Consider the following 57447-nt stretch of genomic DNA (forward strand, 5'->3'; position numbering starts at 1 on the left):
GACGCGGGGGCGAAGCGTCCGGCGCAAGCGCCGGCGGCGTGACGCATGCCCGGATCGGCGGCGCGTGGATGACGCAAGCGCTGTGCCCGCGTGGCTGCGCGCCGGGCTTGGGGGATGGTTTCGACGGTCTGCCCATGGCCGACCTGCCGCGCACATCTGCGCCATGCGCCGCGGGCAGCCGGCATGGCGGCATGGCGGCGCCTCGTGGAAGCACCGGAAGGATCCGGCAGCGAGCCGCCCCCGGATCGGCTGTCAGAAAGCGCGATGCGGCGGGGCGGCCGGGCAAATCTACCCGCTGGCGGCATCTGGCCCTGAAACGGGGCGAAAATATTGCCCCATTTTCATCATCGTTTAACCATTCGAAACAATGTGTTCACTGAAAGGGGCATGATCTCCGGCGATCGAGCAGGCATACTGTCGCCTATGTTGCTCAATGCGCGTCGAATGGCGCGCGCCTGCCCCCATGTCCACTCCAGTTTCCTTTCGAACCCTGCGATGGTTGACCGTCGCGGCTGCTGCATGCTTGCTCGCCGCGTGTTCGACCGCTTCCGACGTGACCGCGACGTCGAACCCGAACGTGTTTACCGTGACGACGCGCACGGTCGGCATGTCGACGACGTGGGCCGACGCCCATACGAAGGCCTTCGACGAAGCCACCAACTACTGCACGCAGCGCGGCATGCGCGCGAGCATGAAGCAGGAATCGCTGACCAGCGGCAGCCGTGTCGGCGCGCGCTCCGAACTCGCGTTCGAGTGTCATCCGACCTTCGAGACGGCGTCGAACCCGCGCGGTTGAACGACCGGCGGCGTTGACGCGCCGTCGCCTTCCGCGTTTTCCTTCCCCCGCATGCGAAACGACCCGCGATGCCGTTCAGGCACATCGCGGGTCGGCGCGCGTCCGGCGTCGGCTGCGGCGGTTACGCCGGCTGTGCCTCGTACAGCTTCACGCACGCGGAGAAGTCGAGCGTGCCGAGCCCCTGCTGGCTCATCGACTGATAGAGCTGCTGCGCGAGCGCGCCCATCCACACCGGCTGGTGCGCGCTGCGTGCCGCTTCGGTCGCGAGCCCGAGATCCTTCAGCATCAGGTTCGCCGCGAAGCCGCCCGCGTAGCCGCGCGCGGCCGGCGCGGTGTCGCTTACGCCCGGATACGGGTTGTACGTGTCCGAGCTCCAGCAGCGGCCGGTCGACGTATTGATGATGCCGGCCAGCACGGCCGGATCGATCCCCAGCGCGGCGCCGAGCGCCATCGCTTCCGACACGCCCATCATCGAGATCCCGAGCAGCAGGTTGTTGCAGATCTTCGCGATCTGCCCGGTGCCCGTGCCGCCGCAATGCACGACGTTCTTGCCCATGGCGAGCAGTACGGGGCGGATGCGCTCGAACAGCGCGGCGTCCGCGCCGACCATGAAGGTCAGCGTGCCGGCCTGCGCGCCGCCGGTGCCGCCCGACACGGGCGCGTCGGCGAGCGGGAAGCCGCGCTGCGCGGCGGCGTCGGCCACCGCGCGCACGGTGCCGGGATCGATCGTGCTGCAGTCGATCAGCGTCGCGCCGGCGCGCGCGCCGGCCAGCACGCCGTCGTCGCCGAGGTAGACCGCGCGCACATGCTGCGCGGCCGGCAGCATCGTGATCACGATCGCGCCGCGCGCGGCCGCTTCGCGCGGCGAGCCGGCCGCCGTCGCGCCGGCGCGTACCGCGACCTCGACCGCGTGCGCGTCGAGGTCGAACACCGTCAGCGCGTGGCCGGCTTTCAGCAGGTTGGCGGCCATCGGGCCGCCCATGTTGCCGAGTCCGATGAATGCGATTTCCATGTGCCCGCTCCTTGGGTCAGCGCAGCGCGATCGTCGTGTTCACGCCGCCGGCCGTCGCATCGTCGTCGAACCAGCGCGCGGTGACCGTCTTGGTCTGCGTGTAGAACTGCACGACCTGCTTGCCGTACGGGCCGAGATCGCCGAGCTTCGAGCCGCGCGAGCCCGTGAAGCTGAAGTAGGGCACCGGCACCGGGATCGGGATGTTGATGCCGACCTGGCCGATGTCGATCTCGCTCTGGAACTTGCGGGCGGCCGCGCCGCTCTGCGTGAACAGCCCCACGCCGTTGCCCATCGGGTTGCGGTTGACGAGCGCGATCGCTTCGTCGAGCGTGTCGGCTTCGAGCACGACCACCACCGGCCCGAAGATTTCTTCCTTGTAGATCGACATGTCGGTCGTCACGCCCGAGAAGATCGTCGGGCCGACGAAGTTGCCCTGCTCGTAGCCGGGCACCTTCACGTCGCGGCCGTCGAGCAACAGCGTCGCGCCTTCCTTCACGCCCGCGTCGATCAGCGACAGGATGCGTTCCTTCGCGGCCTTCGACACGACCGGCCCGACGTCGGTGCCGGCTTCCGCGCCCGCATTGACCTTCAGCGCCTTCGCCTTCTCGACGAGTTCGGGCAGCCAGTCGCGCGCCTTGCCGACCAGCACGACCACCGACGTCGCCATGCAGCGCTGGCCGGCCGCGCCGAAGCCCGCGCCGACGAGCGCGTTGATCGACTGCTCGCGGTGCGCATCGGGCAGCACGACCGCGTGGTTCTTCGCGCCCATCATCGACTGCACGCGCTTGCCGTGCTGGCTGCCGAGGTTGTACACGTGCGTGCCGACGCGCGTCGAGCCGACGAACGAGATCGCCTTGATGTCCGGATGCGTGCAGAGACGGTCGACCACCGTCTTGCCGCCGTGCACGACGTTCAGCACGCCCTGCGGCACGCCGGCCTCGATCGCGAGTTCGACGAGCTGCATCGTCGACAGCGGATCCTGCTCCGACGGCTTCAGCACGAACGTGTTGCCGCACACGATCGCCATCGGGAACATCCACAGCGGAATCATGCCGGGGAAGTTGAACGGCGTGATGCCCGCGCACACACCGATCGGCTGGCGCAGCGTGTAGGTATCGACGCCGCCCGCGACGTTTTCGGCGAATTCACCTTGCTGCAGCGTGCCGATCGAGCACGCGTGCTCGACGACTTCGAGGCCTCGGAAGATGTCGCCCTGCGCGTCGGGCAGCGTCTTGCCTTGTTCGGCGGTCAGCGTGTGCGCGATCCGTTCGAGATTGCGGCGCACGAGATCCTGGAACTTCAGCATGATGCGCAGCCGCGCGCCGATCGGCGTCGTCTTCCACTGCTGGAATGCGCGTTGCGCGGACGCGATCGCGGCATCGACCTCGTCGAGCGTCGCGTACGGCACGCGGCCGATCACTTCCTGCGTCGCGGGGTTGACGATGTCGCCCCATTCGGCGCTTTGCGATTCGACGAATGCGCCGTCGATCAGCAGCTTGGCGGTGGGCAGGGCGAGGGTGGTCTGGGGAACTGCGGCGTTCATGGAATTCTCCGGGAAACGGTGTGGCGACAAAAAGGGGCCCCGTCACCGCCGCGCATGCGCGCGTGGCGGACGGCAGGACGAACTGAAATCGATCGGATGCGGGCCGGCCCGTCAGGCACGTGCCGGGCGCATCAGCGCGGTACACAAGAGCGCGAACACGCCGAAGCCGACGAGGTACGCGATCACGTAGTGCGGCTGGCCGCCGCCGGCCTTGAGCAGCGACGTCGCGATCATCGGCGCGAAGCCGCCGCCGATCACGCCGGCGAGCTGCACCGACAGCGAGATGCCGCTGTAGCGGATTTCCGCCGGGAACTGCTGCGCGAACAGCAGCGATTCCGGCGCATAGAGGATCGGGAACACGACGCCGAGGCCGAGTACGATCGCCCACCATGCGTATGAGGTCTGCTGCGTGCCGAGCATCATGAAGAACGGCGCGGCGAACGCGCACATCAGCACGAGGCCGATCGCGAACATCCGGCGCTGGCCGATGCGGTCGCTCAGGTGGCCGCACAGCGGCATCGTGACGAGCGACAGCGCCGCGCCGGCCGTGATCGCGTGCAGCATCTCGGCCTTCGGCAGATGCAGCTGCTGCGTCGCGTAGGCGAGCGCGAACGTGACGACCATGTAGAACCAGGTGTTCTCGGCGGCGCGCGCGCCGACGATCGTCAGCACCTCGCGCGGATGGCGGCGCAGCGCGGCCATCACCGGCGACTTCTCGGCCTTGCCCTGGCGCTGCATCTTCTCGAAGTCGGGCGACTCGGGCACCTTCGCGCGGATGAACCAGCCGAGCCCGACGAGCGCGATGCTTGCGAGGAACGGCACGCGCCAGCCCCACGACAGCATGTCGGCTTCCGGCAGCGCGGCCACCGCGGCCATCGCGACCGACGACAGGATCAGGCCGAGCCCGACACCCGTCTGCGGCAGGCTGCCGAACAGCCCCTTGCGGCCCTTCGGCGCGTGTTCGACGGCCATCAGCACCGCGCCGCCCCATTCGCCGCCGACGGCCATCCCCTGCAGGAAGCGCATCGCGATCAGCAGCGCGGCGGCCCAGTAGCCGATGCTGTCGTACGACGGGATCAGCCCGATGATCATGCTCGGCACGCCCATCAGCAGCAGCGTGATCATCAGCATCGACTTGCGGCCGATGCGGTCGCCGAAGTGGCCGAACACGATGCCGCCCATCGGCCGCCCGATGAAGCCGACCGCGAACGTGCCGAACGCGGCGAGCGTGCCGACGACGGGGTCCAGCGACGGGAAGAAGATGCGGTTGAAGACGAGCGCGGCGGCCGTGCCGTAGAGGAAGAAGTCGTACCACTCGATCGTGGTGCCGGCCATGCTGGCCCAGCCGGCCAGCAGGTAGTGCTTCGCGGTGCGCTCGGGTGCCGGCGCCGCGACTGTCGCATGCTCATCGAGGGTGGATCGCGTCTGCATGGTGTCTCCGTGGTGGTGCCGCGGCTCGTGGTCCGCAGGTCACGGTCGAGTATAGTTATGCGCAGATTCATCATGTACCGATAAAGAAACCGGTTGGATATGCATTTATGCATAACGATGGCCGGCCCGGAGACTTCAGCCCCTTTTTCCCTCGCCGATGCGACATGCCACCGAGCCGGTTTCCGGCAACCTGAACTGGGACGACCTGCGCTTTTTCCTCGAAGTCGCGCGCACGCAGCGCGCGAGCGGCGCCGCGAAGCGGCTGGGGGTCGATTACACGACCGTCGCGCGGCGCATCCGCGCGCTCGAGGCCGCGATGGGCACGCTGCTGTTCGACAAGTCGCGCTCCGGCGGCTTCACGCTGACGGTCGAGGGGCAGCGGCTCGTCGCGTATGCGGACGCGATGGAGACGACCGTGCAGTCCGCGTGCGACCAGGTCGCGAACACGGGCGAGGCGCTGTCGGGCCATGTGCGGATCGGGTCGACGGAGGGGTTCGGCTGCTTTTTTCTCGCGCCGCAGCTCGCGCAGTTTCGTGCCGAGCATCCGCACGTGACGGTCGACCTGCTGCCGGTGCCGCATTTCGTCAACCTGCCGAAGCGCGAGGCCGACCTGGCGATCACGCTCGAGCGGCCCGAGCGCGGGCCTTACGTGGTCACGAAGCTGTGCGACTACCAGCTGCGGCTCTATGCGACGCGCGACTATCTCGCGAACCATGATCCGATCACCTGCACCGACGATCTCGCGCAGCACGCGTTCATCAGCTACGTCGACGATCTCGCGTTCAGCAACGAACTGCTGTACCTGGACCGCGCGGTGCCGGGCGCGACGGCCGGACTGCGCACGACGAGCGTGATCGCGCAGTATTTCGCGGCGCTGCAGGGCGGCGGGCTGGCGATCCTGCCGTGCTTCATGGCGGCCACGCAGCCGGCGCTCGTGCCCGTGCTGCCGGACGACGTGGTCGTCACGCGCTGCTTCTGGCTGACGTGCCGCGAGGATCTGCGCAAGCTGCGCCGCGTGACCGCGCTGTGGGATTACCTGCGCGCGGCGGCGGACGCGAATCGCGCGCTGCTGTCGGGCGAATCGGGGAGGCTGAGATTCGTCGGCGAGCCGGAGTAGCGGAGCGAGCGTGGCGGTTGCGGTGGCGACGGCGACGACGTGATCGATCGGTATGAAAAAACGGCTGGCGAAGATCCGGCCGGTTATCAGGGGAAACGCAGATGGCTTTGACGCATGCGGGCAAGGTGTTCGTGGTCTGTGTGGCCGTATTCGGCGTGGCCGCGTATTGGCTCGCGTCGCGCATGGTGCGCCGCCAGAATGGCGGCATGCGCGGATCGGGCGGCGCGGTCGCATTCTGGTGGCTCGTGTGCTTTTGCCTGGTGTCGCTGTGTTTCCCGTTCGCGTACTGGATCGGCGACGAACTCTACGACCTGGCGGTATCGCCGAAATACGAGGCGACCGTCGTGTCCTACCAGTCCGAGTGGGACACCTGCGAGCGTCGGGACAGCAGCGGTCGCACGGACAAATATCGGTGCATCAAGTACACGTCGATCCTGGAAGCCGTGATGCCGAACGGCGAGCGGGTCGTGCTGCCGGGCAACATCCGCTCGGGCAGCGTGCCGGAGATCGGCGAGCGCGTCGATGTCGTGTTGCCGCAGGGCGCGAATCAGCTGCACGAACGCAGCGTGCGCAGTGTCGGCCTGCTGGCCGGCGGCGGGCTGATGGTCGCGATGACCGGGTACTTCCTCTACCTGATCGCCGCGTACGGCGCCGGCCGGAACCTCGACGGCGCGGGCCGCCTCGGCGTGGCGGTGGTCCTGAACGGGCTTGTGCCGCTTGGCGCGTTGCTGATGGAAATCGGCTTCCTGAGCGTGCCTTACCGCTACTGGGCGCGCGGGAATCCGGAGCAGTGGCCGGTGTGGGTGCTGGCGCTCTGCCTGCTGTTCGCGCTCGGGCTGCTGCCGTTGCTGCTGATCTACGCGCGAACCGCCTGGCGTGCGGTCGTGAAGTAACGGAGGCGGCGGCGCGGTTGTGCCATCATGTCAGCACCGACAGCCGCCAGGAGACGGTCGTGGAAATTCATTCGCAGTGGACCTTCGATTGCCGGCCCGAGCATGTCTGGCCGCATTTCCTCCATGCCCGGATGGACGACACGCGGCCGTTGCTGTTCCGCCTCGGCGTGCCGAAGCCGGTCAGTTGCCGCGTGCTCGAAGGCGTGCCGGCGATCGGCAACACGCGGCAGTGCACGACCGATCGCGGCACCATCGACCAGCGGATCCTCGTGCTCGATGAGAATCGCCGGCTGCGTTACCGAATGGTGGCGTCGACGGTGTGGTGCCGCGACTGGGTCGGGCTGCTCGAGGACGAATTCACGCTGACACCGATCGAAGGCGGCAGGACACGCGTCGAACGGCGCACCGTGTTCAGCGCGCGCGGCCTCCTCAGGCCGGTTCGGCAGATCGGGCTGTGGCTTGCATTGCAGCAGGCGCACCGGTATGCGGCCCGCAACTGGCGGCGCCTCGCGATGGCGGCGCAGGGGCAGGCGGTCGCGATGGGGCTGGCGCGCTAGGCCTTGGGCGCCGGCGCGTAAAAGATTTGCCCGATGTCCGTGTCGCGCGCCTGGCCGTTGCGGTCGGCCTCGGTGCGCGTATCGAAGAAATCGAACGAGCACAGATCCGGTCGGCCCAGCGCCTTCAGGATGCTCGACGTGCGCCACGCCGGCAGCCAGTCGGACCATGACAGCCGCACGCCCACGAGCAGCGCGAGCAGGACGCCCATCGCGAGCGGCCCGCCCAGCAGCGCGGCCGGCAGCGCGCCGCGATCACGCCCCGAACCCGGCCTCAACCCGGGCAGCCCAGCCGGTCCGCGAGTTCGTTCAGATCCTTGACGTCGAAGTCCCACGCATCGTCGGCTTTCAGATCGGTCGTCTGGCCGGGCCCGTGTTCGGTCGGCCGCAGCACGAACGCGGTCGACAGCCCCTGCCGGCGCGCGGCCGCGAGATCGCCGTTGTGCGCGGCGACCAGGCACAGCTCGGCTGGCTCGACGCCGAGAATCTCGACGGTGTCGCTGTACACCTGCGGCGACGGCTTGTACGCGCGGACGACTTCGGCGCCGAGAATCGCATCCCACGGCAGCCCCGCGCGTTTCGCGACGTCGACCATCAGCCGGATGTTGCCGTTCGACAGCGGCGCGATGATGTAGCGCCGCTTCAGCCGTTGCAGCGCCGAGACGGCATCGGGCCACGGGTCGAGGCTGTGCCACGCGAGGTTGAGCGCGTCGATTTCGGCGTCGGGCACGTCGACGATCCCGTAGCGGTCGAGCGTGCGGACGAGGTTCTCGCGGTGCAGCACGTCGAGCCGCACGTAGCGGCGGCGCCCGCTGCGGACTTCTTCCATCGACGGCGAATACTCGGCCCGCCACGTATCGGCGAATTCGAGCGGGTCGAGCGCGGGGGCGTAGCGGTCGAGGAACGCGGCGGCGCCGCGTGCCACGCCGCCTCTCCAGTCGACGATCGTTCCGAAGACATCGAAAACGAGCGCCTTGATTTCGGCAGGGTTCGTCATGGTGATCCAGTGAGGGTCGATCGATGAGGTTACGAGTCGCCGTGCCGCCGGATTGCGCGGCGCCGGTTCGATCGACATTGAATCACGGATACGGAAAGACGGCCTGGCCGGCCGTGCGGGCAGCCAGGCGGCGCGGAACGGATGAGGCCGGCAGCGCGCGCGGGTGCGCGCCGCCGGCCGGAAACGTCCGCGGCCGCGCGGGCCGGTCAGTTCTTGTCGTACGAGAATTGGATGCCGGCCGTGCCGCCGGTTTCGATGAACAGATCGATGAAGGCCGGCACGGTGGCGCTGCGCGCCCAGTCGCGCTGCAGCTCGCAGAACAGCTGTGCGACGCTGATCATCTGGCCGCCGGCCTGCTCGATGCGGCGCAGCGCCGCGTCGTGCGCGGCAACCGACGTGCCGCCCACCGCGTCGACCACCACGTACACCTCGTAGCCGGCCTTCAGCGCGTCGAGCGCCGGGAACGTCAGGCACGCTTCGGTCCACAGGGCGGTCATGATCAGCTTCTTGCGGCCGGTCGCCTCGACGGCACGGCGGAACTCGACGTCTTCCCACGAATTGATGCTCGTGCGGTCGTAGGTCGGATGGCCTTCCAGCGCCGCGCGCAGTTGCGGGATCGGCGGCTTGTTCAGGCCAGTCTTCACGTTGACGGTCGAGTGGACGATCGGCAGGCCGTACGCGACGGCCGCCTTCGACGCGCCGACGATGTTGTTGATCAGCAGTTGGCGATCCATCGACGCGATGGAGTTCACCTGGACCGGCTGGTAATCGATGACGATGAACGCCGCATTCTGCGGGGTGAGCAGGTGGTCGTTCGCGGGGTCGCGAATCGGTTCGCTTGCCATGGTTGCCTCCAGAGACAGGGCAGGAAGTGAAGGGGGCCGACGGGCCGGGGCGGTGTGGCAGAGGGCCCTGACCAGAACAGTCCGGGCCACTGCGACGACCTCGATACGCGTCGAATCAAGATGCTATTCGTGCAACAAACGGGGTTCCAGTCCCTTAAAATGCCATCAGTGTTCTATCGGTGGAACAATCATGGATGACCTGAACGACCTCTACTACTTCGTGAAGGTGGTCGAACACGGCGGGTTCACGCAGGCGGGGCGCGCGCTGGACGTCCCGAAATCGACGCTGAGCCGGCGCATCGCGGCGCTGGAGGCGCAGTACGACGTACGGCTGCTGCAGCGCACGACGCGCCGGTTCACGGTGACGGAGACCGGGCGCGAATTCTACGAGCGGTGCCTCGCCGTGCTGGTCGAAGCCGATGCGGCGCGCGAGGTGATCGAGCGCCGGCACGCGGAGCCGCGAGGCATCGTCCGCGTGAGTTGCCCGACCGCGCTGCTCGAATACCGGGTGAGCGAACTGATCGCGCGCTTCATGGCGATTCATCCGCAGGTGCAGGTGCATCTCGAGGCGACGAATCGGCGCGTCGACCTGTTGAGCGAAGGCATCGATCTCGCGTTGCGGGTGCGCTTTCCGCCGCTGGAGGACAGCGATCTCGTGATGCGCATCCTCGGCGACAGCCCGCAGCGGCTGGTGGCCGCGCCGCACTGGCTCGGCGGGCGCGCCGCGCCGTCGGATCCTGCCGAACTGGCCGGCGTGCCGAGCCTCGACTGGGGCCCGGCGCGGCATCACGTGTGGCAACTGGTCGGGCCGAACGGCGAGCAGGTGCCATTGCGCCATCACCCGCGCTTCATTACCGACGACCTGCATGCGCTGCGCGATGCGGCGATTCAGGGCGTCGGCATCGTGCAACTGCCGTGCATGGTCGTCGAGGACGATTTGCGCAACGGCACGCTGGTCGACGTGCTGCCCGGATGGGCGCCGAAGGGCGGCGTGATCCATGCGGTGTTTCCGTCGCGGCGCGGGCTGCTGCCGCGCGTGCGTCTGTTGATCGACTTCCTGGCCGAACACATCCGCAGGGATTGACGCGCGGCTGCCGCGTTCGGCGTGTTGCCGCCGGGTGTGCCGAGGCGGTCGGGGCCGTGGCCCGGCCTGCGCGTCCCGTTGTGTTCCTTCATCGCATCGAGGCCGTTGCCCTCGGTTAGGGCGTGAGATCGAACCGCCCGGCATCGTCGCGCGCGAATCGCCCGTCGCCCGTCGTGCGTCACCCATCGCCCATCGCCCATTGCGGATCGCGGATCGCGGATCGTCGGCGCGTGAGATTCGCGTGTGACGATTCCCAAATTCGGCGCCAACCTTGCCCGGCCAGCCCTGGCTCGGGTTACTCCGGACGCAATTTTCCGACAACCCGCAATAAGCAGATATCACTGCATCGGGGTGCTCACTACCATTCGTCGAACGGCTGATGGCCGCGCGGATGGCCGGCCAGCCGGCACGAGATACGGCGCGGCGTCAGTGCCGATGAAACGGAGCGCCGCCATGGAGGAAGGGAATCGGCGGCAGCGGTGTCGACTCGTCGCGTTGATCGCGACCGTGTCGGCGCTGGTGCTGGCCTACGGTGTCGCGCGACACCTGTCGCACGCGTCGACGCGCCCGCCGGATCAACAGGTCTTTTCCGTCGACGTCGATCGGGACAAGGCGCCCTGGGAACGATCCGTGATCGCGATTCGCGAAGGGATGCCGGCGCATATCAACGTGCATTCGCGAGAGGCGGGTGTGCTGATGGCGCATGAAATACCGGGTGCGCTCGCGGCTTGCAACGTCGGAACCGAGCAGTCGATGGACATTCTCCCGGTCGGGATCACCGGGCGCTTTTCGCTGCACTTTCACAGCCGGACCGGCGAGCAGATCGAGGTGGCTGTCATCGAGATATATCCGGATAACTAACGATAAACCGGATCGAAACGAAATTCGAAACGATATTCGAAATAGGAGGAGGCAAAGATGCGCGTACTGAATCGCCTGGCGATTGCGATATCGCTCGGCACACTCATGCTCGCCGGCTGCGGCGGAGACGACAACGACGTGACGAGCACGACACCCGCCGTATCGGTGGCGGACTACGTCGTGCCACGGGTGCCCGGCTGCAGCCCGGGCGACACGCCCGAGACCGCGCTGCAAGGGCAAGTGCCGGCCGCGCTGCGCCAGTCCGGATTCGGCGGCTTCAACTGCAACCTGAAGCGCGTCAGCCAGGTTCAGGGCGAGGGCGCGTCGTGGTCGGCCGCGACCTACACCGACCGGCAGGGCCACACCTGCTTCTACCATGCGACGATGGGCGCCACGCCGGCCTTCAACAATCCCGATGCGCCGCCGCGCGTGAACCCGGGCGTGCCGGTGATCGACATCACCGATCCGGCCAAGCCGGTGCGGGTGAGTTCGCTGACGTCCACGGCGATGATCGATCCGTGGGAATCGCTGCGTGTGAACGTGGCGCGCGGCATCCTGGCTGCCGACAACGGGCTCGGTGGCGGTGGCGGCCCGGAGGTCGACCTGTACGACGTGGCGACCGACTGCACGCGCCCGCAGTTGCTTGCCAGTGTTCCCGTCGGCACGGGCGCAGACGGCGGCATCGTGCCAGCCATCAAGCAGCTCGGCCACGAAGGCGGGTTTTCTCCGGATGGGTTTACCTACTACGTCGGCGGGGCGCTTACAAAATCCTATTACGCGATCGACCTGACCGTGCCGACCCGGCCGAAGATGATCTCGGCCATCAGTGTGCCGGACCTGGGCATGGGGACCATTTCCCACGGACTGTCGGTGAGCCAGGACGGGAACCGCGCGTACTTCGTCTCGTCGGGGAACGGCGGCACGGCGATCGGCATGAGCGCACCGCCGCTGGACAACCCGAATGCGACCGGCGACAACGGGTTCTTCGTCATCGACACCAGCGAAGTACAGAGCCGGCGTCCCAATGCACAAATGCGCCGGATTGCGACGATGCCGGTGCGGGACGGCAGCATTGCACAACATACGATCTCGTTCTCCGTGGCGGGCAAGCCCTATCTGATCGAGGTCGATGAAGGCGGCTCGGGCGGGCTTCAGGATCCGGGCGCCACTGCCGTGAAGGCCGCGTGCAATGCCGGCGTGGCACCGTTTCCGATGGGGCACATCTACGACATGTCGAACGAAGCCGCGCCGCAGCTCGTCTCCGAACTGCGACTCGAAACGCACGCCGTGCAGAACTGCAGCAAGGTGATTCCCGACATTCTCGGCCTTTCCACGTTCACGTACGGGTCGCACTACTGCAGCGTCGACAACCGGGAGAACGCCACCGCGCTCGCGTGCAGCTACTTCAATTCCGGCGTACGCGTGTTCGACATTCGCGATCCGGCAAAGCCGAAAGAGATCGCGTACTACAACCCGCCTTCGGCCAAGTCGCCCGGCGCCGGTTCCGCGCACCTGATGTTCGGCCAGTACCGCCCGGGCGGCCCGGACTGGTGTGCGTCGCGTCTCGATTTCGACTTCGACCGCCATCTGCTGACGACCGCCTGCCAGGACAACGGGCTGCTCGTGCTGTCGTTCGAAAACGGCGCATGGCCGTTTCCCGAAAGCACCAAAGCGACGGAGATCGGCAATTGACGCATAGCAGACAGGTTGCTCGCGGGTCATCGCGTGAAGCGGTCGCAACCGGCAGGGCAGGCGCGCGAGGCCGCGCCCGGCGCAATCCGGGCGTTGCCGCGCTGGCCTTGCTGGCGGCGCTCGCGATGCCGCTGACGTGCTCGGGGTTCGAAGCGGACGTGCACTTCGGTCTCACGTTCTGGCTCGCGACGCAGGCGGGGTTTGCGTCCGGCGAGGCCGACGCGATTGCGCTCGCCGACCAGCGGATGGATGCGGGCTCGATCGAATACATGACGTCGCCGCTGCAGTTTGCCTGCCTGTCGCGCTTCGCGCCCGATGCGCAGGATACCCAGGCGGCGCACTACCCGAGCGAGACCCGCGTGCCGGCCGCGTCGGCCGCCCGGATCGTGGTGCCGGACGGCCCGGCGTCACGGTCTTCGGTCGATGCCACGCTGCGGCGCGCCGAGGGTCGCAACGCGGCTTTCATGCTGGGCGAGTTCGGCCGGTCGCTGCATGCGCTGCAAGACGCGTGGGCGCATCAAGGCACGCCGTCGGTACCGGACTGGCGCCGCTACGGCATCGAATGCGCCGCCGGCCTGGCGATGGCCGCGCCGCTTGAGCGCGGTGGTCCGTCCGGACATGCTGCCGAGATGACCTGGCGCTGGCCCGTCGATACGGAGGCGATGGCGAAGTCGACGTATCTCCAGATGACTCGTTATCCGAAGATAAACGGCGTGTCGAGAAACGCGCGCTCGTGGGAGCAGGTCCGGCCGATGCTCGCCGGTTTCATCGACGCGCGAACCAAGCACGCGAAATCCGGCTGGTTCGTCTCGAACGGCCTGAAGGACACGTCGTTCCTCGACGGCACGAGCCTGCCGGACGGCCCCGCGTGGCAGGCGGTTCGCTGGCACGGCCGGCGCGACGTGCCGAAGCCGGTCGCGCCGACCGAGCAGCCCGGCGTCGACAAGGGGCTCGTCGATTTCTACGCACGCTTCTTCAGCGACTGGGTCACGACATCGCCGGTGGACAAGCGCTGGCTGCCCGCGCTGGCCACCGGCCACGCCGGCAAGCCAGACGGCCCGCTGGTCGAGCAGTTGACCGGCTGGCGCTTGCGGGATCACGGCACCTATCTCGCGATCGGGACACCCTCGCAGCCGACGGGAAGCGTCGGCGCGAGCGTGCGCAACCGCGCGTCGTTCACGGTCTTCAAGTCGTTGAACGATGCGGTGCTGCCGCTCATCGTGGAGGGCGACAAGCCGTCACCGATCCTGCCGTTCCTGGTTTTTCCGCTGCCCGATTCGGCCGACGGAAACAAGCGTGCCGTCGCGCTGATCAAGCTGCTCGATGCGCCTTACGACACGATCGGCGTGGTGTCGGAGCAGCGCAGCGGGGCCGGCTGGAAAGTCACGGGACTGATTTCGTCTTCTGATTACTGATATGCGCGACGACTTCGAAGATGGTGCGCGTGGCGCGACATCCCCCGTCGACAACGGGGTACCGCGCCGCAACGCGCGGCGGGCCCCGGGGGGGGCGGCGCTTCTCGCTTGCGCGCCGACCTGCGCGGATGCGCATGCGTGGAATATTCCGTACTACCTGCCGGTGCCGTTGTGGCTCTATGCGTACGCGGCCACCGGCACGCTGGTGGTGTCCTTCATGATCCTGGCGTTCGCATCGGGCGCGCGCATTCCGGACACGCGCGCGCCGGCGATCCGATGGCGGCGGGAAGGGCGGATACCGGCCGTGGCGCTCGCAGCGGGGCAGGCCGCGAGCATGGGCTTCGTCGTCCTGCTGATCGTGTCGGGCCTCGCCGGCACCCAGAACCCGTTCGTCAACCTCAGCATGTCGGGATTCTGGCTCTGGTTCTATCTTGGGTCGATCTACGTCAGCGCGGTGTTCGGCGACCTCTATGCGTTCACGAACCCGTTTGCGTTGCTGCTGCGGATCGTGGCGCGCGGCGTCCCGGCATTCGACAGGGGCCGGTATCGCTACCCGCGGGGCTTCGCATCGTATCCCGCGCTGCTCGTGTATGTCGCCCTCATCGCGCTGGAGCTGTTCGGCACGGCACGGCCGCGAGACGCCAGCCTGTTCCTTGCCGGCTACGCGATCTATGCGCTGGCCGGTTCGTTCTGCTTCGGCCGCGACGTGTGGCTCAGGCATTTCGATGCGTTCGGCATCCTATGCGGATTGTGCGCACGACTGTCGCCGCTCGAATGGCGTCGCGTGTCGGCGCGCGAAATCGGCATCAGGCTGAGGAATCCGGTCGCTGGTATGGCATCGGAACCGCCGTTCGACACCAGCGTCGTGATCTTCCTGTCGTTCATGCTGTCGTCGACGGCCTACGACGGCTTGCGCGATACGGCCGTCTGGAACACCTTCTTCTGGCGCGGCATCTATCCGCTGATCGTCGCGGTGTTTCCGGCGCTGAAAAACGACTACGCGATCGCAGGGGAACTCGTGCTCGCCGGGCAGTGGGCCACCTTTGCCGCGGTCGGGATGGCCTACCATGGCCTGTTCCGGGGTTTCTGCGCGCTCGGCGCGGCGGGATCGCGTTCGACGCTGGATGGCCACTCGTTTGCGCGGCAGTTCTGCCTGTTGCTGTTGCCGATCGCGCTGTTCTACAACGTGTGTCACTACTTCACGCTGTTCATCGACCAGGGGCGGCAGATCGTTTCACTGCTGTCCGATCCACTCGGGATCGGCTGGAACCTGCTGTCGATCGACCCGGCGCAGGTCGCGCCGACCGCGCTCCTGATCAACGTCGGCTATATCTGGCATGCGCAGGTCCTGCTGATTCTCGCCGGCCATGTGCTGAGCGTGGTCGTGACGCACGCGATCGCCGTCCGTCATCGCGTGCTGGCCGGCACCGTGGTGCGCAACCAGTTGCCGTTGCTGGTGCTGACGATCGTGCTGACGGTCAGCGGCCTGTGGATCCTGTCGCTGCCGCTCGCGTGACGTTCGCGGCACGCGGCTTGAGCCCGGACGGCGAGCATCCCCACCGTTTGCGGAACGTGGCCGAGAAGTGGCTCGTGGTCGAAAAGCCGCACGCGAGCGCGGCCTCGGTCACATCGCATCGGCCGCGTTCGATCAGGTTGCGGGCGGCTTGCAGCCGGGTCTCGACGATGTACTGATGCGGCGTCACCCCGTTGGCTTTCTTGAAGTTCCGGATGAACGAATACAGGTCGCCGGGATAGTCGACCGCTTCGGCCAGCGTCACGAGCGTCAGCGGATCGCGGAAATTGTCGCGGATGTACTCGACGGCCCGCCGCATCCCGTGCGCATGCGTGTACTCGCGGGCCTTGCGCGTCGACTCGAGATACGACATGCGGCCGAGCGCGGCTGCACCCAGGGTTTCGACATAGGTCGGCCCCGAAGGCATCCCCGCGACCGCATCTTCATGGATGCTCCTGATGATCTGCACGAGCAGATCGTCGTTCACGTCGAAGCGGGGCACGGCCGGCGTGCCGGGCAGCAGGCCGGACCGGGCCAGCCAGGACACATCGAAGTGGACGGCAAGCCACTCGATGTCGTTCGACCACCGGCTGGAACACCCGAAGCCGGGCGGCACGTAAGTCAACGGCGTGCGCATCACGTGCGGGGCCCAGCCGTTGCCGTCCGTACGCATTTCGAATCCGGTCGGCATCTGCAGGTGCAACGCGAAGACCGGCTCGGTCGTCTCGAGATCGATCAGCTCCGACGCTTCCGCGATGTAATGATCGATCGCCACGACCCCGCGCGACGGCGTCGCCAGTTGCCTTTTCCAGCCCGCCGGCGGGTGCCAGTTCGACCGGCGTCCGTCGGGGTGTTTCGCACACAAATAACGCATCGTTGGCCGGTTCTGCATGCCTGTTCCCTTCATGTTGCCCGGATACGGGCGAAGCACCCGCTCGCCGCGATGATCCGCCTTGGAGAATCAGCACACTGTAGGGCGTCACGCTTACTCGATGCTTACCTGTCCCGGACGACGATGAAAAGCGGCGCCCCGCGTGCGGTCGAACGGCGCGACCGCACGGCAGGGGATCGCTGGACGCGGAATCGTCCGATGTTTGCCGGTTCCGGAAGACGCGCGGCCGCCTTCCATGTCCCTTGCGGATCTGCACCCGTACCTTGCCGTCGCGGATCGGCTTGACGTCGGGACGGTCGTCGCCGACATCGCGATGGCGGCCGTGGCGCCACCGTCCGTGCCGATGGAATCGGTGTCATGGCAGACCAACCGCGCGGTGGCCGAGCAGTCGCCGTGTCTGTTCGTGCAGTCGGCCCGCGCGCGACAGTCTTTCGGCAAGCTGACCGCCGGCGGCAAGCGCCGCACCGACCGCGCGTAACCCCTGATGCGCACGGATCCCCGGCGTGTCACGGATTGGTGTTAAATAGTTTTCGGCGCGCGTTGGCACCGCGCGTTTCACGGGGCGCACCGGGCATCGGCGTAAACCCGGGGCGAAAAACGGCACGAAGGATCGAAAACGAATCGGGCGCATCAGACCCGATCGGACCGACGGCAGGATTCATCTTGAATACCGAACCGCAAAGTTCTCGTTACAGTCTCGGGCTCGCGGCGGAAGTGCTTGCGTCCGAGCAAAGCGTGCTGAGACTGATTACGCGCAACACACCGCTGCCGGAGCTGTTGGTCGAAGTCTGCCGGCGTGCCGAGGCTTTGCTCGGCGACGGCGCGTCATGCACGATCCTGCTGCTCGATCCCGACGGCGTGCACGTGCACGTCGGCGCCGCGCCGTCGTTGCCCGCGCAGTACAGCGCGGCGATCGAAGGCGCGTCGATCGGCCCTGCGGCCGGCTCGTGCGGCACGGCGATGTACCTGCGCCGGATGGTCGCCGTCGAAGACATCGAAACCGATCCGCTCTGGGCCGACTACCGTTCGATCGCGTTGCCGCTGGGCTTGCGCGCCTGCTGGTCGGTGCCGTTCCTCGACGATACCGGCGCGGTGCTCGGCGCGTTCGCCGTCTATCACCGCACGCCGCGTCGGCCGGGCGACGAGGAAACCGCGTTGTTGCGCGATATCGGCAACAGCGTGGGCCTCGCGGTACACCAGGACCGGATCGCGCGACAGCTCGCGCGCAGCGAGGAACATCACCGGCTGGTGGTCAACAGCCTGCACGAAGGGATCCTCGTCGTGTCGCGCGATGGCGTCGTGGTCGCGAGCAACCCGAGCGCGAACCGGATGATGCGCGTGCACGGCGACCTCGTCGGCCGCCGGCTGTCGACGGTGATCCTGCGCAAGCTGCACGAGGACGGCTCGCCGATCGCGCCCGACGAATGGCCGAGCCGGCGCGCGCTCGAGACGGCTACGCCGATGCTCGACTACACGGTCGGCTTCGGCCTCGCGGACGGCGACGTCATCTGGGTACGCGGCAACGCGGTGCCGATCGTGAAGCCGGGCGGCAAGCAGGCCGACTCGGTGCTCGTGTCGTTCAACGACATCGGCCCCGTGCGCGAAGCGCAGCAGCAGTTGCGCTACCTGGCGACGCGCGATGCGCTGACGGGCCTCTACAACCGCCGCTGGCTCGGCGACCGCATGCGCGAGCTGTTCGGCGGACACGATGCGGCGGGCGGGCCTGCACGCGTCGCGATCCTGTTCATCGATCTCGTCGGCTTCAAGAAGGTCAACGACACGGCCGGCCACGAAGCGGGCGACGCGCTGCTGCGCAGCGTCGCCGCACGGCTCTCGGCCTGCGGGGGCGGCCAGTATGCGCTCACGCGGGTGGGCGGCGACGAGTTCGTGATCCTCGTCGAGGACTGCGCCGATCCCGACCGGCTCGCGGTGCTCGCGCGCGAGGTGATCGATGCGATCGCGAAGCCGTTCGCGATCGCGAACAACGAATACTGGCTCGGCGTGTCGATCGGGATCAGCGTCGCGCCGCGCGACGGCGACGACGCCGTCACGCTGATGCGCAACGCCGATTCGGCGATGTACGACGCGAAGCAGCGCGGCCGCAACCACTTCACGTTCTTCACCGCGCAGCTCAACCTGCGGCTGCAGCGCCGCTTCGCGATCGAGCAGTCGCTGCGGCGCGCGCTCTCGTCGGACATGCTGCGGCTCGCGTATCAGCCCGTCGTCGACGCGCGCAGCGGCCGCACGGTCGGCGCCGAAGCGCTACTGCGCTGGACGAGCCCCGAGCTTGGGCCGATGTCGCCGACGGAGTTCATTCCGGTCGCAGAAGATACGGGGCTGATCGTCGCGATCGGCCAGTGGGTGCTCGAAACCGCGTGCCGGCAGGCGGCCGAATGGCGCCGCACGATCGCGCCCGACCTGATGCTGGCCGTCAACCTGTCGCCGCGGCAGTTCCACGAGGGGCTCGTCGAATCGGTCGATCGCTGCCTCGCGCAGACGCGGCTCGATCCGTCCGCGCTCGAACTCGAGATTACCGAAGGACTGCTGATGAACGACACGGACACCGTGCTGCCGATGCTCGAGGCGCTCACGGACATGAACGTGCGGATCTCGGTCGACGATTTCGGCACCGGCTATTCGTCGCTCGCGTACCTGAAGCGCTTTCCGCTGCACAACCTGAAGGTCGACCGCTCGTTCGTGTCCGGCGTGCCCGATCATCACGATTCGGTGGCGATCACGCAGGCCGTGGTCGCGATGGCGCATTCGCTCGGGATGAAGGTCACGGCCGAAGGCGTCGAGACGCAGGCGCAGTCGTGGTTCCTGCAGCAGATCGGCTGCGACATGCAGCAGGGCTATCTGTTCAGCCGCCCGCTGGATCCGAACGACTACGCGCGCCGGCTCGGCGCCGTGTGAGCGCGGCGCGCGTTCGTCGTTCAGCGTTCGGCGTTCAGTCGATGCGCGGCGCGCCGAAGCCGCCGAACCCGCCGAAGCCACCGGGACCACCGGGACCACCGGGACCACCGGGACCACCGGGACCACCGGGGCCCGGCGTCGCATCGATCTCGACGCGGTTCTTGCCTTCGTGCTTCGCGCGATAGAGCGCGCGGTCGGCCGCTTCGATCAGCAGGGTCGTCGGCAGGCCGGGCATCGGCACGATGCTCGCGCCGCCGATGCTGATCGTCACGGTGTTGCCGGTCGATGACTGCGCGTGCCGCAGCCGCAGCGCCTCGACCGCGAGGCGGATCTTCTCGCCGAGCAGCCGTGCGGCGCCGGGCGACGTGGCCGGCATCACGACCGCGAATTCCTCGCCGCCGAAACGCGCGGCGAGATCGCCCGACTGGCCGAGGCAGCGCTCGATGGTCGACGCGATCTGCTTGAGTACGCTGTCGCCCGACACGTGGCCGTACGTGTCGTTGTACAGCTTGAAATTGTCGACGTCGATCATCAGCAGCGACAGCTCGCTGCGCTCGCGCGTGCCGCGCCGCCATTCGGCGGCGAGGTATTCGTCGAGATAGCGCCGGTTCGACAGTCCGGTCAGGCCGTCCGAATGCGTGAGACGCCGCAGCTCGAGATTGGCTTCGAGCAACTGCTGCTGCGATTGCCGCAGCGCGCGGTATGCCTCGTCGCGCTGCAGCAGGTTCATGTACGAGCGCGAGTGATAGCGCACCCGCGCGACGAGCTCGATGCGGTCGGGCAGCTTCACGAGGTAGTCGTTCGCGCCGGCCGCGAACGCGGCGCTCTTGATCGTGGGCTCTTCCTGCGTCGACAGCACGATGATCGGCACGTCGCGCGTCGCCGGATTCGTCCGGTACGCTTTCACGAGGCTCAGCCCGTCGGTGCCGGGCATCACGAGGTCCTGCAGGATCACGGTCGGCCGCGTCTCGATCGCTGTGGCCATCGCGTCGTCCGACCGCGGGCAGTAATGAAAATCGATCCCTTCCTCGTCGACGAGCGCGCGCCGCACGGCTTCCGCGACGATCGTCTGGTCGTCGACCAGCAGCACCATCGCCGGCACGTCGGCGGGCGGCGTGTAGGGGCCGCCTGGCGGGCGAGTCAGGTCAATGGTCATGGTCGATGCGGGTTGTTGCGAGGGCAGGCATGGGTGTTGCGCGGGCTCATCGGGCTCAGATCCGCGCGAGCGCCGCCAGCTCGCCCGCGATGCGCCCGAGCGGCAGGATCGCGCGCGCCGCGCCGAGCGTCGCGGCCGCCTTCGGCATGCCGTACACGGCGCTCGTCGCCTCGTCCTGCGCGATCGTATGGTAGCCCTTCATCCGCAGCGCCTTCAGGCCGATCGCGCCGTCGCGGCCCATCCCCGTGAGCAGCACGCCGATCACGCGGCCGGGCCAGTGCTCGGTCAGGCTGTTGAAGAAGACGTCGACCGACGGGCGATACGGCGTGGCGGCCGGCTCGCGCGTGTATTCGAGCGTGCCGGCGCGCGTGATGCGCAGGTGGTCGTCGGTCGCGGCCAGCAGCGCGACGCCCGGTTGCGGGCGGTCGCCTTCGCGCGCGACGCGCACGGCGAGCGGGGTCTGGCCATCGAGCCATTGCGCCATGCCTTCGGCGAACGCACGGTCGACGTGCTGGACGATCACGATCGGGGCATTGAAATCGGCCGGCAGGCCGCCGAGGACCGACGCGAGCGCGCCGGGGCCGCCGGCCGACGCGCCGATCGCGACCAGCGGGCCGCCGCCGGTGCGAGGGGGCGTGCCGGCGAGGCGCGAGCCGCCGGGTGCGTCGAGCAGGCGGCCGATCTGGTCGATCTTCGCGAGCAGCAGTCTGGTCGTGTCGCCGGCCGCGCCGTCGCCGAACCGCGGCGTATCGACCGCGTCGAGCGCGCCGGCGCCCATCGCCTCGAACACGCGCCACGCATTCGCGCCGATGCAGCTCGTCACGATCAGGATCGCGCACGGTCGTTCGGATCGCATGATCCGCCGCGTCGCTTCGATCCCGTCGAATTTCGGCATGATCAGGTCCATCAGTACGACGTCGGGCGGCTGTGCGGCGCACAGCTCGACGGCTTGCGCGCCGTCGGTCGCGACCCACAGCACGCGGTGCTCGGGCCGTCGCGCGATCGCGCGGCGCATCGCCTCGACGGCAAGCGGGAGGTCGTTGACGATGCCGATGTTCACAAGCGGAATTCTCCGGTCGGTTCGTAATGTTGGAGGTGGGCCGGGTTCATGGAAGGGGCTGCCTGTTCGGCGCCGCCGGGCGGCATCGGCGGCCGGACGGCATGGCATTCTTTTCGGTTGGCGACGTCCCGCATGCTGTCATGCGGCGCGGGCGGCGGCAATCGAAAAATTTGCGCATTGCGCCGTTTCAGTGCGTTTCCTCCATGGCTGCGCGGTGTTTCGGGCGGGCAAAGGGCACGGGCCGACGAAGCGGACATGTTACCGTGGCGCCTTCGACAACAAGCATGGCCGCCACGCAGCATGGGGTACGGAAAGAGAGACCGTGACATCAGCGCCACGTATTGCCGCAGCTATCTGGTGACGCTCGGTGCTGCCTTCGCGGGCGGCAGCGCGTTTGTCCTGTCTGCCGCGCCGGCGGGCAACTGGCCGGGGTGGGGCATCGGGCTGCTCGCCGCGTTTCTGATCGGCGGCGTGCTGCTGGTTGCAATCGGACTGTTCGGCTCCGAGCGGTTCGTGCGCCGTTGCGCGGAAACGGCGTCGGGGCACGAGGCCGCGCTGATCGTCATGGCGGTCGCTTATCCCGTGTATCTTCTGCTGCGCCTGGTCTACGACAGGCGCTAGCATCGGCTGGCGTGCGACCGGCAGCGTCACGCAGCACTTTTTCCGGCAGACAGGGAATCACTACAGATGGCTTTCACGGACGGACGATGGCAGGCAATCCGGATGGGGGCGGGCAACCGCATCGCGTGGCGTTCGCGATGACTGCGCCCGACACCATACTCGTCAGCCGCGACCCGCACGCGCCGATCGTGATCGAGCGCGACGGCGGGTTGCTGTACCGGATCTACATCGAGAGCGGACACGCGTCGTTCTACCGCGATTTTCCGGTCGATCCCGATGCGGTGCGCGTGCTGAGTGACGATGCCGAGCGCTTTTACTTCCTGTTCGCGGCGCTTCACCATCCGTACCAGCTGAGCGCAACGAACCTGTCCGACACGGAACGCGAACGCTATTTCGGCACGATCCTGTTTGCCGGGCGCGACGACGTCGAAGCCTTCATGACGGAACTCGACCGCGCCAGCAACGGTGCCGTCGCGAACCTGCTGAGGATCTTCACGCAGGCCGACTACCGGCAACTGCGCGCGGGCCGGTGGTTCGACATGGGCGCCGGCACGCCGGCCGCGTAGCGCCAGCGCAAGCCCGTCGTCAACTTCAACGGGCGCGGGCGAAAACCGGCCGCGCACCCGGTGCGCGCCCGCGCCGTCAATGGCTGCGCGCGTACCCCTGGATCAGCGCGCGCATCATCCCTTCGACCGTCGCGTCGAGCAGGTCGGTTTCCTGCTCGGACTCCTCGACGAGCGCGGCATACGCGGTCGCGAGCGTCACGCGATCGACCTCATGGCGTTGCTCCATCAGCGTCACCATCCCGTCCTTCGCCAGATGAGCGGAGAACGCGCGGCTGCCGATGGTCTGGAATACGTCAATCATGGCGGCTCTCCCGTCCGTTGCCGATGCTTTCCAGTTTAGTCGGCGCACCGGGGCTCCGCCACGCGCGGCGGGCCGCCGCACGCTGCCCCAGAACGCGTACGGGCGAGCCGCGACCTGCGCGCCCGTGCCGGCCGGCCGACCACTGTTTCCTCGGATGAAACACCGGCGACACATGGCCCGGGCACGGTATCCGCACGCTTCAACGTTTACCCGAAGCAGCAAATTGTCGACTTTTTGTCGATAAAGTCTCGTGTTAGATTGCGCCGTCCGAGCCCGGTCGAAACCGGGCAGGCGGCGCGTTACCACGGCGCCGCGCGTCCGCTACAAGGAGGAGCAATGCTGGTGCTGATTGGGGTGCCGATCGTCGTGATCGGTTTTGCGCTGCGCTTCAATGCGCTGCTGGTGGTCACGATCGCGGGGCTCGCGACGGGGCTGGCGGGCGGGTTGAATCTGGTCGACATCGTCAGCGCGTTCGGCAAGGCGTTCACCGAAAACCGCTACATGGGGCTCATCTGGCTGACGCTGCCGGTGATCGCGCTGCTCGAGCGCAACGGGCTCAAGGAGCAGGCGAAGCGGATGATCTCGCGCGTGCAGGCGGCCACCACGGGCCGCGTGCTGATGCTGTATTTCGTGCTGCGCCAGGCGACCGCCGCGCTCGGCCTCACGTCGCTCGGCGGGCATGCGCAGATGGTGCGGCCGCTGATCGCGCCGATGGCCGAGGCCGCCGCCGTCAACCGGCACGGCGAGCTGCCCGAGTCGGTGCGCCAGCAGATCCGCGCGCATGCGTCGGCTGCCGACAACGTCGCCGTGTTCTTCGGCGAGGACATCTTCATCGCGATCCAGTCGATCCTGCTGATCAAGGGCTTTCTCGAACAGAACGGGATCTCCATCGAGCCGCTGCATCTGTCGGTGTGGGCGATCCCGACCGCGATCGCCGCGCTGCTGATCCACTGCGCGCGCCTCGCGCTGCTCGACCGCCGGCTGGCGCGCGGCTTCGGCCTGCTCGCGCAGGAGGGCGCGCGATGATCGGCCTCGAATCGCTGTACACGCTCGCGGGGCTGATGTTCGCCGCGTTCGCATGCTTCAACCTGACCGACCGCACGAACCCCCGTCGCATCGTCAATTTCGCGTTCTGGATGATCTACGCGGTCACGTTCCTGTTCGGCGCGCTGCTGCCGCATTTCGTGACGGGCTGCCTCGCGATCGCGCTCGCGGTCATTGCCGGTTCGGGCAAGCTCGGGCGCGGCAAGTCCGATGAAGCCGGGGAGGCCGCGGCCGTGCGGCGCGAAACGCTCGCGCAGCGTTTCGGCAACACGCTGTTCCTGCCCGCGCTGCTGATTCCGGTCGTCACGCTGATCGGCACGTTCGCGTTGAGGCTTGTCCCGTTCGTCGACCAGAAAAGCGTGACGCTGATCTCGCTCGTGCTCGGCACGCTCGTCGCGTTCGCCGTCGCGCTCGCGATGCTGCGCGATTCGCCGGTGCATGCGGTGAAGGAGGCACGCCACACGATGGACGCGGTCGGCTGGGCCGCGATCCTGCCGCAGATGCTCGCGGCGCTCGGCGCGCTGTTCGCGGTCGCGGGCGTCGGCGGCGTGGTGTCGGGGCTCGTGAAGGAGTGGGTGCCGATCGATTCGCCGTTCGCGGTGGTCGCGGCCTACACGGTCGGCATGGCACTGTTCACGATGATCATGGGCAACGGCTTCGCCGCGTTCCCCGTGATGACGGCCGGCATCGGCCTGCCGCTGATCGTCCACCAGTTCCACGGCAACCCGGCGATCGTCGGCGCGATCGGGATGCTGAGCGGTTTCTGCGGTACGCTGATGACGCCGATGGCCGCGAACTTCAACATCGTGCCGGCGGCGCTGCTCGAACTGAAGGACAAGAACGGCGTGATCAAGGCGCAGTGGCCGACGGCCGTACTGTTGCTCGCCGTGAACACGCTGCTGATGTACGCGTTCGTATTCCGCTTCTGACTCGAAGGACGAGATGCCCATGACCGACCGACTCACGCCCGAACTCGCCTCGACATTCGCGTCGCTCGCGCTCGCGCACCTGACCCGCGAATATCCGAACAAGCTCACGCATTCGCTCGAAGGGCCGCACGACGTGCAGGGGCCGCGCGCGCTGCACCCGATTTTCTACGGCAGCTACGACTGGCACTCGTGCGTGCACGGCTACTGGCTCGTGCTGCGCGTGCTCGAACGCTACCCGGCCTTGCCCGAGGCCGAACGCATCATCGCGATCGTCGATGCGCACTTCACCGATGCGAACGTCGCCGGCGAGCGCGCGTATCTCGCGCTGCCGCACAACAGCGGCTTCGAGCGGCCGTACGGCTGGGCGTGGCTGCTCGCGCTCTCCGCGCAACTCGAGCGGCTCGCGCTGAAGGGCGCGCTGCCGCAGGCCGCGCGCTGGGCGAAGACGATGGCGCCGCTCACCGATCTGTTCGTGGCGCGCTTCGAAACCTTCCTGCCGAAAGCGACCTATCCGCTGCGCGTCGGCACGCACTTCAACACCGCGTTCGCGCTGGCGCTCGCGCTCGATTTCGCGCGCGACACGCAGCGCGACGGGCTCGCGGCGCTGATCGTCGATACCGCGAAGCGCTGGCACCTGAACGATGTCGCATGCCAGGCGTGGGAGCCGTCGGGCGACGAATTCCTGTCGCCCGCGTTGATGGAAGCGGAACTGATGCGGCGCGTGCTGCCGGCCGCCGAATTCGACGGCTGGTTCGCACGCTTCCTGCCCGATCTCGCGCGCGGCGAGCCGGCGACGCTGTTCGAGCCGGCGACGGTCAGCGATCGCAGTGACGGCAAGATCGCGCACCTCGACGGGCTGAACCTGAGCCGCGCGTGGTGCCAGCGTGCATTGGCCGGCGCGCTGCCGGAAGGCGATGCGCGACGCGCGAAGCTGCTCGATGCGGCCGACCGGCATCTCGCGAGCGCGCTCGCGCACGTGGCCGGCGACTACATGGGCGAGCACTGGCTCGCAACGTTCGCGGTGCTCGCGCTGGAGGCGTAGCGCGGCGGGTGCCGCGACATGACGGGTTTTCCGCCTGTCGCGGCAGCCGAGCGATGGAGGGTGCATGCAGGAGCGGACGATGGATCAACGTGACGAAAAACGGGCATGGGTGACGGCAATCATGACGTTCATCGAAACGCAACCCTATGACCCGGACAGGTGCGCGCGATATGTGTACACCGAAGCGCTCGATGCCCGGGCGTATCGGTACCGTGACCGACGGCTCGACACCTTGCTCGATACGATTGGAGGAATGAGTGCAGGGGACGAGTTTCACTATTCACAGGATGAACTCGTTGAAATGTTGCGATCGTATTTGCGCGATGCCGAGTGAATAGCGGGGCTGAGCGACTCGTTGCCGAACCGGGAAGCGGATGTGCCGAGACATGCTGCTCACGGATCAGGCATGAGCGGGGTGTTGTCCGCATAACCCATTTCCTGGCGCGAACCGCGTCGCCGCTTCCCGCATCGTCGGTACGTTCTCCCGCCAATCGCTGAGCGTCGCGCGCGGGCCGAGCGCGATGCCACGGGCGTGGTTGCGCGAGCAAGCACTGGCTCGCGACGTTCGCGTCGCTGGTGCGGGAGGCGTCGCGCGAAACCCCGCCGGCGGCAAGGTCTTCGGCGCGCGGCTATACTCGGCGCTCGGGTTGCCTCGTTCCATGCGTATTGTGCGAGGCGGCCATCCATTCGTTCGCCGCCTCGCCATGGACAAGCTCATTTCCTACGTTGCCGCGATCCACGGGCTCGCGGGCCCGGTGTCGATCGTGTCTCACGCGACGTCGCACGACCGCTGGACCGACGACGACGTCGAGGTCACGCGCGACGAAACCGAATACCGCTTCGACAACGGCGCGATCGTGCGCCGCTCGGTCGAGCAGGACCGCGTGCCGTCCGATCTGCTGTGTGCCGAATGCTGGATCGACTACGACGTGCTTCGCCATCCCGATGCGCAGCCAATCGGTCCGACGAGGATGACGTTCGACAACGCATGCCGCGAAACCTTCTGGCTGCGTTATCACCTTGCGTGACTGCGTGACTGCGTGACTGCGTGACTGCGTGACCGCATGACCGCATGACCGCATGACCGCATGACCGCATGACCGCATGACCGCATGACCGCGCGCGGCCTCGTCAACCCGGCGGCGCGCCCTCAGCCGCATTCAGCAGCGGCGCGAGCCGCGTCGCCGCTTCCCGCATCTTCGGCACGTTCTCCAGCAAATCGCTGAGCGTCGCCCGCGCGGTCGGCGCATGCACGGCAAGCGCCGCGAGCACGCGACCACTCGCGGCATCCTTCACCGGCACCGCAACAGCCACCATCCCGCGCACGAATTCCTCGTTGTCGATCCCGACGCCGCGCGCCGCGAGCCGGTCGAGCTCGGCCGCGAGCAACTGCGCATCGGTCAGCGTCCGGTAGGTCATCTTCTTCAGCGTGAGCCGCGCGAGCATCGCGTTGCGCTCCAGCGCATTCATCTGCGACAGGAACAGCTTGCCGCTCGCCGTGCAATGCAGCGGCACGCGCATGCCGGGCCGCATCTCGAGCCGCAGCGGCTCGGTCGTCTCGACGCGTTCGACGTACAGCACCGTGTCGCCGTCGAGCGCGGTGAGGTTGCAGGTCTCGCCGAGCACGTCGACGAGCGAACGCAGCACCGAGCGGCAGCCGCGTGTGAACGTGTTGTTCGACAGCGCCGCGAGCGCGAACTGCGCGGCGCGCGGGCCGAGCGCGATGCCGCGGTCGTGCCCGCGCGAGTCGGGCATGTGGATCACGTAGCCGCGTGTTTCGAGCGATTCGATCAGCCGCAGCAGCGTCGCCTTTGGAATGTGCAGCCGCGCGGCGAGTTGCGACAGCGTGTACGGCTGGCCGGCCGACGCGAGCGCTTCGAGTACCGCGAGGGCGCGCAGCACGCGCGCGTCGTCGGCGGGCGCGCCGTCGGGCGGCGCGGGGGCGGTTTCGCGCATGTGTCTCCTCCGTCGGGATCGGCGTGCGTCCCGGGATGGTTGTGCGATGGAAATGAAACGAATTGAACGGTTTTTGTACCACATTCGCGGTGTGGACAATAAATCGGCTTGTATGCGTTCCGTGTGCTCCATAAATTTGGACGAAACATACCGGATTTTTCAAATACCCCGGAACGGAGACACGAATGACACGCAGCTTCGACTATGTCGTGGTCGGCGCAGGATCGGCCGGTTGCGTCCTCGCCAACCGGCTGTCCGACGGCGGACGTCACACGGTGTGCCTGCTGGAAGCCGGCCCCGCCGACAACTACATGTGGATCCATGTGCCGATCGGGTACGGCAAGACGATGTTCCACCCCGTGTACAACTGGGGCTTCCACACCGATCCCGATCCGAACATGCACAACCGCCGCCTGTACTGGCCGCGCGGCCGCACGCTCGGTGGCTGTAGTTCGATCAACGGGCTGATCTACGTGCGCGGGCAGCAGCAGGACTACGACCACTGGGCCGCGCTCGGCAATCGCGGCTGGAGCTGGCGCGACTGTCTGCCGTATTTCCGCAGGCTCGAACACAACACGCTCGGAGAAGGGCCGACGCGCGGCACCGGCGGCCCGTTGTGGGCGTCTGCTATCCGGCAGCGGCACGAACTCGTCGATGCGTTCGTCGCAGCGTCGAACAAGCTCGGCGTGCGTACGGTCGACGATTTCAACACGGGCGACCAGGAAGGCGTCGGCTATTACCAGCTCACCACGCGCAACGGGCTGCGCTGCTCGACGGCGGTGGCCTACCTGAAGCCTGCGCGCGGGCGGCCGAACCTGCATGTCGAAACCGATGCGCAGGCGCTGAAGGTGCTGTTCGACGGCGCGCAGGCGTCCGGCGTGCGCTACGTGCAGCATGGCAGGGTGTGCGAGGTGCGCGCGTTGCGCGAGGTGATCCTCGCGGCCGGCGCGCTGCAGTCGCCGCAACTGCTGCAGGTGTCGGGCGTCGGGCCGGCCGCGCTGCTGAACCGGCACGGGATTCCGGTCGTCGCCGATCGCGCGGGCGTCGGCGAGAACCTGCAGGATCATTTGCAGATTCGTCTGATCTACGAAGTGACGAAGCCGATCACGACCAACGACGAACTGCATTCATGGGTCGGCCGCGCGAAGATGGGGCTGCAATGGGCGCTGTTCCGCGGCGGCCCGCTCGCGATCGGCATCAACCAGGGCGGCATGTTCTGTCGTGCGCTGCCGGACGAATCGGCGACGCCCGACATCCAGTTCCATTTCTCGACGCTGTCGGCCGATTCGGCGGGCGGCAGCGTGCACCCGTTTCCCGGCTGCACGTATTCGATCTGCCAGCTGCGCCCGGAATCGCGCGGCACCGTGCGCATCCGCACCGACGATGCGCGCGATGCACCGTCGATCCAGCCGAACTATCTCGACACCGAGCGCGACCGCCGCACGACGGTGGCCGGCGTGCGCTTCGCGCGACGCGTCGCGGCCACCGAGCCGATGGCGCCGCTGATGAAGCGCGAGGTGCGGCCGGGCGCGGACGCGCAGACGGACGACGAACTGCTCGAGTTCTGCCGCGAGTACGGGCAGACGATCTTCCATCCGTCCGGCACCGCGAAAATGGGCGTCGCGAGCGATCCGCTCGCGGTCGTCGACGAGCGGCTGCGCGTGTACGGCACGCGCGGGCTGCGCGTGGTCGACTGTTCGATCATGCCGACCCTCGTATCGGGCAATACCAACGTGCCGATCGTGATGGTCGCCGAGAAGGCGTCCGACATGATCCTCGAAGACGCGCGCGCGGCCGATCGCGGTCATAGCATCGCATCGGCCGCCGAGGCGCTCGCGTAGGGCCTCGCCACGCATCCCCCCGCGTGGCCCGTGCTCCTGCGCCCGGACGGCCGCCGCGCGTTTATCGATGCCCCCGCCGGCACGGCGCCGGGGCAGGTTGCGGCGCATCCTTACCTGGAGAAGCTCGCATGGCAATCGATTCCCGGGTCGTCCGACGCGTGGCCGCGGCCAGCGTGATCGGCGCGACCGTCGAGTGGTACGACTTTTTCCTGTACGGCGTGGTCGCCGGCATCGTGTTCGACAAGCAGTACTTTCCGTCCGGCGACGCGTTCGTGTCGACGATGCTCGCGTATGCGACGTTCGCGGTCGGCTTCGTCACGCGGCCGCTCGGCGGCTTGCTGTTCGGCCATCTCGGCGACCGCGTCGGGCGCAAGTCCGCGCTGATCCTGACGATGCTGATCATGGGCGTGTCGACGGCCGGCGTTGCGTTCCTGCCGACCTATGCGCAGATCGGCATGTGGGCGCCGGTGCTGCTGCTGACGCTGCGCGTGCTGCAGGGCATCGGCCTCGGCGGCGAGTGGGGCGGCGCGGTGCTGATGGCCTACGAGTACGCACCGCCGCACCGGCGCGGGCTGTATGCGAGCCTGCCGCAGATCGGGCTCGCGATCGGACTGTGCCTCGCGGCCGGTGTAGTCGCGGCACTGTCGCGTGCGTTGCCGGACGCCGCATTTCTCGCGTGGGGCTGGCGCGTCGCGTTCGCGGCGTCGCTGTTGCTGGTCGCGGTCGGCTTCTACATCCGCACGCGCGTGGCCGATACGCCCGAGTTCGTCGCGCTCAAGCGCCAGCGGCGCGATACGAAGCTCCCGGTCGTCGAACTGCTTGCGAATTATCGGCAGGCGATCTTGCTCGGGATGGGCGCACGCTATATCGACGGCGTGTTCTTCAACGTGTTCGCGGTGTTCTCGATCGGCTACATGACACGCAACCTGTCGATCTCGCGTGGCGACGCGCTGCTCGGCGTGATGAGCGCGGCAGTCGTGATGTGCGTGTTCATCCCCGTGTTCGGCAGCCTGTCGGACCGGCTCGGCCGCGCACGCGTGTACCGGTGGGGCGCGACACTGTGCGGGCTGTCGGTGTTGCCCGCGTTCTGGCTGCTGCAGACGCAGTCGACCAACCTGCTCGCCGTGTGGCTCGCGCTGGTGATCCCGTTCGGGATCTTCTATGCGATGGCGTACGGGCCGGAGGCCGCGCTGTTCGCGGAACTGTTCGACGCGAACGTGCGTTACACGGGTATCTCGTTCGTCTACCAGGTGTCGGGCATCTTCGCGAGCGGCCTCACGCCGATCGTCGCGACCGCATTGCTGCGCGTGAACGGCGGAGCGCCGTGGCTCGTCGGGGTTTACGTGATGTTGTCTGCACTCCTGTCGATCGTGTCCGCGCGGGCGATCGAGAAGCGCGGCGGGATGGACGGCGTGGTGGTGCGCGCGATGTGACGGCGGGCGGGGCGGATCGGGTGGGGCGGCGTGGCGTGGGGCCGTATCGGCGCCCTGATCTTCTTGCGGGGTCATGCCTGCGCCGCTGATTGCCACTCACCGACGCCGTCTGCCGGTCGCTTGCCGTGGCCCGCCGTTCGGCTTCCCGGCCGTCCGGCGGCGTTGCCCCCGCACCGTTGATCCTTGTTGACCGACGCCGTCTGCTGACTGCCCGCCATTCGGCATTCCGATCGTCCGGCGGCGTCGGGTCCGTGTCGCTGATCCCTTTCGACCGTTGCCGTCCACCGGTTGCCTGCCGCCCGCCGTCCCGCGCGCTGGTCCAAGCGAATCCGGTCCACTGGCCCTACCTCCGAAAAAACGGCCTGCCTACACTTTCCTCGACAGATCGCTGCATTGAAGCATCTGCACACGATCGACCCGAAGAGAACGATCAGGAGACAGGCATGACCAACAGGCAGTCGGCAGCATTGGCCCGCGCGGCGCGCGCGCGCCCCGCATCAGTCCATCGAATCGCCTCGTGCGCCCGTTGCGGCGCGGCAGGCAAGCCCGCGTCGGAGGGCTGACCATGTCGACCCCTTCCATCGAACGGTCCGCGAGCGGCTTCGCCGGCGGCCGGTCGAACGATACGCGTTACGACCCGACCTACGATCCGCTCGTGTCGCCGGGGCCCGGGTGCGGCAAGCAGTACGCGCCGACCTACTGGGTCGCGACGGCCGGCACCCCGCCGCCCGACGACGGCCCCGTCACGCGCGATCTCGATGTCGATGTCGCGATCATCGGCGCCGGCTACACGGGCCTCGCAACGGCGCTGTGCCTTGCTCGGGACCACGGCATCAAGGCCGTCGTGCTCGAAGCCAACCGCACGAGCTGGGGCTGCAGCAGCCGCAATGGCGGGCAGGGGCAGAACGCGTCGGGCCGGCTGTCGCGCTCGCAGTGGATCGAGCGCTGGGGCAAGGACGTCGCGCTGAAGATGCACGACGAGATCCTCGAAGGCTTCGACAACTTCAAGTCGCTGGTGTCGGAAATCGACTGCGATCCGCAGCCGGGCGGCCATTTCCTGATCGCGCATCGTCCGCGCATCATGGCGAAGCTCGCGGCCGAGGCGAAGGTGTGGAAGGACGTGTTCGGCTATCCGTCGGAACTGCTGAGCGCGGAAACCTTCCGCCGCGAATTCATCAACGACCACGAGGCAGCCGGCGCGCTGCACGAGCCGGAAGGCATCGGCATCCATGCGCTGAAGCTCGCGTTCGGCTACCTGCGCCTCGCGCGCGAAGCCGGCGCGAAGGTGCATACGAGCAGCCCGGTGCTCGGCTTCGAGACGATCGACGGCGTGCATCACCTGCGCACGCCGGGCGGCGTCGTGCGGGCCCGCGCGGTCGGCATCGCGACCGGCGCGTACACCGCGCAGACGCTGCATCCGTCGCTGCGTAGCAAGGTGATGCCGATCCTGTCGAACTCGATGGTCACGCGCCCGCTCACCGACGCGGAGATCGACGCGTGCAATTTCCGCACGACGCAGGTGCTGACCGATACGCGTACGCTGCGCTTCTACTACCGGTTCCTGCCCGATCGTCGCTTGCAGATCGGCAGCCGCAGCGCGATCACCGGTGACGACGCGCCGAATCCGCGTCACTTCGAATTGCTGAAGGAAGGGATGGCGCGCAAGTTTCCCGCGCTGCGCGGCGTACAGATCGATTATTCATGGTGGGGCTGGGTCGACGTCAGCCACGACATGATGCCGCGCGTGTGCCAGCCCGACCCGCGGCAGTCGGTGTACTACGCGCTCGGCTACGGCGGCAACGGCGTGTCGTACTCGCAGCAGGCCGGCCGCCGGCTGGCCGAGCAGATCGCGGGGAAGGGCGCACGCCAGACGCTGCCGATCTTCACGTCGCCGCTGCCTGGCCACCCGTTCGCGCCATTCCGGCGCATCGGGCAGCGGATGCTCTACCTGTCGTACTTCAGGAACGACGAAAAGCCCTGAACGATGTGCACCTCGCCCGGCGTGATGCAACGCGCCGGGCCGTCCAACACAAGAAAAGCAACAGAAATCCGTGCGGCCGGGGCTGCAGGCGCCCCTGCACGCGCCGTCGCCGGCGGCGCCCGTGCTCACCCGACGGTGGCGTGCGGGCGGCGTCCGGACAACTGGATATGGAGAAGACATGCAACCCTCGAACCAGAGTGACCTGAAGTGTGGGCTCAAGCAGCGCCACATGACGATGATTGCGCTTGGCGGCGTGATCGGTGCCGGGCTGTTCGTCGGCAGCGGTGTGGTGATTCAGCAGACCGGGCCGGCCGCGATCCTGTCGTTCCTGATCACGGGCGGGCTCGTCGTGCTCGTGATGCGGATGCTCGGCGAGATGGCCTGCGCGATGCCGGCCGTCGGTTCGTTCTACGAATACGCGCGGCTCGCGTTCGGCAACTGGCGCGGGCCCGGCAAGATGGCGGGCTTCCTGACCGGCTGGATGTACTGGTATTTCTGGGTGATCGTCGTCGCGCTCGAAGCGGTGGCCGGCGCCAAGCTGATCCAGTTCTGGCTGCCCGATACCCCCGCGTGGATCATCAGCCTCGCGCTGCTGGTCGTGCTGACGCTCACGAACCTGATCTCGGTCGGCAGCTACGGCGAGTTCGAGTTCTGGTTCTCGTCGATCAAGGTCGGCGCGATCGTCGTGTTCCTGTTCCTCGGCGGCCTGTACGTGCTCGGCCTGTGGCCTGCGTCGATGCACACCACGTCCGTGCTGCCGACGCTGCTCGGCCACGGCGGCTTCATGCCGCTCGGCATCGGGCCGGTGATGAGCGGGGCGGTCGCGGCCACCGGCTTCTACTTCGGCGCGGAAATCGTCACGATCGCGGCGGCCGAGGCCAAGGAGCCGGCGAAAGCGGTCGCGAAGGCCACCAATTCGGTGATCACGCGTGTGCTGGTGTTCTACGTCGGCTCGGTGGCGCTCGTCGTCGCGCTGGTACCGTGGAATTCGCATCAGATGGCCACGCCGTATGTGAGCGCACTCGAAGTGATGGGCCTGCCGGCCGCTGCCAACGTAATGAACGCGATCGTGCTGACGGCGGTGCTGTCCGCGCTCAACTCGGGGCTCTATGCGGCGTCGCGGATGCTGTTCGCGCTGACCCGCCACGGTGACGCGCCGGCCGCGCTCGCGAAGGTCAACAAGCGCGGGGTGCCGGTGCGCGCGATCCTGCTCGGCACGGTGTTCGGCTACGTGTCGGTGGTGATGTCGTACGTGTCGCCCGATACCGTGTTCGCATTCCTCGTCAATTCGTACGGCACCGTCGCGCTGTTCGTGTACGTGCTGATCGCGTTCTCGCAACTGCGCCTGCGCAAGCGTCTCGACCCGGTGGCCGCCAGCAAGCTGCGCGTCAAGATGTGGGCATACCCGTACCTCACCTGGGTTGCGATCGTCGGCATGGTCGGCATCCTCGTCGCGATGGCGTTCATCCCGGATCAGCGCAAGCCGCTGTGGCTCGGCGTCGCCAGCCTGGGCGTGCTGGTCGTCGCCTACGGGCTGACGCGCCGCAGCCGCCGCGAGCATCTCGACGACAGCGAACTGCTCGCCTATCCGCCGCGGTAATGCGCGGGCACGCATGACGCCGAAGGCCCGGCCCGCAAGCCGGGCCTTCGCGCATGCGGCTTCTCGCCCGAGCCGATGGATGGCCGGGGCAACTATCGGGCCGACCGATAGCACCGATCAGAGGATGCGACTTTATGTCGGCCGCGCGCCGGCATAGCATGGATGAACCGATTCACGGGTGCGCCCCGGCGGGACGCACCCTCATCCGCGAACGAGGACAGACGATGGAACATCGGGCACGCGAGCGCGACGAGCAGGCCGAGATCAAGACGACGACGTGCTACATGTGCGCGTGCCGCTGCGGCATCCGCGTGCATCTGCGCGACGGCGAGGTGCGCTACATCGACGGCAATCCCGCGCATCCGCTGAACCAGGGCGTCATCTGCGCGAAAGGTTCGTCGGGAATCATGAAGCAGTATTCGCCCGCGCGGCTCACGCAGCCGCTGATGCGCAAGCCGGGCGCCGAGCGCGGCGACGCGCAGTTCGAGCCGGTGTCGTGGGAGGTCGCGTTCGACGTGCTCGAAAAGCGCCTCGCGCACCTGCGCGCCACCGACCCGAAGCGCTTCGCGCTGTTCACGGGCCGCGACCAGATGCAGGCGCTTACCGGCCTGTTCGCGAAACAGTTCGGTACGCCGAACTATGCGGCGCACGGCGGGTTCTGCTCGGCGAACATGGCGGCCGGGATGATCTACACGATCGGCGGCTCGTTCTGGGAATTCGGCGGCCCCGATCTCGACAATGCGAAGCTGTTCTTCATGATCGGCACTGCGGAGGATCACCACTCGAATCCGCTGAAGATCGCGCTCGGCAAGTTCAAGCGCGCGGGCGGCCGCTTCATCGCGATCAATCCGGTGCGTACCGGCTACGCGGCGATTGCCGACGAATGGATTCCGATTCGCCCCGGCACCGACGGCGCGCTGTTCATGGCGCTGATGCACGAGCTGATCGCGCGCGATGCGTTCGACCTCGAATTCGTGTCGCGCTTCACGAATGCGGCCGAGCTGGTCGATCAGCGCGACGGTGCCGACACGTTCGGGCTGTTCGTGCGTGACGCCGGCGCGCCGGAGGTCAACGCGCTGTATCCGCAGAACCGGATGTGGTGGGACACGAAGACGAACCGCGCGGTGCTGCATCACACGGACGGCGCGGAGCCTGCGCTCGACGGCCGCTATACGCTCGACGACGGCACGCCCGTCGCGCCGTCGTTCACGCTGCTGCGCGAACAGGTGGCCGAGTGCACACCCGAATGGGCGGCCGACATCACCGGCATCGCGGCCGACACGATCCGCCGCCTGGCGCGCGAGATGGAGACGGTCGCGCGCGAGCACGCGATCGAGCTGCCGGTGCGCTGGACCGATTCGTGGGGCAAGGAGCACGAATCGGTGAAGGGCGTGCCGATCGCGTTCCATGCGATGCGCGGGCTCGCCGCGCATTCGAACGGCTTCCAGACGATCCGCGCGCTCGCCGTGCTGATGTCGCTGCTCGGCACGATCGACCGGCCAGGCGGCTTCCGGCACAAGGCGCCGTATCCGCGCGCGGTGCCGCCGTCGGCGAAACCGCCGAACGACCCGGCGCAGATCAAGCCGAACACGCCGCTCGCCACCGGCCCGCTCGGCTGGCCGGCGGGCCCCGAGGATTTGTTCGTCCATCCGGACGGCACGCCCGCGCGGCTCGACAAGGCATTCTCGTGGGAATACCCGCTGGCAGTGCACGGGCTGATGCATTCGGTGATCACCAATGCGTGGCGCGGCGATCCCTATCCGATCGACACGCTGCTGATCTTCATGGCCAACATGGCGTGGAATTCGTCGATGAACACGACGGAAGTGCGCAAGATGCTGGTCGACAAGCGCGACGACGGCGAATACCGGATTCCGTTCCTCGTCGTATGCGATGCGTTTGCGTCGGAAATGACGGCGTTCGCCGATCTGATCCTGCCCGACACGACCTACCTCGAACGGCACGACGTGATGTCGGTGCTCGACCGGCCGATCTCCGAATTCGACGGGCCGGTCGACTCGGTGCGCGTGCCGGTCGTGCCGCCGACCGGCGAATGCAAGCCGTTCCAGGAGGTGCTGATCGAGCTTGCGAGCCGGCTGAAGTTTCCCGCCTTCACGACCGCGGACGGGCAGCGCAAGTACCGCGACTATCCGGATTTCGTCGTCAACTTCCAGACCGCGCCCGATTCGGGCACCGGTTTCCTGATCGGCTGGCGTGGCAAGGACGGCGACAAGGCCGTCGTCGGCGAGCCGAACCCCGACCAGTGGAAGCGCTACGCGGAGAACAACTGCGTGTATCACCACCGGCTGCCGGAGCCGCTGCAGTACATGCGCAACTGCAATGGCCCGTACATGCAATGGGCGGTCGACAACGGGATGCGCAAGTTCGGCGTGCCGATCGTGATCCAGCTCTACTCGGACGTGATGCAGAAATTCCGGCTCGCCGCGCAGGGCCGCACGACCGGCCGCCAGCCGCCCGACCATCTGCGCGAGCGCATCGCGCGCTATTTCGATCCGCTGCCGTTCTGGCATCGCTCGCTCGAAAGCGGGCTGACCGATGCGAACCGCTATCCGCTCGCGGCGATCACGCAGCGGCCGATGGCGATGTACCACTCGTGGGATTCGCAGAACGCGTGGCTGCGGCAGATCCACGGCGAGAACCACCTGTTCGTGAACCCGCTGACGGCCGCCGCGCAGCAGATCGAAGACGGCGCGTGGATCTACGTCGAATCGCCGTGGGGCAAGGTGCGCTGCCGCGCGCGCTACAGCGAGGCGGTCGAACCCGGCACCGTGTGGACCTGGAACGCGATCGGCAAGGCGGCCGGCGCGTGGAACCTCGGGCCGCAGGCGGGCGAGTCGCAGCGCGGCTTCCTGTTGAACCACGTGATCACCGACGAGCTGCCGGATGCGGCGCGCGACGGTGCACGCATGTCGAATTCCGATCCGGTGACGGGGCAGGCCGGCTGGTACGACGTGCAAGTGCGGATCTATCCGGCCGAAGCCGATGCGGCGACGACCTTGCCGCAGTTCGCGCCGATGCCGGCGCTGCCGGGCACGCCGCGCGTGCTGCAGCGCGTGCAGGCGTATTTCGCGGGAACCGGCGCATTCGCCGCGCGGCTGCGGCGCGCGACGTCGGCCGGCCCGCAGTCTGACGACCGCTGATCGAAGGAGCGCAACCATGACCCAGATGGCCCTCGTCATCGACCTGAACGTATGCGTCGGCTGCCATGCCTGCGTGACGAGCTGCAAGGAATGGAACACGTCGGGCGAAGCCGGCAGTCTCGCCGACATGCGCCCGTACGACGACGATCCGTCCGGCACGTTCTTCAATCGCGTGCAGACCTACGAAGCGGGCGTGTTCCCGATGACCGACACGATCCACTTCCCGAAATCGTGCCTGCACTGCGAGGATCCGCCGTGCGTGCCTGTCTGTCCGACCGGCGCGAGCTACAAGCGCAAGTCGGACGGCATCGTGCTGGTCGACTACGACAAGTGCATCGGCTGCAAGTATTGCGCGTGGGCGTGCCCGTACGGCGCACGCGAGCTCGACGAGGGCCGCAAGGAGATGACGAAGTGCACGCTGTGCGCGGACCGCATCGACAACGAGGCGTTGCCCGAACGCGACCGGAAACCGGCTTGCGTGCTCGCGTGCCCGACGTCGGCGCGGCTGTTCGGCGACGTGCACGATCCCGAGTCGGATGTGTCGCGCGCGATCCGGGAACGCGGCGGTTATCAGCTGATGCCCGAATGGGGCACGCGGCCGTCGAACCATTACCTGCCGCGCGTGAAGACCGAAGCGTCGTGCGGTTGCGGGAGTAGCGGCGGGTGTGGCAGCGGGTCGGTCGGCGTCGATGAAGACGAGTCGTTTGAAGGCCGTGCGGCGCGTGGCGACATCAATCTCGTGTCGCTCGCGACGCAGCGCTGAGCGCGACGCCCTTCACTCATACGAAAAAACGGAGTCCCCATGCGTCCAGCCTTTTCGGTCGTTTTTCTCACCACGCTGTGCGGCGCCGCACAGGGCCTGTTGCTGACGCTCGTGATCGTCGAGGCGCTCGCGCGGCTGGCCGGCATCGACGTGGCCGCCGCTTTCTACGTGACGGGCGCGGCGCTGTCGGTCGCGCTCGGCGTGCTCGGCCTGTTCGCGTCGTTCTTCCATCTCGGCCACCCCGAACGCGCATGGCGCGCGATCGCGATGTGGCGCACGTCGTGGCTGTCGCGTGAATGCATCGCACTGCCGGTGTTTCTCGCGTGCGCATTCGCGTATGGCGCGGCACACCTGTTCGGCTGGCCCGGCACGTTGCTGATCGGCGCGGCGGGCGCGCTCGCGAGCGTCGCGCTGTTCGTGTGTACCGCGATGATCTACGCGTGCCTGCGCTTCCTGCAGGAATGGGCGAGCCCACTGACGCTCGTGAACTTCGTGCTGCTCGGTTGCGCGTCGGGTTGCACGCTGGCGACGGCCTGCGCCGCGTGGCTCGCGCCGGCGCTGGTCGGCCGGCTCGCCGTGGCCGCGTGCGTGCTGACGCTCGCGGGCTGTGTCACACGGCTCGCGTCGCTCGCACGCAATGCGCGGTTGCGGCCGAAGTCGACCGTGCAGAGCGCGACCGGGATCCGCAATGCGAAGGTCGAACAGAAGTCGCGCGGCTTCACCGCCAGTGCGTTCAATACGCGGGAGTTCTTTCACGGGCAGGGCAACGGCACGCTGCGCGCGGTGAAGGCGGGCTTCCTGATCGGCGCATTCGCGGTGCCGTTCGTGCTGACCGGCGCGGGCGCGCTCGCGCCGACGTCGGTCGCGGCGGCCGTCGCGCTCGGCGCGGCGTTCGTGATCCAGTATGCGGGGCTGGTTGCGGAACGCTGGTTCTTCTTCGCGGACGCGCGGCATCCGCAGAACATCTACTACCAGCGCGCGTCGTGACGTTGCGTGCGGGCGTCCACGCCGTGCGGGAACTAGAACGTTGCCGCGAGCGCGCGAGCCGCTTCCTGCAGGCGCGGCACGTGGTCGAGCAGTCGCGACAGCGGGGCGCGCGACACGGGCGCATGCACGGCGACCGCGGCGATACACGCGCCGTCGTCGCCGACGATCGGGGCCGCGATGCACACGATGCCCGCGACGAATTCCTCGTTGTCGATCGCGACGCCCTTGTGTGCGGTGCGGTCGAGTTCGGCTTCGAGCAGTTCGGGATCCGAGATCGTGTTCGGGGTGTAGCGCGGCAGTGCCAGCGCGCGCACCAGCGCGGCGCGTTCGTCGCGCGGCAGCAGCGCGAGCAGCAGCTTGCCGCTGGCGCTGCAGTGCGCGGGCACGCGCGAGCCGGATTTCAGGTCGAGCCGCAACGGCCAGTCGGCCTCGACGCGGTCGAGATAGACGACTTCCGTGTCGTGCAGCGCGGTCAGGTTGCAGGTTTCGCCGAGATCGGCGACGAGCCGTTCGAGGATCGCGTGGCGCAGCCGGCGCGCGCCCGCATGCAGCATCACGCCGGTGCCGAGCCGCGCGAGGCGCGGGCCGATCGCATACGCGTTCTTGCGGCCTGGCTCGCGAATCACGAGGCCGCCGGCTTCGAGCGACGCGAGCATCCGGTGCAGCGACGCCTTCGGGATATCGACATCACGCGCGAGATCGGCGAGCGACACGGCATCGCCGGCCTGGACGAGATGTTCGAGCAGCGCGAAGGCGCGCAGCGTGGGCGTATCCACGGGCAGCATGGCAGGCGTTCCGGAAACTGGACTGCGGCCATTGTACCGAACGGCCCGGCAGGCTAGCCGCACGGGGCCGGGATCGATGGAATCCGGCACGCATTTTCGGCAACGGAACGAATCGTTCCGTAAACACGACTGACGCGGGCACGACGATCGACGTCCGCGCAATACGCAACGACAGGAGCGCAACGCAATGGATGGGGTGGCGAACAAGCCGGACTGCATGGTGTCGGTCCGCGAACGGTTCGGGTTCGAATCGGACCTGATGGTGCCCGCGTTCAGCGCGCGCGACGATCACGTGCCCGATATCGACGACGCGTACCGTTTCAACCCGGACGTCACGCTCGCGATCCTCGCGGGGTTCGCGCGCAATCGCCGCGTGCTCGTGCAGGGGATGCACGGCACCGGCAAGTCGACGCATATCGAGCAGGTCGCGGCACGGCTGAACTGGCCGTGCGTGCGCGTGAACCTCGACGGCCACATCAGCCGCCTCGACCTCGTCGGCAAGGATGCGATCGTCGTGCGCGACGACGTGCAGGTGACCGAATTCCAGGAAGGGATCGTGCCGTGGGCGCTGCAGCGTCCGGTCGCGCTGATCTTCGACGAATACGACGCGGGGCGGCCGGACGTGATGTTCGTGATCCAGCGGATTCTCGAACGCGACGGCAAGTTCACGCTGCTCGACCAGAACCGTGTGATCCACCCGCATCCGTCGTTCCGGCTGTTCGCGACCGCGAACACGGTCGGGCTCGGCAACCTGAACGGGCTCTATCACGGCACGCAGATGCTCAACCATGCGCAGATGGATCGCTGGAACGTCGTCGCGACGCTCGACTACCTGCCGCGCGACGAGGAGATCGGCATCGTGCGCGCGCGCGTGCCGGAACTCGCGGACGAAGCCGGCCGCCCGCTGCTCGAATCGATGGTGAGCCTCGCGGAACTGACGCGCAACGGCTTCGCGACCGGCGACCTGTCGACGCTGATGTCGCCGCGCACGGTGATCAACTGGGCCGAGAACTGCCAGATCTTCCGCGATCCGGCGCTCGCGTTCCGGCTCACGTTCCTGAACAAATGCGACGACGCGGAGCGGCCGGTCGTCGCCGAGTATTACCAGCGCTGCTTTGGCGAGGAGCTGGCGGTCGCGTCGCGTGCCGGCGGCGGCGAGCCGGGAGCGGGGCGGTGAGCACCGATCGGGACGCCGCGCGCCGCGCATCGGCGCGCGAAGCGCTGGGCGCGTCGACCGTGCGCGCGCTGACGCGTGACGCGGCGCTGCATTACCGTGCGGGCCGCGTGTGCCGCGACCTGCGGCCGCTGCCGATCCATGCGCCGCACCTGCGCGCGCAGGCGGCCGACGACGATCTCGCGTCGTGGCGCGGTGCGGCCGACGGTGCTGCGCTACGCATCCTGCATTCGGATGCCGACCTGCATCGCGTGTTGTCCGGCGACGACCCGGTCGAACGCGTGCTGTTCGAAATGCTCGAGCAACTGCGCTGCGAATCGCTGGCGCCATCCGCCATGCGCGGTGTCGTGCAGAACCTGCGCCATCGTTTCGAAACTTGGTCGCGCGCGTTCCACCGGTCGGGGCAGGCCGATACGCATGTCGGGATCCTCGTGTACACGGTCGCGCAGATCGCCTGGTCGCGGCTGACGGGCTGGCCGGTGCTCGAAGAAACGGAAGACCTGATCGAAGCGTCGCGCGCGGCGATCGTGCCCGAGATCGGCGTACAGCTCGCGGGGCTCAAGCGGTGCCGGCACGATCAGCGCGCATTCGCGGAACACGCGCTGGCGCTCGCGAAGCGCATTGCTGCGATGATCCGCGACGCGCGGGCGGCCGTCGTGGAAACGGAAACGGAGACGGAAGACGCGCGAGAGCAGGACGACGCACTGACGAATTTCTCGCTCTGGGTCGACTTCGACGATACAGGCATTGACCTTCCTGCACTCGTAGAGACGGGCGACAGCGTCGTGCTGCAGGGCAGTGATGCCGTCTACCGTGCATATACGACGCGTTACGACCGCGAGCTCCGGCCGGCCGTGCAGATTCGCGCGGCCCTGCTGCGCGAGTACCGCGACCGGCTCGATGGCCAGGTCGCCGCGCAGCGGATCAACGTCACGCGGCTCGCGCGCGTGCTGCGCGCGGCGCTCGTTGTGCCGCAGGCCGACGGCTGGTCGTTCGGCGAGGAGCACGGCCGCCTCGATGGCCGCCGGCTCGCGCAGCTCGTCAGCTCGCCGGCTGAACGGCGGCTGTTCCGGCTCGAACGCGTGCGGCCGCACGCCGACTGCGCGCTCGCGTTCCTGATCGACTGCTCGGGGTCGATGAAGACGTGGATCGACGGCGTCGCGCTGATGGTCGACACGCTGGCCCGCGCGGGCGACGCCGCCGGCCTTGCGACCGAAGTGCTGGGCTTCACGACGCTCGCGTGGAATGGTGGCCGCGCGCGGCAGGACTGGCTCGCGCGCGGCAAGCCGCGCCATCCGGGACGGCTCAACGAAACCGGCCATCTGGTGTTCAAGGACGCGGACACGCGCTGGCGGCATGCGCGCACGGGCATTGCCGCGCTGTTCAAGGCCGATCTGTTCCGTGAGGGTGTGGACGGCGAAGCGGTCGAGTGGGCGTGCGCGCGGCTCGCGGTGCGGCCGGAGGCGCGCAAGATCCTCGTCGTGATCTCGGACGGCAGCCCGATGGACGGCGCGACGGCGCTCGCGAACGATCCGTTCTATCTCGACAACCATCTGAAACAGGTGGTCGCGCGCCAGGAAGCGGCGGGCCGCGTCGAAGTGCTCGGGCTCGGCGTCGGGCTCGATCTCGGCCCGTATTACCGGCACCGGCTCGCGATCGACCTTGCGTCGGCGCCGGACATGAAGCGGCTCGTCGAGATCGCCGGATGGATCGGCGCGCGGCGGTGAAGCGGGCGACTGCATTCGACGCGGACGCGGTGAACGTGTACGCGTCGACTCCGTATCGATTGCCGGGAACGGGATGGTTCGACACGGCGCACGCCGCGCGACATCAAGCGCGATGCAGCAGCGGCGGCAGCGACGTCGCAATCAACCCGATGCCGATCGCCATCAACACACTGAACGCGAGCCGACGCAACGCGACCGGCGACAGCGGCGGCGGGTAGTGACGCGCGGCGACCGTCGTCAGCATCACAACGGGCGTCGCGATCGCGGCCAGCACCCAGATGTCGCGATCGAGCTGGCCTTCGCATGCGCTGTACAGCACGCGCGTGGCCGAGGTCGTCGTGAACAGCACGATCAGCGCGCAGCGGATCTGCACGAGCGTCAGCGGCTGCCGGTAGAACTGGAAGATCAGCGGCGGCCCCGACACGCCGAACATCCCGCTCAGCAAGCCGCCGAACAGGCCGCTGACGAAGAAGCTGCGGTTGTCCGAGCGCTCGGTGAGCGGTGCCGGGCGCAGCGCCGCGCTCAGGCCGCCGTACAGCACGACCGCGCCGAGAATGAGCTGCAGCAGGTCGGCCGCCGAGCGGCTCAGGCATTCGAGCAGCAGCACGCCCGCGACGACCGACGGCAGGATGCCGAGCGTCGCCGCACCCACCGCGCGCCAGTCGATGTGATGCAGCCGGCCAGGCAGCGCGGTCGCGCCGTTCGCGAGCGACACGACGCTCATCAGCGTCGCGACGGTGGCGAGCGGCGCGAGCCCGAAGCCGCTCGTCGCGCCCATCACGATCATCCCGAGTCCGAAGCCGGTGACGGTCTGGAAATAGCTGCCGGCGCCGATCACCGCGATCAGGATCGCGAGTTTGTCGGCTGTCATGCGTGTGCGGCCTCGCCGGTCGCGGCGCGCTGCGCGGCCGCCTGCGCCTGCACGGTGGTCGCCGCGATCACGTGATACACGTCGTCGGCGCTGCAGCCGCGCGACAGGTCGTTCGCGGGCCGGCGCAGCCCCTGCAGCAGCGGGCCGACGGCCTTCGCGCGGCCGATCCGCTCGGCGAGCTTGTAGCCGATGTTGCCGGCTTCGAGGCTCGGGAACACGAGTACGTTCGCGTGGCCGCCCACCTGCGAGTGCGCGATCTTGCGCTCGGCGATTTCCGCGACGATCGCCGCGTCGAGCTGCACGTCGCCGTCGATCGCGAGCGCGGGGCGCCGTTCGCGCACCTGCGCGGTCGCGGCGGTCACCTTGTCGACCGCCGCGTGATGCGCGCTGCCGCTAGTCGAGAACGACAGCATCGCGACACGCGGTTCCTCGCCGAGCAGCGCGCGCGCGCTGTCGGCGGCGGCCATCGCGATCTCGGCGAGCTGATCGGCATCCGGATCGACGACCAGCGCGCAGTCGGAGAAGATCAGTCCACCCTTGATCGTGTGAAACGGTTCGCACAGCATCATCAGGAAGAAGCTCGACACGATCCGGAACGCGGGATCGACACCGATCAGCTGGATCGCTGCGCGCACGACGTCGGACGTCGCATGCACGGCGCCCGCGACCGAGCCGTCCGCATCGCCGAGCCGCACCATCAGGTTCGCGTGGCAGAGCGGGGCGAGTACCGCGTCGCGCGCGGCATCGGCCGTCATGCCCTTGCTCTTGCGCAGTGCATACAGCGTGTCGGCATAGGCATCGCGTTGCGGAGCGGTGGCCGGATCGACGAGCGTCATGCCGTCGAGATCGATCGCGTCGCGCGCGGCCGCCGCGTGGATCGCCGCACGGTTGCCGACGAGCACGATGCGGGCGATGCCGTCGCGTGTTGCGCGTGCAGCGGCCTGCAGCACGCGCGGATCGTCGGCTTCGCACAGCGCGATGCGCATCGGCTGGCGGCGCGCGGAGTCGAGAATGCGGTCGAGGGCTTTCATCGTTCGCTCGGGTAGGAAAGGAAAAACGGCCGGATGCGGCGGCCCGCACGGGGCACGGCGTCCGGCCGGAAGGCCGGTCGCGCGAGAGGGGCGCGCGACCGGCAACGGGTGCGTCAGCGACGCGGCGTTACACGTAGTCCTTGTACTTGTCGAGCATGCGAACCGGCTTCGACAGCGCATCGCGACGGAACGGATCGCCGAGTTCACGCGTGCACATGATCTCGATGATCGTCGTCTTGCCTTCGTTCATCTGCATGTCGATGGCGCGCTTGAGCGCCGGGCCGACGTCTTCGAGGCGGTCGACCGTGATCCCTTCGGCACCCATCGCTCGCGCGATCGCCGCGAAGCTCTGGTTGTCGAGTTCACCTGCGACGAAGCGGCGGTTGTAGAAGTCGACCTGGTTCTTCTTCTCCGCACCCCACTGGCGGTTGTGGAACACAACGGCCGTCACCGGGATGTTGTGGCGCACGCAGGTCATCGTTTCCATCAGGCTCATGCCCCACGCGCCATCGCCCGCATACGACACGGCCGGGCGGTGCGGTGCGGCGACCTTCGCGCCGATGATCGTCGGGAACGCATAGCCGCAGTTGCCCCAGCTCATCGCCGCGAAGAAGCTGCGCGGCTTGTTGAACCGCAGGTAGCTGTTCGCGACCGAGTTGATGTTGCCGATGTCGGTCGACACCATCACGTCGTCGGGCATCGCCTTCTCGAGCTCGCGCAGCACCTGGCGCGGATGCAGATACTGGCCGCCGCTGAACGGCTTCTCGTGCTTCTGCTCCTCGATCATGTCGAGGCTGTACGCGTCGCGCTCGTGCGTCCAGTCGTCGAGTTCCTTTTCCCACGCGGCCTTCTCGGTCGCGATCTGGTCGGCGCGATCGCCGCGCGAGCCGTCACACGCGAGCGTGCGGCCTTCGAGGCGTTGCGTGAGCGCGATCGCCGCGGCCTTCGCATCGCCGCAGATGCCGACCGAGATCTTCTTCACGAGGCCGAGCATCTTGTGGTCGGCGTCGATCTGGATGATCTTCGCGTCCTTCGGCCAGTAGTCCATCCCGTGCTGCGGCAGCGTGCCGAACGGCCCGAGGCGCGAACCCAGCGCGATCACGACGTCGGCGCGCGACAGCAGCTTCATCGCGGCCTTCGAGCCCTGGTAGCCGAGCGGGCCGCACCACAGCGGATGGTTCGCCGGGAACGAGTCGTTGTGCAGGTAGCTGTTGACGACCGGCGCGCCGAGCCGTTCGGCGAGCGCCTTGCATTCCTCGATCGCATCGGCCATCACGACACCGCCGCCCGAGATGATCACCGGGAACTTCGCCTGCGCGATCAGTGCGGCCGCGTCGTCCAGGCTCTGTTCGCCGCCGGCGCCGCGGTCGAGCCGGCGCGGTTGCGGAATCTCGACCTTGACCTTGCCGTAGAAGTAGTCGCGCGGGATGTTCAGTTGCGTCGGACCCATCTCGGCCTGCGCGCGGTCGAAGCAGCGCGCGGTGAATTCGGCCATCCGCGCCGGGTGCGTGACGTGGCCCTGGTACTTCGTGAATTCCTGGAACATCGGCAGCTGGTTCGCTTCCTGGAAGCCGCCAAGGCCGATGCCCATCGTGCCGGCTTCCGGCGTGACGATCACGACCGGGCTATGTGCCCAGTACGCGGCCGCGATCGCGGTCACGCAGTTGCTGATGCCGGGGCCGTTCTGGCCGATCACGACGCCGTGGCGGCCCGACACGCGCGCATAACCGTCGGCCATGTGGCCCGCGCCCTGTTCGTGCACGACCGGGATCAGCCGGATGCCGGCCGGCGCGAAGATGTCCATCGCATCCATGAACGCGGAGCCCATGATGCCGAACATGTCGGTCACGCCGTTGGCCGCGAGGGTCTCGACGAAGGCTTCGGACGGCGTCATGTCCTGCGGACCGTTCGCCGATGCACGCAGGGAAGTGGATTGTTCGCTCATGGGTTGTCTCCGATTGTTCAATTAACGGAACGTCTTGTTCCAGATGCTATTTGCTGGGGAAAGCCGGTCAAATCATTCCGCCCGCTGGCGGGGAATGTGGAATGAAATGAAATGATTCGTTTCAAAATGCGCTCGGGGGCGGTGGCCCGGGTAGCGCGCGAGGGGCGCGCTCAGGCCGGCTGTTTCGGCCGTTCCTTGCGGAAGGCGCGCTTGACGGCGATCAGTCCGTCGCGGAATTCGAACAGGTCGCAGCCTTCGGCCTCGATGCGCCAGCCTTCGGCGTGCGTGCCCGTGAACACCCACTCGGAGACGCCGCGCTCGCCGGCGACGTAATGGCGGCCGTGTCCCCAATGCGCATCGGGGAAGGTCTTGAACACGGCTTCGAACGCGGCGCGTACCGCGTCGCGGCCGACGAAGCGCGTGCCGTGGATGTCGGGGCCGCCGGCCGCGTCGAATACGCAGTCCTCGGTCATGAAACCCATCAACGCGTTGGCGTCGTGCCGGTTGAATGCGTCGGAAAATGCCGCGAGCGTGGCGGCCGTGACGGGGGCGGCGGTGAGCGTGTCTGCCATAACGTGTCTCCTGTCGAATGGTGGGCGGTGCGCAAGGCGCTGGCGCGCATGCGGCACACGGTATCGACACGTTAGTGAGCGCTCGTTTTTGGCGGTAGCGCCAGTCGGGAGGATTCGGTTGGGCCAGCGCCACTGATGGCTCGACTTGGAGACAGAGCGGTGCGGCGTAACAGTTTTTGATTGATTTCGGGGTATCGACGCGGGTTCGAAGATTGGGTTAATTTTTCGAGATAAGAATTTTTCGGATTCGTATTGGTGATTAAGGTTGGGGCGAGTGGATTTTGTTCGAATTGCAGGAAATTTTTCTTTAAAAATTGAACAAGTTCTAGATCAAATGTTCTCGTCGGTCGAGTGGAGGGTGGTGGATTCTTAAATAGATACCCGGTTGCTTCGGCTAATGTTGGGTTGAGTTCGCGTCTTCATTGGTCGACTCTATCTTGGTGTCTGGGGATCACGGAAACTCGCAATCATTGCAACTGACAATGCGTCCGTGCCTAACGTGAGCGCGGCTTGATATAACGGTCGTTTTCATTGTCGCTGTTGGAATTGTCCAGGCTTAGGTCACTCCGAGATCAGTTCTCTCGAAAATCGTTATTCAATCGCTATGCCCGACGTCAAAAAAGTCCCGTATTATCAGCTGGAGTCCGGAGTCTTATATTTCAGCAAGCGGTGGAAATGCTACTCTGGTGTGGTCGGATGCGTTCCCATTGATACGCAGCAAAGAATCTCCTTCGATAGGCTTGCACCCAACGAGTCCCCGCCGCCGCCAACGAAGACAATTGCTCCAGTCGCGCCGCAGAAGTCGCCTGTCTCTGCTCCTGCGCCGGCCAAGCCGCCCGTCAAGCCACAATCGAGTGACAAGCCCCAAGACGCCGAGCACGCCGACAAGCTGCCCGCGTTCGATCTGCAGGACATTCCCAAAGCGATGGACAAGATGGGCTGGCCGATCTCGGCAAAGCTTGCACGAGAGTGGTTTGCGAGCCCGAAGCATGTCTATGACGACACGCTCAACTCGGTGCAACCGATCGACGACACGGCGGTCACGCTGGAATGGGTGTTGAGATTTCGCGGAGCACTTGAGCGGTTCAATCAACTCACCCGCCAAGCGATTTACACTGCGAATGCCGCTGAAGCGGCGAAGAATACGCTGGCACCCGTGATCGAGCGGAGTTTTGCGGCCGGACAAATGAACGGGGCAGGTATCGTGATCGACACTGCCCCGTTTTTGACGGATCTGCTTCAGTTTCATATCGCTTGGAGATTTCAGTACCAGTCGGTATCCTCCATCGACACTCTCGACGGTACGGCGTTGACTGATCTAACAGGCGCACTGGCAAACTTCAATTTCTACGCTGCTGTCGGGAAGGCGACCGTGACTGGTGAGCGCTACTACAAGTACGAAGGCAAGAAAAAAATATTCTGCCTCGAACCGGTTGCGAAAATTACGCACATCTATGTCTACATCAAGGATAGCTATTCATTTAACGATGACTCGCCTTCCAAGAGCCAGTATCTGGGCCACTGGAACAGAAGCGGAATGGTGCTGTCGTACGTCGCGGCCGCCAACGATTTATTCAAGAGCAGCAACTTGAACGTCGGAAACTCAACCATTGAAAAGTGGCGCTATCTCCCTGAGGGCGAAGAGGTCAACAAACCGATCGACAAACGGACAAGTCTCCTTCGGAAATTTATGACGAAGGACGTGTACTGGCCAGTGCACAACAAGACATATCGCGACTGGAGAGCGGCACACGATCGTGGCGGTGATTTTATGGTTTACAGTAGGCCCAAACTCGTGAAACTGGACAAGCCGGCTGTTTTGAAATTTGATACCGTATGCAGGCCAATCCCGGCGGAACAATGAAGGTGATCCGCCTCATTCTCGGAACGATCTTCGTGGTTGGGGCCGCGACCCTGGCTGTCGCCATCGTGTGGGCGTTCCTTCCGCCTGACGCCACAAATGCGGCTACGATTTTCGCACTCAAGCACAGCAAGACTGCGATGCTCGTCATCACGACGATGATCTTCGCAGCCTACTGCTACTGGCTGCTTCGAAATATCGCCCATTTCGGCCGAGCGAAGCGCGCGGGACTGGCGATCGTCACACTGGGCATTTCGGTCTGCTTCTTGCTCATCAGTGTTGGCGGGATCACGACTGACGACACCGATTGTCAGAGCTTCGACTACAACGCCAAGATGAATGGTGGAATCAAACAGATCGACGGCACAACCTACATCATCAACATCTGCGGAAGTGGCGCTCGCAGCCATGGACTGTTCGCGGATCAGAATGAGCAGGTCAAACTCGTCGTCACCGATGCGCATGGATCGATGCTCGCCTCCCGGCTATTTTTCGTTTTTTGGGACGGCCGGCCGGAACAGGATTCGATCAAAATCTGCGGTCACAAGTTGATCTATTTCGACGCATCGGATGAGAGCGACAGTGAAAGGGCAATCTCGATGCCGCCAACCAAGATCGACTGGATTGCAGCGAGAATTCCGATTTGGCTTCGCTGAGCTCGACTGCATCAACAATCCGAACGTTGCGGCAAAGATGCTTGGCTACGATCGCAAGGCGTTCGGGCAGATGCTGCATATCTTGAAGCCTGCAAACGGCTTGGGACCGGCCGACAACGTTATCTTTCACGACAGCGGCGATGTCGAGTTCAAAGGCGTAATTATTGATAACAATGACTATGCACGCTGAGTCCCCTTCGCCCACCGATAGCGCGCTTGCGCACGCGATGTTCATCATTTCATCGGAGGACGCGCACTCGGACACGTGGACCGCTTTCTTCGGCATCTTTCCGAGTCGAACGGTCACGAAAGGAAAGCCTTATCTGCTGCCGTGCGGGCGCCTGAGTTCCCGGCCCGGAAGGCTCAATCTGCGGGCACTGGAAAGCAGGGCCGCCGTTCAAAGCGATCGACTGGAGCCGCACCTTCGCTACCTGATCGAACGACTCTCGTTGCCGCGTGAAGGTCTTCTCGAGCGTATCGAACGGGCCGGTGCGCGTATGCGGTTCTTCTGCTACTGGGACAACGAAAATGGTGATCGTGTGCCCCACGTGTCGGACGCTACCCGCAAGATCATCGAATCAGTCGGGGCAGTGATCGAGATCGACGAATATCGATAGCATCTGCCTCCTGCGCCTCGACCGCGAGCCGCGCGGCATCGAGCCACGGCGGCCCCTCGACCCAGCACGACGCGCTGCCCGTCACCCGCACATACCACGCTTCCGGCAGATGCGCATCGAGCGCAGCCATCAGCGCCCGCGAGCGCTCGCTGTACGCATCCGCGAGCCGGCGCAGCAACGCGTCGTGATGGTCGAGCGCGAGAAAGGTCGCGAACGCGCGCTGGATATAGGCGACCGGATGGCGCACCATCAGCCGCCGCAGCGCGCGCAGCTCGCGGATCAGCTCGCGCGGCCCGACCACGTAGCCGAGCCGGAGAAGGTGTTCTCGCTCCAGGGGCCACACGTCAGCATTGCCGGCCCGCGGGGGGATACATCGCAACGCACGACGTATCCCCGTCGGTCAGGCGGACGTCAGGACGCCGTCATGCCGATGCCGAACACGTGCATCTTGCCGGCGCTCACCTGGCGCGGCAGCACGATGCTCGTCACCACCTTGCCGGGCGGCACGGGAATCTTCTGCGCGAAGATGTAGGTCTTGACGTTGTCCTGCTGGCCGCCGCCCGAATTGCGGTAAGCCATCGTGACGGCTACCGTCGCGCTGGCGTGCGCGCTGCCGCCGTTCAGCGTCCAGTCGTCGAAAGCCAGCGTGACCGCCTGACTCGAGCCGTCGGCGAAGTTCAGCTGCGCCGTGCCGCTGCTCGGCCCATTGTTGGACGAGCCGAGCACCACCACGCCGGTGCCGACGGATCCGGGCGGCAGCATCACGGTCTGGCCGACGGTCACGGTGTTGTCGAGCGACAGCGGTCCGCCCGCCACCGCCACGCTGGCGCCGGCCACCGCGAACGGCTTGCCCGGCTGCACGCCCGCTGCTGCCAGCGCATTCAGCGAGTAGCTGAACAGGCTGCCGTCGAAGTCCGCGCCCTGGCCGTCGGTATTGGTCGCACCGTCCGCGCTGAAGCCGCGATTGTTGTAGCTGTCGGCCGCGTTGATCGCCACCGGCACGCCGAACGACGGCGGCTGCTTTCGGCTGCCCCACTGCGACGGCGCGCTGCCCATCGTGAAGTGCAGCGTCGCGCCGTTGGCGATGTCGTCGTAGGCGACCCACGGAACATCGTGGGCGCGGCCATCGATCGACAGCGACTGCACATAGCTGGACGCGGGCGCGCCCTCCGCGCGAATCCGCCAGGTCCGGCCGTTGCCGAGCCGTACGTCGATCTGCGGGAACTGCGGACTGCCGATCGCCAGGCCCGCCACGCCGGGAGTCTGCGGATACAGGCCCAGCGCGCCCCAGACATACCAGCCCGACACGGCGCCGAGGTCGTCGTTGCCCGGCAGGCCGTCGGGGCCGGTGCCGAACGCGCTGGCCAGGATCTGCTGCACCACGCGCTGTGTGCCCGACGGCTGCGCGGCCCAGTTATAGAACCAGGGCACCTCGAAGGTCGGCTCGTTGCCCATGTAGAAGTTGGGCAGGCTCATGCCGGCATTGAGCACCGTGAAGAACTGGTCGAGCCGCGATGTCACCGCCGCATTGCCGCCCAGTTGCGCGAACAGGCCGGCGCCGTTGTACGGCACCATCCACGTGTACTGCTCGGCATTGCCCTCCACATAGTTGTCGCCGCTGCTCGGCGTCTCGGGAATCCATGCGCCGTTTGACTGGCGCGCCGCGATCAGCGGCGGCGTCAGCGTGGTGTTGAGCAGGTTCTGCCAGTAGGCCGAGCGGCTCAGCAGCATGCGCTGCGTGGCGGCATCGCCGAGCGCCCCGGCGAAGCGCGAGATCGCGAAATCGCTGCTCGTGTATTCGAGCGTGGACGAAGCCTGCCCCCACTCGCCGCCGGTGATGTAGCCGGTCTGCAGGTAGCTCGCGCGACCGCCGTTGGTGGTCACGTTGTTGCAGGCCGTGCCGGGGATGTTCGCCATCTTCACCATGTGCTGCAGCGCGGACCGCGTATCGAAGCGCCGCGCGCCGAACGCATAGGCATTCGAGACGATCAGCGAACCGGCGTCGCCCGGCATCACGCCGTCCTCGACGTTGTCGTTGACCCAGTGCGGAATCGCGCCGCATTGATCCGCGTCGTTGATCAGCGATTGAATCATGTCGCTGGTTTCGGACGGGTTGAGGATCGACTTCAGCTGGATCAGCGAGCGGTAGATGTCCCAGCCCGAGAAAGACGAGTATTGCGCGCGTTGGCCCTGGGCGACCTGATGCACGGTATTGTCGAAGCCGATGTACTGGCCGTTCACGTCGCTGAAGATGCTGGGTGCCCACAGCGCGTGATACAGCGCCGTATAGAACTTCTTCTTCGCGTCGAGCGTGCCACCCGCCACGCGGATGCTGTTGAGGCGGTCGTTCCAGACGCGATCGGCCTGCATGCGTACGCCCGCGAAATCCCAGCCGCGATTTTCCGCGTCGAGATTCGCTTTCGCGTTGGCGACGCTGACGTAGGAGATACCGATCTTCATCCTGACCGTCTGGCCCGAGCGGAAACCAAGCTGCGCCACGCCGTGCGAAATCGAGGCCGACGTGAAGGCCTGGTCGAAGGCGGCATAGAAGTAGACCGGTACGGGTACCGAGTTGCCGCAGAAGCCGCCACCGATCGTGCTGCCCGAGATGGCGCTGTCGGAAACCTGCGTGATGGCGCCGTTGGTCGAGGTCTTGGTGTTGGTGCGGGTCGCGTCGAGTACCAGCAGCGCGGGTTTGCCGGCCGGGTACGCGAACTGGCCGAAGCCGGTGCGCAGGGTGGCGGTCAGCTCCACCTTGATCTGCGAGTCGAGCAGCACGGAATAGTAGCCCGGTCTGGCCGTTTCGTTCGCATGACTGAAGGTCGGTGCGAGCTGGGTCGGGTCGGTGGTCGGCATGACCGGAAATTCGCCGTTGTTGCCGCTGCAGCCGGCGCCCGGCATGTGCGTCATGCTGAAGCCCTGGATCGAGTGGATGTCGTAGTAGTAGCCGGCGGGCGAATTCGGCTCCTGGCTGCTGTTCGGCGCCGGCGTGGTGTTGGTGTCGGGCGCCCACTGCACCATGCCAGACGGCAGGCCGGCGGCCGGTTCGACGCTGCCGGCCTGCCCGGCCGGTACCGGGTTCGGTGAATTGCTCGCGAGCGTGCCGATCAGCGGATCGACGTACTGTGTCAACGCCAGGCTGCGGTTGTCATCGAGCCGGGTCGTATCGGCCACGGCGTCGGACGGGCGTGCCGCCAGTACCGACGCCGCGGTTCCGTCGCTGCCGTCACCGCCTCCGCACCCGCTCAACGCGCACGCCGCGGCCAGGATCGCCGCGAGCGTCGTGAATCGAATCATGATCGCCCCCTCCGGTTTTCCATGCACTTTTTCTTCGGCAATCCAGTCGATTGAACCGTCGGTTCGTCACGGCTTGTTGCCGTCTTTCAGCGTCGTAACACTAGGATTTTGATGAATCCGTTGTCAACCGGATTTGGAGAGTTGTAATGTTTTTATTGGATTTACTAAACGAATCGAAACGCGACGAATCCCGGCGATGTCGTTTTGAAATCGCGCCGTAGCGGCGTGCGAGAGCGAGCGACGCACGCGGTGTCCGCGCGGTGTCAGATGAGGCAGCGGAAATCACCTGGAGATCGAATCGATGCATCTTGCGTTTGCGCCTGCCGTTCATCGATACCCGGCAAGGCGGTCCGCAAGCGTGCAGCCGTGAGTCACCCCGCAGGCTGAACCCGGCCGATCGTCGGAACGGGTTTGCCAGCCGCCGCACACGCGAGGTTCATGCTTCCGGGTGACTGCGCAGCGCCGGCGCACGACGCCTTTTCGCCCCAGGTCAGGCCCCCGGGCGTTGCGCCCGCACGCATTGCGCGAGCGCCCGCACCCCCGGCTCGATCCGCTCGAGCGGGATCGCGGAAAACCCCATCCGGAAGTATCGACGCGCATTGCTGTCGTCGTTCATGAAGAACACGCCGCCCGGCTCGATCAGAATGCCGGCCTCCTGCGCGTCTACTGCGAGCCGCGCCGCATCGAGCCACGGCGGCCCCTCGACCCAGCACGATGCGCCGCCCGTCACTCGCACGTACCGCGCTTCCGGCAGATGCGCATCGAGCGCGGCCATCAACGCCTGCGAGCGCTCGCTGTACGCATGCGCGAGCCGGCGCAGCAGCGCGTCGTGATGGCCGAGCGCGAGAAAGGTCGCGAACGCCCGCTGGATATACGCAACCGGATGGCGCACCATCAGCCGCCGCAGCGCGCGCAACTCGCGGATCAGCTCGCGCGGCCCGACCACGTAGCCGAGCCGCAGCCCCGGCGCGAACGTCTTCGACAGGCTGCCGACATAGATCACGCGGTCGGCCGTGTCGAGGCTCTTCAACGCCGGATGCGGCGTGCCCGAGAACGTGTTTTCGCTCTCGTAGTCGTCCTCGATGATCACGAAATCGTGCTGCTGCGCGTAATCGAGCAGCGCGCGGCGGCGTTCGATCGGCATCGTCGCGGTGGTCGGGCACTGGTGGCTCGGCGTCACGTACACGTAGTCGCAGCGCGCGAGCGTATCGCCGAGCGAGTCGGGTGCGATGCCGTGGCCGTCGACCGGCAGCGGCAGCAGCCGCGCGTTGCGGTTCTCGAAGATGTTGCGCGCGTCCGGATAGCCGGGGTTCTCGAAACCGACCGTCGTGTGCTTGCCGCACAGCAAGTCCGCGATCAGGTACAGCGCCTGCTGGCAGCCGTTCGTGACGACGATCTCGTCGGGCATCGCGAACACGCCGCGTCGCGGCAGCACGCGCGTGCGGATCTGCTGGATCAGCGATTCGTCGTCGCGTTCGATCAGGTCGGGCGCCCAGTTGCGGATCTCCATCACCGACAGCGCCTTCAGGCAGCATTCGCGCCAGTCGTTGGTCGGAAACAGCGACTGGTCGAACTGCCCGTAGATGAACGGAAATTCGTAGTGCTGCCAGTTCGCGGGCTTCACGATGTTGCGCTGCCTCGACGGCGGATGCGTGATGCGTTTCTCCCAGGCGGGGCGTCCGGGCACGTCGTCGCCACCGGCGGGCACGGTGCCGGCCCGGACCAACGCGAAGCCGGGCACGCCTTCGAGCATCTTCGGGTTCACGAAGTGTCCGCTGCGTTCGCGCGAGATCAGGTAGCCCTCCTCGACGAGCATCTGGTACGCGAGCACGACGGTGTTGCGTGCGACGCCGAGCTGGTCGGCGAGCTCGCGGCTCGACGGCAACGCGGCATCGGGGGCGAGCTGGCCGTCGAGGATCGCGGCCACGAGCATCCGCCGGATCTGGTCTTGCAGGCTCGACGCCGACGACCGCCGGAACTGCTGGGCCCATAAGGCGGTCGGGGTACGACTCGACATGCTTCCTCCTGTGATCGGTACGGGAAACGCGAGGCAGTGCACGTGGTGTGCACGTGGCCCGCGAGAGGCGCGGTGTCGCGAGAATACGCGCGTCGCGCCGCGGATGTGGACTCAATGAAATGTGTCGTCTGGCACTACTGCGCGCCGACGTGGCAAGACGATACTCAACTCGTCGCGCCCGGACGATCCGGATAACTCCCCGGTACGCGGACGCAGGAGGGCGTGCGCGCATCGCGTTCGCCTGCAGCGTGATGCAAAGGAGGGAGACGCGATGCACGTCGTCGTGTTCAGGGATCGCTGCGAGCGCGTGATCCGCATCGTGTTCGACGATGCACGTGCGACAGCAGTCGCGTATCGCGACGACGAGGCGATCGGAGGACTCGACCTCGACGACGACGGTGGCGATGCGGTGCGATCGCCGTCGCTCACGCGGCTATACGTCGAACCTGAGTACCGGCGCAGCGGCATCGCGCACACGCTGCTGGCGTGCGCGTCGCGCGAATTCGGGCAGCCGATTCGCATCGACGCCGGCGCGCGTGAATGGCCCGATACGCCGGCGTGGTCGACGCTGTGCTGCTGCCTCGAATACGAAGGATTGATCGTGGTGCGCCAGGCCGCGCTGCGGTAACCGAAAGCGTGGCCACGATCACGCTGCATCAAGACGGAGACGACATGAGCACGGTCCTGAAGCCGATTCCCGCATCCGACGTGCGGCACGAAGCGTTGCGCATCGACGGGCAGCGCGTGTGGCGCGACGCAGTGATCGACGTGCGCAACCCGTACGACGGCTCGCTGGTCGGCACCGTGCCGAAGGCGACGCTGGACGACGTGCGGCGCGCGTTCGCGACCGCACGTGCGTACCGGCCGACGCTCACGCGCCACGATCGCGCGGCGA

The 57447-nt window shown here is 67.1% G+C and carries 50 protein-coding genes and 2 pseudogenes; 33 read left to right on the top strand and 19 right to left on the bottom strand.

Annotation, left to right across the window (positions count from 1 at the left end; translation table 11 throughout):
* Positions 1-463 precede the first annotated feature (463 nt).
* On the top strand, positions 464-796 hold the full coding sequence (locus QZM67_RS32445) for a hypothetical protein (RefSeq protein WP_175026710.1): 333 nt from the start codon (positions 464-466) through the stop codon (positions 794-796).
* Positions 797-917: 121 nt separating this feature from the next.
* Here QZM67_RS32445 and mmsB read toward each other — a convergent pair whose 3' ends face one another.
* The 3 genes from mmsB to QZM67_RS32460 all read right to left on the bottom strand — a co-directional run bounded on the left by mmsB (position 918) and on the right by QZM67_RS32460 (position 4782).
* Positions 918-1808: a 3-hydroxyisobutyrate dehydrogenase gene (gene mmsB / locus QZM67_RS32450; RefSeq protein WP_301809619.1), complete on the bottom strand. Its 891-nt coding sequence runs from the start codon at positions 1806-1808 to the stop codon at positions 918-920.
* 16 nt (positions 1809-1824) lie between these two features.
* Positions 1825-3351 carry a CoA-acylating methylmalonate-semialdehyde dehydrogenase gene (locus QZM67_RS32455; protein ID WP_301809623.1) on the bottom strand — a complete coding sequence of 509 codons (1527 nt, stop codon included), beginning with the start codon at positions 3349-3351 and terminating at the stop codon, positions 1825-1827.
* 111 nt (positions 3352-3462) lie between these two features.
* A complete protein-coding gene (locus QZM67_RS32460; protein WP_043179404.1) occupies positions 3463-4782 on the bottom strand; it encodes an MFS transporter in 1320 nt (439 codons plus the stop codon).
* A gap of 157 nt (positions 4783-4939) precedes the next feature.
* On the opposite strand from QZM67_RS32460, the gene QZM67_RS32465 reads away from it, so the two are divergent.
* The 3 genes from QZM67_RS32465 to QZM67_RS32475 all read left to right on the top strand — a co-directional run bounded on the left by QZM67_RS32465 (position 4940) and on the right by QZM67_RS32475 (position 7349).
* Positions 4940-5899, top strand: a complete 960-nt coding sequence (locus QZM67_RS32465) for a LysR family transcriptional regulator (RefSeq protein WP_301809627.1) — start codon at positions 4940-4942, stop codon at positions 5897-5899.
* A 101-nt stretch (positions 5900-6000) separates the two neighbouring features.
* Entirely contained in the window at positions 6001-6792 is a 792-nt protein-coding gene (locus QZM67_RS32470) for a uracil permease (protein WP_301809631.1), read from the top strand.
* Between the two features lie 59 nt (positions 6793-6851).
* A complete protein-coding gene (locus tag QZM67_RS32475; RefSeq protein ID WP_301809634.1) occupies positions 6852-7349 on the top strand; it encodes an SRPBCC family protein in 498 nt (165 codons plus the stop codon).
* Here the strand turns inward: QZM67_RS32475 and QZM67_RS32480 are convergent.
* The 3 genes from QZM67_RS32480 to QZM67_RS32490 form a co-directional block, all read right to left on the bottom strand.
* A complete protein-coding gene (locus tag QZM67_RS32480) occupies positions 7346-7624 on the bottom strand; it encodes a hypothetical protein (RefSeq protein ID WP_301809637.1) in 279 nt (92 codons plus the stop codon). The two genes, QZM67_RS32475 and QZM67_RS32480, sit on opposite strands and share 4 nt — an antisense overlap.
* Positions 7621-8343, bottom strand: a complete 723-nt coding sequence (locus QZM67_RS32485; RefSeq protein WP_301809639.1) for a haloacid dehalogenase type II — start codon at positions 8341-8343, stop codon at positions 7621-7623. The genes QZM67_RS32480 and QZM67_RS32485 overlap by 4 nt, the downstream gene beginning before the upstream one ends.
* A 206-nt stretch (positions 8344-8549) precedes the next feature.
* On the bottom strand, positions 8550-9188 hold the full coding sequence (locus tag QZM67_RS32490) for a hydrolase (protein ID WP_175026471.1): 639 nt from the start codon (positions 9186-9188) through the stop codon (positions 8550-8552).
* A 190-nt stretch (positions 9189-9378) separates the two neighbouring features.
* Here QZM67_RS32490 and QZM67_RS32495 point away from each other — a divergent pair, with 190 nt between their 5' ends.
* The 5 genes from QZM67_RS32495 (at position 9379) to QZM67_RS32515 (ending at position 15756) form a co-directional block, all read left to right on the top strand.
* A complete protein-coding gene (locus tag QZM67_RS32495) occupies positions 9379-10272 on the top strand; it encodes a LysR substrate-binding domain-containing protein (protein ID WP_301809642.1) in 894 nt (297 codons plus the stop codon).
* Between the two features lie 495 nt (positions 10273-10767).
* The gene (locus QZM67_RS32500; RefSeq protein WP_301809646.1) at positions 10768-11133 is read left to right on the top strand and encodes a hypothetical protein; all 366 of its coding nucleotides are present in this window, start codon (positions 10768-10770) and stop codon (positions 11131-11133) included.
* Positions 11134-11190: 57 nt separating this feature from the next.
* Positions 11191-12825 carry an LVIVD repeat-containing protein gene (locus tag QZM67_RS32505; RefSeq protein WP_301809648.1) on the top strand — a complete coding sequence of 545 codons (1635 nt, stop codon included), beginning with the start codon at positions 11191-11193 and terminating at the stop codon, positions 12823-12825.
* Positions 12822-14240, top strand: coding sequence for a DUF6765 family protein (locus QZM67_RS32510; RefSeq protein ID WP_301809650.1), 1419 nt, complete (start codon positions 12822-12824; stop codon positions 14238-14240). Before QZM67_RS32505 ends, QZM67_RS32510 begins: the two co-directional genes overlap by 4 nt.
* Position 14241: 1 nt before the next feature.
* Entirely contained in the window at positions 14242-15756 is a 1515-nt protein-coding gene (locus QZM67_RS32515) for a hypothetical protein (RefSeq protein ID WP_301809653.1), read from the top strand.
* Here QZM67_RS32515 and QZM67_RS32520 read toward each other — a convergent pair.
* Positions 15719-16528: an AraC family transcriptional regulator gene (locus QZM67_RS32520; protein WP_301809657.1), complete on the bottom strand. Its 810-nt coding sequence runs from the start codon at positions 16526-16528 to the stop codon at positions 15719-15721. The genes QZM67_RS32515 and QZM67_RS32520 overlap by 38 nt on opposite strands.
* A 352-nt stretch (positions 16529-16880) precedes the next feature.
* On the opposite strand from QZM67_RS32520, the gene QZM67_RS32525 reads away from it, so the two are divergent.
* A complete protein-coding gene (locus QZM67_RS32525; protein WP_301809660.1) occupies positions 16881-17123 on the top strand; it encodes a hypothetical protein in 243 nt (80 codons plus the stop codon).
* A 185-nt stretch (positions 17124-17308) separates the two neighbouring features.
* Positions 17309-19558, top strand: a complete 2250-nt coding sequence (locus QZM67_RS32530; protein ID WP_301809662.1) for a bifunctional diguanylate cyclase/phosphodiesterase — start codon at positions 17309-17311, stop codon at positions 19556-19558.
* 34 nt (positions 19559-19592) lie between these two features.
* Here the strand turns inward: QZM67_RS32530 and QZM67_RS32535 are convergent, their stop codons facing one another.
* Both QZM67_RS32535 and QZM67_RS32540 read right to left on the bottom strand, forming a co-directional pair.
* A complete protein-coding gene (locus QZM67_RS32535; protein ID WP_301809667.1) occupies positions 19593-20714 on the bottom strand; it encodes a diguanylate cyclase in 1122 nt (373 codons plus the stop codon).
* Positions 20715-20769: 55 nt separating this feature from the next.
* Positions 20770-21774 (bottom strand): chemotaxis response regulator protein-glutamate methylesterase, encoded by a 1005-nt coding sequence (locus QZM67_RS32540; protein WP_175026464.1) that lies wholly within the window; start codon positions 21772-21774, stop codon positions 20770-20772.
* Positions 21775-21822: 48 nt separating this feature from the next.
* On the opposite strand from QZM67_RS32540, the gene QZM67_RS32545 reads away from it, so the two are divergent.
* Together QZM67_RS32545 and QZM67_RS32550 are read left to right on the top strand one after the other, a co-directional pair.
* On the top strand, positions 21823-22395 hold the full coding sequence (locus QZM67_RS32545; protein WP_301809671.1) for a hypothetical protein: 573 nt from the start codon (positions 21823-21825) through the stop codon (positions 22393-22395).
* A gap of 137 nt (positions 22396-22532) precedes the next feature.
* A complete protein-coding gene (locus QZM67_RS32550) occupies positions 22533-22961 on the top strand; it encodes a hypothetical protein (protein WP_175023953.1) in 429 nt (142 codons plus the stop codon).
* A gap of 76 nt (positions 22962-23037) precedes the next feature.
* Here the strand turns inward: QZM67_RS32550 and QZM67_RS32555 are convergent, their stop codons facing one another.
* Positions 23038-23262: a hypothetical protein gene (locus QZM67_RS32555; RefSeq protein ID WP_011355611.1), complete on the bottom strand. Its 225-nt coding sequence runs from the start codon at positions 23260-23262 to the stop codon at positions 23038-23040.
* A 336-nt stretch (positions 23263-23598) separates the two neighbouring features.
* On the opposite strand from QZM67_RS32555, the gene QZM67_RS32560 reads away from it, so the two are divergent.
* The 5 genes from QZM67_RS32560 (at position 23599) to QZM67_RS32580 (ending at position 27305) form a co-directional block, all read left to right on the top strand.
* Positions 23599-24288, top strand: a complete 690-nt coding sequence (locus QZM67_RS32560) for a DUF969 domain-containing protein (protein ID WP_175023952.1) — start codon at positions 23599-23601, stop codon at positions 24286-24288.
* On the top strand, positions 24285-25235 hold the full coding sequence (locus tag QZM67_RS32565) for a DUF979 domain-containing protein (protein WP_301809676.1): 951 nt from the start codon (positions 24285-24287) through the stop codon (positions 25233-25235). Before QZM67_RS32560 ends, QZM67_RS32565 begins: the two co-directional genes overlap by 4 nt.
* 19 nt (positions 25236-25254) lie before the next feature.
* Positions 25255-26277, top strand: coding sequence for a DUF2891 domain-containing protein (locus QZM67_RS32570; protein WP_175023950.1), 1023 nt, complete (start codon positions 25255-25257; stop codon positions 26275-26277).
* A gap of 79 nt (positions 26278-26356) precedes the next feature.
* Entirely contained in the window at positions 26357-26611 is a 255-nt protein-coding gene (locus tag QZM67_RS32575; RefSeq protein WP_301809682.1) for a hypothetical protein, read from the top strand.
* Positions 26612-26981: 370 nt separating this feature from the next.
* Entirely contained in the window at positions 26982-27305 is a 324-nt protein-coding gene (locus QZM67_RS32580) for a hypothetical protein (protein WP_301809685.1), read from the top strand.
* 103 nt (positions 27306-27408) lie between these two features.
* On the opposite strand, the gene QZM67_RS32585 is transcribed toward QZM67_RS32580, so the two are convergent.
* Entirely contained in the window at positions 27409-28233 is an 825-nt protein-coding gene (locus QZM67_RS32585) for an IclR family transcriptional regulator (protein WP_301809687.1), read from the bottom strand.
* Between the two features lie 185 nt (positions 28234-28418).
* Between QZM67_RS32585 and QZM67_RS32590 the strand changes: the two genes are divergently transcribed.
* The 7 genes from QZM67_RS32590 (at position 28419) to QZM67_RS32620 (ending at position 39999) form a co-directional block, all read left to right on the top strand.
* Positions 28419-30074, top strand: a complete 1656-nt coding sequence (locus tag QZM67_RS32590) for a GMC family oxidoreductase (protein ID WP_301809690.1) — start codon at positions 28419-28421, stop codon at positions 30072-30074.
* Positions 30075-30202: 128 nt separating this feature from the next.
* Positions 30203-31507: an MFS transporter gene (locus QZM67_RS32595; RefSeq protein WP_301809693.1), complete on the top strand. Its 1305-nt coding sequence runs from the start codon at positions 30203-30205 to the stop codon at positions 31505-31507.
* A gap of 565 nt (positions 31508-32072) precedes the next feature.
* On the top strand, positions 32073-33488 hold the full coding sequence (locus QZM67_RS32600; protein WP_301809696.1) for an FAD-binding oxidoreductase: 1416 nt from the start codon (positions 32073-32075) through the stop codon (positions 33486-33488).
* A 178-nt stretch (positions 33489-33666) separates the two neighbouring features.
* Complete coding sequence (locus QZM67_RS32605) at positions 33667-35088, top strand: amino acid permease (RefSeq protein WP_043179361.1); 1422 nt, start codon at positions 33667-33669, stop codon at positions 35086-35088.
* A gap of 224 nt (positions 35089-35312) precedes the next feature.
* A complete protein-coding gene (locus tag QZM67_RS32610) occupies positions 35313-38249 on the top strand; it encodes a molybdopterin oxidoreductase family protein (protein WP_301809700.1) in 2937 nt (978 codons plus the stop codon).
* A gap of 16 nt (positions 38250-38265) precedes the next feature.
* Positions 38266-39012 (top strand): 4Fe-4S dicluster domain-containing protein, encoded by a 747-nt coding sequence (locus QZM67_RS32615; RefSeq protein ID WP_043179359.1) that lies wholly within the window; start codon positions 38266-38268, stop codon positions 39010-39012.
* Positions 39013-39051: 39 nt separating this feature from the next.
* Positions 39052-39999 (top strand): DmsC/YnfH family molybdoenzyme membrane anchor subunit, encoded by a 948-nt coding sequence (locus tag QZM67_RS32620; RefSeq protein WP_301809705.1) that lies wholly within the window; start codon positions 39052-39054, stop codon positions 39997-39999.
* Positions 40000-40031: 32 nt separating this feature from the next.
* On the opposite strand, the gene QZM67_RS32625 is transcribed toward QZM67_RS32620, so the two are convergent.
* Positions 40032-40784, bottom strand: coding sequence for an IclR family transcriptional regulator (locus QZM67_RS32625; RefSeq protein WP_301809708.1), 753 nt, complete (start codon positions 40782-40784; stop codon positions 40032-40034).
* Positions 40785-40971: 187 nt separating this feature from the next.
* On the opposite strand from QZM67_RS32625, the gene QZM67_RS32630 reads away from it, so the two are divergent.
* Together QZM67_RS32630 and QZM67_RS32635 are read left to right on the top strand one after the other, a co-directional pair.
* Complete coding sequence (locus QZM67_RS32630) at positions 40972-41961, top strand: AAA family ATPase (RefSeq protein WP_043179354.1); 990 nt, start codon at positions 40972-40974, stop codon at positions 41959-41961.
* The gene (locus QZM67_RS32635; RefSeq protein WP_301809714.1) at positions 41958-43685 is read left to right on the top strand and encodes a cobalt chelatase; all 1728 of its coding nucleotides are present in this window, start codon (positions 41958-41960) and stop codon (positions 43683-43685) included. Before QZM67_RS32630 ends, QZM67_RS32635 begins: the two co-directional genes overlap by 4 nt.
* Before the next feature lie 103 nt (positions 43686-43788).
* Here the strand turns inward: QZM67_RS32635 and QZM67_RS32640 are convergent, their stop codons facing one another.
* The 4 genes from QZM67_RS32640 to QZM67_RS32655 form a co-directional block, all read right to left on the bottom strand.
* Positions 43789-44556 carry a sulfite exporter TauE/SafE family protein gene (locus QZM67_RS32640; protein WP_301809717.1) on the bottom strand — a complete coding sequence of 256 codons (768 nt, stop codon included), beginning with the start codon at positions 44554-44556 and terminating at the stop codon, positions 43789-43791.
* Positions 44553-45587 carry a phosphate acetyltransferase gene (gene pta / locus QZM67_RS32645; RefSeq protein ID WP_301809720.1) on the bottom strand — a complete coding sequence of 345 codons (1035 nt, stop codon included), beginning with the start codon at positions 45585-45587 and terminating at the stop codon, positions 44553-44555. The genes QZM67_RS32640 and pta overlap by 4 nt, the downstream gene beginning before the upstream one ends.
* Before the next feature lie 127 nt (positions 45588-45714).
* Positions 45715-47532, bottom strand: coding sequence for a sulfoacetaldehyde acetyltransferase (gene xsc / locus QZM67_RS32650; protein WP_301809723.1), 1818 nt, complete (start codon positions 47530-47532; stop codon positions 45715-45717).
* A gap of 170 nt (positions 47533-47702) precedes the next feature.
* Positions 47703-48104, bottom strand: a complete 402-nt coding sequence (locus tag QZM67_RS32655; protein WP_301809725.1) for a nuclear transport factor 2 family protein — start codon at positions 48102-48104, stop codon at positions 47703-47705.
* Positions 48105-48708: 604 nt separating this feature from the next.
* Between QZM67_RS32655 and QZM67_RS32660 the strand changes: the two genes are divergently transcribed.
* From QZM67_RS32660 to QZM67_RS32675, 4 genes are read left to right on the top strand one after another with little or no spacing between them, the layout of a single operon-like run.
* Complete coding sequence (locus QZM67_RS32660; RefSeq protein WP_301809726.1) at positions 48709-49968, top strand: DUF6402 family protein; 1260 nt, start codon at positions 48709-48711, stop codon at positions 49966-49968.
* Positions 49941-50621 carry a hypothetical protein gene (locus tag QZM67_RS32665; protein ID WP_301809727.1) on the top strand — a complete coding sequence of 227 codons (681 nt, stop codon included), beginning with the start codon at positions 49941-49943 and terminating at the stop codon, positions 50619-50621. The genes QZM67_RS32660 and QZM67_RS32665 overlap by 28 nt, the downstream gene beginning before the upstream one ends.
* Positions 50590-50811 (top strand): hypothetical protein, encoded by a 222-nt coding sequence (locus QZM67_RS32670; RefSeq protein WP_301809730.1) that lies wholly within the window; start codon positions 50590-50592, stop codon positions 50809-50811. Before QZM67_RS32665 ends, QZM67_RS32670 begins: the two co-directional genes overlap by 32 nt.
* Before the next feature lie 37 nt (positions 50812-50848).
* On the top strand, positions 50849-51238 hold the full coding sequence (locus tag QZM67_RS32675; RefSeq protein ID WP_301809732.1) for a DUF4279 domain-containing protein: 390 nt from the start codon (positions 50849-50851) through the stop codon (positions 51236-51238).
* A 10-nt stretch (positions 51239-51248) separates the two neighbouring features.
* On the opposite strand, the pseudogene QZM67_RS32680 reads toward QZM67_RS32675, so the two are convergent.
* From QZM67_RS32680 to QZM67_RS32690, 3 genes and pseudogenes are all read right to left on the bottom strand, one after another.
* Positions 51249-51554, bottom strand: a pseudogene (locus QZM67_RS32680) (PLP-dependent aminotransferase family protein); the annotation flags it as partial.
* Between the two features lie 95 nt (positions 51555-51649).
* A complete protein-coding gene (locus QZM67_RS32685) occupies positions 51650-54535 on the bottom strand; it encodes a GH92 family glycosyl hydrolase (RefSeq protein WP_301809735.1) in 2886 nt (961 codons plus the stop codon).
* 490 nt (positions 54536-55025) lie between these two features.
* A complete protein-coding gene (locus QZM67_RS32690; protein ID WP_301809738.1) occupies positions 55026-56552 on the bottom strand; it encodes a PLP-dependent aminotransferase family protein in 1527 nt (508 codons plus the stop codon).
* Between the two features lie 271 nt (positions 56553-56823).
* Between QZM67_RS32690 and QZM67_RS32695 the strand changes: the two genes are divergently transcribed.
* Together QZM67_RS32695 and QZM67_RS32700 are read left to right on the top strand one after the other, a co-directional pair.
* Positions 56824-57180: a GNAT family N-acetyltransferase gene (locus tag QZM67_RS32695; RefSeq protein WP_301809740.1), complete on the top strand. Its 357-nt coding sequence runs from the start codon at positions 56824-56826 to the stop codon at positions 57178-57180.
* 44 nt (positions 57181-57224) lie between these two features.
* Positions 57225-57447: pseudogene (locus QZM67_RS32700) on the top strand (phosphonoacetaldehyde dehydrogenase); the annotation flags it as partial.

Origin of the sequence: Burkholderia sp. AU45251, assembly GCF_030482905.1 — a bacterium.
Taxonomy (GTDB): Bacteria; Pseudomonadota; Gammaproteobacteria; order Burkholderiales; family Burkholderiaceae; genus Burkholderia; species Burkholderia aenigmatica.

What these genes read in the sequence shown, in the direction of transcription:
- QZM67_RS32460 (WP_043179404.1), bottom strand. Translation starts at nt 4,782, where the DNA reads ATGCAGACGCGATCCACCCTCGATGAGCATGCGACAGTCGCGGCGCCG.
- mmsB (WP_301809619.1), bottom strand. Translation starts at nt 1,808, where the DNA reads ATGGAAATCGCATTCATCGGACTCGGCAACATGGGCGGCCCGATGGCC.
- QZM67_RS32545 (WP_301809671.1), top strand. Translation starts at nt 21,823, where the DNA reads ATGGAAGGGGCTGCCTGTTCGGCGCCGCCGGGCGGCATCGGCGGCCGG.
- QZM67_RS32495 (WP_301809642.1), top strand. Translation starts at nt 9,379, where the DNA reads ATGGATGACCTGAACGACCTCTACTACTTCGTGAAGGTGGTCGAACAC.
- QZM67_RS32525 (WP_301809660.1), top strand. Translation starts at nt 16,881, where the DNA reads ATGTCCCTTGCGGATCTGCACCCGTACCTTGCCGTCGCGGATCGGCTT.
- QZM67_RS32535 (WP_301809667.1), bottom strand. Translation starts at nt 20,714, where the DNA reads ATGACCATTGACCTGACTCGCCCGCCAGGCGGCCCCTACACGCCGCCC.
- QZM67_RS32615 (WP_043179359.1), top strand. Translation starts at nt 38,266, where the DNA reads ATGACCCAGATGGCCCTCGTCATCGACCTGAACGTATGCGTCGGCTGC.
- QZM67_RS32585 (WP_301809687.1), bottom strand. Translation starts at nt 28,233, where the DNA reads ATGCGCGAAACCGCCCCCGCGCCGCCCGACGGCGCGCCCGCCGACGAC.
- QZM67_RS32675 (WP_301809732.1), top strand. Translation starts at nt 50,849, where the DNA reads ATGTTCATCATTTCATCGGAGGACGCGCACTCGGACACGTGGACCGCT.
- QZM67_RS32515 (WP_301809653.1), top strand. Translation starts at nt 14,242, where the DNA reads ATGCGCGACGACTTCGAAGATGGTGCGCGTGGCGCGACATCCCCCGTC.
- QZM67_RS32565 (WP_301809676.1), top strand. Translation starts at nt 24,285, where the DNA reads ATGATCGGCCTCGAATCGCTGTACACGCTCGCGGGGCTGATGTTCGCC.
- QZM67_RS32465 (WP_301809627.1), top strand. Translation starts at nt 4,940, where the DNA reads ATGCGACATGCCACCGAGCCGGTTTCCGGCAACCTGAACTGGGACGAC.
- QZM67_RS32600 (WP_301809696.1), top strand. Translation starts at nt 32,073, where the DNA reads ATGTCGACCCCTTCCATCGAACGGTCCGCGAGCGGCTTCGCCGGCGGC.
- xsc (WP_301809723.1), bottom strand. Translation starts at nt 47,532, where the DNA reads ATGAGCGAACAATCCACTTCCCTGCGTGCATCGGCGAACGGTCCGCAG.
- QZM67_RS32685 (WP_301809735.1), bottom strand. Translation starts at nt 54,535, where the DNA reads ATGATTCGATTCACGACGCTCGCGGCGATCCTGGCCGCGGCGTGCGCG.
- QZM67_RS32560 (WP_175023952.1), top strand. Translation starts at nt 23,599, where the DNA reads ATGCTGGTGCTGATTGGGGTGCCGATCGTCGTGATCGGTTTTGCGCTG.
- QZM67_RS32470 (WP_301809631.1), top strand. Translation starts at nt 6,001, where the DNA reads ATGGCTTTGACGCATGCGGGCAAGGTGTTCGTGGTCTGTGTGGCCGTA.
- QZM67_RS32610 (WP_301809700.1), top strand. Translation starts at nt 35,313, where the DNA reads ATGGAACATCGGGCACGCGAGCGCGACGAGCAGGCCGAGATCAAGACG.
- QZM67_RS32580 (WP_301809685.1), top strand. Translation starts at nt 26,982, where the DNA reads ATGGACAAGCTCATTTCCTACGTTGCCGCGATCCACGGGCTCGCGGGC.
- QZM67_RS32445 (WP_175026710.1), top strand. Translation starts at nt 464, where the DNA reads ATGTCCACTCCAGTTTCCTTTCGAACCCTGCGATGGTTGACCGTCGCG.
- QZM67_RS32605 (WP_043179361.1), top strand. Translation starts at nt 33,667, where the DNA reads ATGCAACCCTCGAACCAGAGTGACCTGAAGTGTGGGCTCAAGCAGCGC.
- QZM67_RS32655 (WP_301809725.1), bottom strand. Translation starts at nt 48,104, where the DNA reads ATGGCAGACACGCTCACCGCCGCCCCCGTCACGGCCGCCACGCTCGCG.
- QZM67_RS32665 (WP_301809727.1), top strand. Translation starts at nt 49,941, where the DNA reads ATGCAGGCCAATCCCGGCGGAACAATGAAGGTGATCCGCCTCATTCTC.
- pta (WP_301809720.1), bottom strand. Translation starts at nt 45,587, where the DNA reads ATGAAAGCCCTCGACCGCATTCTCGACTCCGCGCGCCGCCAGCCGATG.
- QZM67_RS32640 (WP_301809717.1), bottom strand. Translation starts at nt 44,556, where the DNA reads ATGACAGCCGACAAACTCGCGATCCTGATCGCGGTGATCGGCGCCGGC.
- QZM67_RS32550 (WP_175023953.1), top strand. Translation starts at nt 22,533, where the DNA reads ATGACTGCGCCCGACACCATACTCGTCAGCCGCGACCCGCACGCGCCG.
- QZM67_RS32660 (WP_301809726.1), top strand. Translation starts at nt 48,709, where the DNA reads ATGCCCGACGTCAAAAAAGTCCCGTATTATCAGCTGGAGTCCGGAGTC.
- QZM67_RS32455 (WP_301809623.1), bottom strand. Translation starts at nt 3,351, where the DNA reads ATGAACGCCGCAGTTCCCCAGACCACCCTCGCCCTGCCCACCGCCAAG.
- QZM67_RS32485 (WP_301809639.1), bottom strand. Translation starts at nt 8,343, where the DNA reads ATGACGAACCCTGCCGAAATCAAGGCGCTCGTTTTCGATGTCTTCGGA.
- QZM67_RS32555 (WP_011355611.1), bottom strand. Translation starts at nt 23,262, where the DNA reads ATGATTGACGTATTCCAGACCATCGGCAGCCGCGCGTTCTCCGCTCAT.
- QZM67_RS32595 (WP_301809693.1), top strand. Translation starts at nt 30,203, where the DNA reads ATGGCAATCGATTCCCGGGTCGTCCGACGCGTGGCCGCGGCCAGCGTG.
- QZM67_RS32505 (WP_301809648.1), top strand. Translation starts at nt 11,191, where the DNA reads ATGCGCGTACTGAATCGCCTGGCGATTGCGATATCGCTCGGCACACTC.
- QZM67_RS32620 (WP_301809705.1), top strand. Translation starts at nt 39,052, where the DNA reads ATGCGTCCAGCCTTTTCGGTCGTTTTTCTCACCACGCTGTGCGGCGCC.
- QZM67_RS32690 (WP_301809738.1), bottom strand. Translation starts at nt 56,552, where the DNA reads ATGTCGAGTCGTACCCCGACCGCCTTATGGGCCCAGCAGTTCCGGCGG.
- QZM67_RS32625 (WP_301809708.1), bottom strand. Translation starts at nt 40,784, where the DNA reads ATGCTGCCCGTGGATACGCCCACGCTGCGCGCCTTCGCGCTGCTCGAA.
- QZM67_RS32630 (WP_043179354.1), top strand. Translation starts at nt 40,972, where the DNA reads ATGGATGGGGTGGCGAACAAGCCGGACTGCATGGTGTCGGTCCGCGAA.
- QZM67_RS32695 (WP_301809740.1), top strand. Translation starts at nt 56,824, where the DNA reads ATGCACGTCGTCGTGTTCAGGGATCGCTGCGAGCGCGTGATCCGCATC.
- QZM67_RS32575 (WP_301809682.1), top strand. Translation starts at nt 26,357, where the DNA reads ATGGATCAACGTGACGAAAAACGGGCATGGGTGACGGCAATCATGACG.
- QZM67_RS32490 (WP_175026471.1), bottom strand. Translation starts at nt 9,188, where the DNA reads ATGGCAAGCGAACCGATTCGCGACCCCGCGAACGACCACCTGCTCACC.
- QZM67_RS32590 (WP_301809690.1), top strand. Translation starts at nt 28,419, where the DNA reads ATGACACGCAGCTTCGACTATGTCGTGGTCGGCGCAGGATCGGCCGGT.
- QZM67_RS32570 (WP_175023950.1), top strand. Translation starts at nt 25,255, where the DNA reads ATGACCGACCGACTCACGCCCGAACTCGCCTCGACATTCGCGTCGCTC.